The sequence below is a fragment of the Buttiauxella sp. BIGb0471 genome (genome assembly GCF_024807715.1).
Taxonomy (GTDB): domain Bacteria; phylum Pseudomonadota; class Gammaproteobacteria; order Enterobacterales; family Enterobacteriaceae; genus Buttiauxella; species Buttiauxella agrestis.
The window spans coordinates 1,152,324-1,209,994 of the sequence record NZ_JANUEU010000001.1; the positions used below are offsets into that span (position 1 = coordinate 1,152,324).

General features: G+C 51.3%; 45 protein-coding genes and 1 pseudogene (2 of these 46 cut by a window edge). 29 read left to right on the forward strand and 17 right to left on the reverse strand.

The annotated features are described in order from the left end of the window. Positions 1-482, forward strand: partial view of an ABC transporter six-transmembrane domain-containing protein gene (locus tag M2371_RS05470; protein ID WP_115628569.1) — the 3' portion only. It extends 409 nt beyond the left edge of the window; only the last 482 of its 891 coding nucleotides appear in the window; its start codon lies beyond the left edge, outside the window; it ends in the stop codon at positions 480-482. Here the strand turns inward: M2371_RS05470 and tyrP are convergent, their stop codons facing one another. Together tyrP and M2371_RS05480 are read right to left on the reverse strand one after the other, a co-directional pair. Then, positions 483-1,694, reverse strand: coding sequence for a tyrosine transporter TyrP (tyrP, locus tag M2371_RS05475; RefSeq protein ID WP_172894219.1), 1,212 nt, complete (start codon positions 1,692-1,694; stop codon positions 483-485). A 147-nt stretch (positions 1,695-1,841) separates the two neighbouring features. Further along, complete coding sequence (locus M2371_RS05480) at positions 1,842-2,759, reverse strand: DMT family transporter (protein WP_259267093.1); 918 nt, start codon at positions 2,757-2,759, stop codon at positions 1,842-1,844. Positions 2,760-2,914: 155 nt separating this feature from the next. Here M2371_RS05480 and M2371_RS05485 point away from each other — a divergent pair, with 155 nt between their 5' ends. Further along, a complete protein-coding gene (locus M2371_RS05485; protein ID WP_259267094.1) occupies positions 2,915-3,829 on the forward strand; it encodes a LysR family transcriptional regulator in 915 nt (304 codons plus the stop codon). A 40-nt stretch (positions 3,830-3,869) separates the two neighbouring features. Here M2371_RS05485 and tynA read toward each other — a convergent pair whose 3' ends face one another. Together tynA and paaZ are read right to left on the reverse strand one after the other, a co-directional pair. Further along, positions 3,870-6,131 (reverse strand): primary-amine oxidase, encoded by a 2,262-nt coding sequence (tynA, locus tag M2371_RS05490; protein ID WP_172894225.1) that lies wholly within the window; start codon positions 6,129-6,131, stop codon positions 3,870-3,872. Between the two features lie 187 nt (positions 6,132-6,318). After that, a complete protein-coding gene (paaZ, locus tag M2371_RS05495; RefSeq protein WP_259267095.1) occupies positions 6,319-8,349 on the reverse strand; it encodes a phenylacetic acid degradation bifunctional protein PaaZ in 2,031 nt (676 codons plus the stop codon). Between the two features lie 286 nt (positions 8,350-8,635). Here paaZ and paaA point away from each other — a divergent pair, with 286 nt between their 5' ends. From paaA to paaK, 11 genes are all read left to right on the forward strand, one after another. Continuing rightward, positions 8,636-9,565 carry a 1,2-phenylacetyl-CoA epoxidase subunit PaaA gene (gene paaA / locus M2371_RS05500; protein WP_259267096.1) on the forward strand — a complete coding sequence of 310 codons (930 nt, stop codon included), beginning with the start codon at positions 8,636-8,638 and terminating at the stop codon, positions 9,563-9,565. A 65-nt stretch (positions 9,566-9,630) separates the two neighbouring features. Continuing rightward, on the forward strand, positions 9,631-9,918 hold the full coding sequence (paaB, locus tag M2371_RS05505; protein ID WP_172894232.1) for a 1,2-phenylacetyl-CoA epoxidase subunit PaaB: 288 nt from the start codon (positions 9,631-9,633) through the stop codon (positions 9,916-9,918). A gap of 8 nt (positions 9,919-9,926) precedes the next feature. Continuing rightward, entirely contained in the window at positions 9,927-10,682 is a 756-nt protein-coding gene (paaC, locus tag M2371_RS05510; protein ID WP_259267097.1) for a 1,2-phenylacetyl-CoA epoxidase subunit PaaC, read from the forward strand. Between the two features lie 10 nt (positions 10,683-10,692). Continuing rightward, a complete protein-coding gene (gene paaD, locus M2371_RS05515) occupies positions 10,693-11,190 on the forward strand; it encodes a 1,2-phenylacetyl-CoA epoxidase subunit PaaD (protein ID WP_259267098.1) in 498 nt (165 codons plus the stop codon). 7 nt (positions 11,191-11,197) lie between these two features. After that, complete coding sequence (gene paaE / locus M2371_RS05520) at positions 11,198-12,265, forward strand: 1,2-phenylacetyl-CoA epoxidase subunit PaaE (RefSeq protein WP_259267099.1); 1,068 nt, start codon at positions 11,198-11,200, stop codon at positions 12,263-12,265. Continuing rightward, entirely contained in the window at positions 12,265-13,032 is a 768-nt protein-coding gene (gene paaF / locus M2371_RS05525) for a 2,3-dehydroadipyl-CoA hydratase PaaF (RefSeq protein WP_259267100.1), read from the forward strand. The genes paaE and paaF overlap by 1 nt, the downstream gene beginning before the upstream one ends. Before the next feature lie 2 nt (positions 13,033-13,034). After that, positions 13,035-13,820, forward strand: a complete 786-nt coding sequence (gene paaG, locus M2371_RS05530) for a 2-(1,2-epoxy-1,2-dihydrophenyl)acetyl-CoA isomerase PaaG (RefSeq protein WP_259267101.1) — start codon at positions 13,035-13,037, stop codon at positions 13,818-13,820. A gap of 2 nt (positions 13,821-13,822) precedes the next feature. Further along, a complete protein-coding gene (gene paaH / locus M2371_RS05535; protein ID WP_259267102.1) occupies positions 13,823-15,304 on the forward strand; it encodes a 3-hydroxyacyl-CoA dehydrogenase PaaH in 1,482 nt (493 codons plus the stop codon). Beyond that, positions 15,294-15,719 (forward strand): hydroxyphenylacetyl-CoA thioesterase PaaI, encoded by a 426-nt coding sequence (paaI, locus tag M2371_RS05540; RefSeq protein ID WP_172894244.1) that lies wholly within the window; start codon positions 15,294-15,296, stop codon positions 15,717-15,719. The genes paaH and paaI overlap by 11 nt, the downstream gene beginning before the upstream one ends. Next, complete coding sequence (gene pcaF, locus M2371_RS05545; protein ID WP_259267103.1) at positions 15,716-16,924, forward strand: 3-oxoadipyl-CoA thiolase; 1,209 nt, start codon at positions 15,716-15,718, stop codon at positions 16,922-16,924. Before paaI ends, pcaF begins: the two co-directional genes overlap by 4 nt. A gap of 22 nt (positions 16,925-16,946) precedes the next feature. Continuing rightward, positions 16,947-18,263 carry a phenylacetate--CoA ligase PaaK gene (gene paaK, locus M2371_RS05550; protein ID WP_156104873.1) on the forward strand — a complete coding sequence of 439 codons (1,317 nt, stop codon included), beginning with the start codon at positions 16,947-16,949 and terminating at the stop codon, positions 18,261-18,263. A 22-nt stretch (positions 18,264-18,285) separates the two neighbouring features. On the opposite strand, the gene M2371_RS05555 is transcribed toward paaK, so the two are convergent. Continuing rightward, complete coding sequence (locus M2371_RS05555; protein WP_172894247.1) at positions 18,286-18,663, reverse strand: helix-turn-helix domain-containing protein; 378 nt, start codon at positions 18,661-18,663, stop codon at positions 18,286-18,288. Between the two features lie 478 nt (positions 18,664-19,141). On the opposite strand from M2371_RS05555, the gene paaX reads away from it, so the two are divergent. Beyond that, positions 19,142-20,074 carry a phenylacetic acid degradation operon negative regulatory protein PaaX gene (gene paaX, locus M2371_RS05560; protein ID WP_172894251.1) on the forward strand — a complete coding sequence of 311 codons (933 nt, stop codon included), beginning with the start codon at positions 19,142-19,144 and terminating at the stop codon, positions 20,072-20,074. 9 nt (positions 20,075-20,083) lie between these two features. Further along, a complete protein-coding gene (paaY, locus tag M2371_RS05565; RefSeq protein ID WP_259267104.1) occupies positions 20,084-20,680 on the forward strand; it encodes a phenylacetic acid degradation protein PaaY in 597 nt (198 codons plus the stop codon). 30 nt (positions 20,681-20,710) lie between these two features. On the opposite strand, the gene feaR is transcribed toward paaY, so the two are convergent. Beyond that, positions 20,711-21,619: a transcriptional regulator FeaR gene (gene feaR / locus M2371_RS05570; RefSeq protein WP_259267105.1), complete on the reverse strand. Its 909-nt coding sequence runs from the start codon at positions 21,617-21,619 to the stop codon at positions 20,711-20,713. 247 nt (positions 21,620-21,866) lie between these two features. Here feaR and M2371_RS05575 point away from each other — a divergent pair, with 247 nt between their 5' ends. Continuing rightward, positions 21,867-23,366, forward strand: a complete 1,500-nt coding sequence (locus tag M2371_RS05575; RefSeq protein WP_259267106.1) for an aldehyde dehydrogenase family protein — start codon at positions 21,867-21,869, stop codon at positions 23,364-23,366. Between the two features lie 330 nt (positions 23,367-23,696). On the opposite strand, the gene M2371_RS05580 is transcribed toward M2371_RS05575, so the two are convergent. The 6 genes from M2371_RS05580 to M2371_RS05605 form a co-directional block, all read right to left on the reverse strand. Further along, positions 23,697-25,004, reverse strand: a complete 1,308-nt coding sequence (locus M2371_RS05580; protein ID WP_259267107.1) for a glycoside hydrolase family 10 protein — start codon at positions 25,002-25,004, stop codon at positions 23,697-23,699. Between the two features lie 68 nt (positions 25,005-25,072). After that, positions 25,073-26,407: an HlyD family type I secretion periplasmic adaptor subunit gene (locus tag M2371_RS05585; protein WP_259267108.1), complete on the reverse strand. Its 1,335-nt coding sequence runs from the start codon at positions 26,405-26,407 to the stop codon at positions 25,073-25,075. A gap of 6 nt (positions 26,408-26,413) precedes the next feature. Next, positions 26,414-28,153: a type I secretion system permease/ATPase gene (locus tag M2371_RS05590; RefSeq protein ID WP_259267109.1), complete on the reverse strand. Its 1,740-nt coding sequence runs from the start codon at positions 28,151-28,153 to the stop codon at positions 26,414-26,416. Between the two features lie 10 nt (positions 28,154-28,163). Then, positions 28,164-33,488 (reverse strand): peroxidase family protein, encoded by a 5,325-nt coding sequence (locus M2371_RS05595; RefSeq protein ID WP_259267110.1) that lies wholly within the window; start codon positions 33,486-33,488, stop codon positions 28,164-28,166. A gap of 738 nt (positions 33,489-34,226) precedes the next feature. Then, positions 34,227-35,186, reverse strand: coding sequence for a DUF523 and DUF1722 domain-containing protein (locus M2371_RS05600; protein WP_259267111.1), 960 nt, complete (start codon positions 35,184-35,186; stop codon positions 34,227-34,229). Between the two features lie 89 nt (positions 35,187-35,275). After that, a complete protein-coding gene (locus tag M2371_RS05605) occupies positions 35,276-36,004 on the reverse strand; it encodes a MerR family transcriptional regulator (protein WP_259267112.1) in 729 nt (242 codons plus the stop codon). A gap of 118 nt (positions 36,005-36,122) precedes the next feature. Between M2371_RS05605 and M2371_RS05610 the strand changes: the two genes are divergently transcribed. Continuing rightward, on the forward strand, positions 36,123-36,647 hold the full coding sequence (locus M2371_RS05610) for a lipocalin family protein (protein WP_034495371.1): 525 nt from the start codon (positions 36,123-36,125) through the stop codon (positions 36,645-36,647). Positions 36,648-36,736: 89 nt separating this feature from the next. On the opposite strand, the gene M2371_RS05615 is transcribed toward M2371_RS05610, so the two are convergent. After that, entirely contained in the window at positions 36,737-37,228 is a 492-nt protein-coding gene (locus M2371_RS05615; RefSeq protein WP_172894269.1) for a DMT family transporter, read from the reverse strand. 9 nt (positions 37,229-37,237) lie between these two features. Next, a complete protein-coding gene (locus M2371_RS05620; protein ID WP_259267113.1) occupies positions 37,238-37,672 on the reverse strand; it encodes a DMT family transporter in 435 nt (144 codons plus the stop codon). A 97-nt stretch (positions 37,673-37,769) separates the two neighbouring features. Between M2371_RS05620 and M2371_RS05625 the strand changes: the two genes are divergently transcribed. The 11 genes and pseudogenes from M2371_RS05625 to M2371_RS05675 all read left to right on the forward strand — a co-directional run bounded on the left by M2371_RS05625 (position 37,770) and on the right by M2371_RS05675 (position 47,044). Further along, entirely contained in the window at positions 37,770-38,705 is a 936-nt protein-coding gene (locus M2371_RS05625; protein ID WP_259267114.1) for a LysR family transcriptional regulator, read from the forward strand. Positions 38,706-39,096: 391 nt separating this feature from the next. Then, positions 39,097-39,501: a hypothetical protein gene (locus tag M2371_RS05630; RefSeq protein ID WP_259267115.1), complete on the forward strand. Its 405-nt coding sequence runs from the start codon at positions 39,097-39,099 to the stop codon at positions 39,499-39,501. After that, positions 39,498-40,160: a cell envelope integrity TolA C-terminal domain-containing protein gene (locus M2371_RS05635; RefSeq protein WP_259267116.1), complete on the forward strand. Its 663-nt coding sequence runs from the start codon at positions 39,498-39,500 to the stop codon at positions 40,158-40,160. The genes M2371_RS05630 and M2371_RS05635 overlap by 4 nt, the downstream gene beginning before the upstream one ends. Before the next feature lie 286 nt (positions 40,161-40,446). Then, positions 40,447-41,058 (forward strand): annotated as a pseudogene (locus M2371_RS05640) (fimbria/pilus outer membrane usher protein); the annotation flags it as partial. A gap of 129 nt (positions 41,059-41,187) precedes the next feature. Continuing rightward, positions 41,188-41,940, forward strand: coding sequence for a fimbria/pilus periplasmic chaperone (locus M2371_RS05645; protein WP_259267117.1), 753 nt, complete (start codon positions 41,188-41,190; stop codon positions 41,938-41,940). A gap of 43 nt (positions 41,941-41,983) precedes the next feature. Then, the gene (locus M2371_RS05650; RefSeq protein ID WP_259267118.1) at positions 41,984-42,589 is read left to right on the forward strand and encodes a fimbrial protein; all 606 of its coding nucleotides are present in this window, start codon (positions 41,984-41,986) and stop codon (positions 42,587-42,589) included. Next, entirely contained in the window at positions 42,582-43,169 is a 588-nt protein-coding gene (locus tag M2371_RS05655) for a fimbrial protein (protein WP_259267119.1), read from the forward strand. The genes M2371_RS05650 and M2371_RS05655 overlap by 8 nt, the downstream gene beginning before the upstream one ends. A 10-nt stretch (positions 43,170-43,179) precedes the next feature. Further along, positions 43,180-43,695, forward strand: coding sequence for a fimbrial protein (locus tag M2371_RS05660; RefSeq protein WP_259267120.1), 516 nt, complete (start codon positions 43,180-43,182; stop codon positions 43,693-43,695). Between the two features lie 17 nt (positions 43,696-43,712). Further along, a complete protein-coding gene (locus M2371_RS05665; protein ID WP_259267121.1) occupies positions 43,713-44,261 on the forward strand; it encodes a fimbrial protein in 549 nt (182 codons plus the stop codon). 18 nt (positions 44,262-44,279) lie between these two features. Continuing rightward, the gene (locus tag M2371_RS05670; protein WP_259267122.1) at positions 44,280-45,266 is read left to right on the forward strand and encodes a fimbrial protein; all 987 of its coding nucleotides are present in this window, start codon (positions 44,280-44,282) and stop codon (positions 45,264-45,266) included. A 134-nt stretch (positions 45,267-45,400) separates the two neighbouring features. Then, positions 45,401-47,044, forward strand: a complete 1,644-nt coding sequence (locus M2371_RS05675; protein WP_259267123.1) for a PglL family O-oligosaccharyltransferase — start codon at positions 45,401-45,403, stop codon at positions 47,042-47,044. A 114-nt stretch (positions 47,045-47,158) separates the two neighbouring features. Here M2371_RS05675 and M2371_RS05680 read toward each other — a convergent pair whose 3' ends face one another. Then, a complete protein-coding gene (locus M2371_RS05680) occupies positions 47,159-48,010 on the reverse strand; it encodes an FKBP-type peptidyl-prolyl cis-trans isomerase N-terminal domain-containing protein (RefSeq protein ID WP_259267124.1) in 852 nt (283 codons plus the stop codon). Positions 48,011-48,298: 288 nt separating this feature from the next. Next, complete coding sequence (locus M2371_RS05685; RefSeq protein WP_259267125.1) at positions 48,299-49,195, reverse strand: LysR substrate-binding domain-containing protein; 897 nt, start codon at positions 49,193-49,195, stop codon at positions 48,299-48,301. Positions 49,196-49,303: 108 nt separating this feature from the next. Here M2371_RS05685 and M2371_RS05690 point away from each other — a divergent pair, with 108 nt between their 5' ends. Next, positions 49,304-49,888, forward strand: coding sequence for a nuclear transport factor 2 family protein (locus M2371_RS05690; protein ID WP_259267126.1), 585 nt, complete (start codon positions 49,304-49,306; stop codon positions 49,886-49,888). Here the strand turns inward: M2371_RS05690 and M2371_RS05695 are convergent. Continuing rightward, positions 49,885-57,671, reverse strand: the 3' portion of a protein-coding gene (locus M2371_RS05695) for a glycoside hydrolase family 94 protein (RefSeq protein ID WP_259267127.1). 802 nt of this gene lie beyond the right edge of the window; the window shows 7,787 of its 8,589 coding nt (coding positions 803-8,589); the start codon falls outside the window, past its right edge; its stop codon occupies positions 49,885-49,887. The two genes, M2371_RS05690 and M2371_RS05695, sit on opposite strands and share 4 nt — an antisense overlap.

Sequence of the window (57,671 nt, forward strand, 5' to 3'; positions counted from 1 at the left end):
TGATTACTTCCGTGGCATCAATAATCGGTGCCGTGGTGATGCTGTTGACGATAGAGTTCTGGGCCGGGGTGGCGTGTCTGGCGGTGCTGATTTTCTTCTCGCTGTTCCTGCCGAGCTATACACGCAAAAACGAAATGCTGTATGAAAAGCTCAATGACAGACTGGAGAAAGAGGTCGGGTTCGTGGGCACCGCCAGTGAAAATACGCTAAACAAGCATTACGACTTTTTAGCTCGCGTGCGTATTCGCCTGTCTGACCGTGAAGCATTCGGTTATTTATCAATAGGTATTGCCGCCGCGTTCCTGTTTGCCACGACCATCTTCCTGATGACCGCGAAAGGCGTCGGGAACGCCGGGCATATTTATTCCGTCATGACGTACATGTGGATGTTCGCCATGAGTCTTGATGACGGCCCATCTCTGCTGGAAAAGTATTCCCAGCTTAAAGAGATAGGCAAACGGGTGAATACCGGACTGGTGTAATTAACCGACTTCCGGTAATGCGCCGCTGGCGATCAGCGCCTGAATCACAATCACGGCGATACCGCAAGCGAACACCATAATCAGCAACGGTTTACCGCCAGCTACACGGTAAACCGTTTCCGTTTGTACCTGGCGGCTTTTCCAGACCAGCAAAGACGGGATAATCAACGCCAGAATCGCCAGCGCCACACCGGCATAACCCAGCGCCATCACAAAACCTTGCGGATAGAACAGCGCGAATACCAGCGGTGGCACAAAGGTCATCAGCCCGGTTTGCATGCGCCCTGACGCCTTGCGATTGCGGTTAAACAGGTCGCCCAGGTAATCAAACAGCCCCAGCGAAACCCCGAGGAACGACGTCGCCAGTGCCAGATCGGCAAACAGATGCACCGCCAGTTCGACATGCGGCGAGGCCACCACTTCACGCACCGCCTGCAACAAGCCATTCAGCCCTGAATGGCTGGCTAACAGCCCGCTGAACACACCCGAGTCAATCGCGCCAAGTGTGGCGATTTGCCAGAAGATATAGGCGACTAACGGAATGGCGCTGCCGATGATAAACACCCAGCGCAGTTTGCGCAGGTTGCCATCGAGATAACTGACAATACTCGGCACGCTGCCGTGGAAACCAAACGAGGTGAAGATCACCGGAATCGCCGAAAGCGCGAGGCCTTTTTCCAGCGGCAACGTCAGCAAATTAGTGTGGTGGATGTGCGGCATCATCAGCGCCAGCATCACCACTAACATGACTATTTTTGCGCTGAACAACACGCGGTTGAACATATCCACCATATGCGTGCCGATGCAGACAATCCCTCCGGCAACAATCGTGAACAGCAAAACCCCGCTCGTCACTGAAATATCGGTAGAAAACCACTGGCTAAGGCTTACCGCTAACAGTTCGCCCGCGCCGCTGATATATGCCGCCGTCAGGGCGTACATCAGGAACAACATGCTAAAGCCGGTCAGCCATTGCCCAGGTTTCCCAAGGTAGCGGCGGGCAAGGGTGCCAAGCCCGGTGTCGGCGGATACATGTTGATAAACCTCCACCAACAGCAGCGCGGTGTAACACATCAACCCCCAAAGGCCGACCAGTAAAAGCAATGTGACGCCAAAACCCACGCCCGCAGAAGCCAGCGGCATTGCCAACATTCCTGCGCCAATGGTGGTTCCGGCGACGATAAAGATACTGCCAAGAGTGCGATTCTTCACGCTTCCCTCTGAATTTACGCTTGTAACAACGAGATTATGCCGCGCAGCGTAAGGGATTGTGGAGAGGTCGTCAAATGAGGGTTACATGCGGTGTAATTTTAGGTTTACATGCTGGGCGAAAAACTCATCGTTAAAATGGGCAATCGTTCATCTTACGGTAGCGACTTCACTCTTTTCCTGCTTTGGAGCCATCGAGCAAAGGGCAATTCCCAGCGCAATAAGCAGGGCGCTTATCAGGTGAAAGCCGTGTAACGGCACGTTGAGAAACAGTACGCTAAACACGCCGCCGGTCAGTGGAATCAGGTGCGAATAAACTTCACCCCGCGTCGCGCCAATCGCCTGAATGCCTTTATTCCACAGCAGATAAGACAGCCATGACGGGAAGATAACCAGATAAGCCAGTCCCAACATGAAGCCCGGTTCTAAAGACAACTTTAACGGCGGGCCAAAATGAGTTGCCGTGTAAAACGATAAAACGGGCAGCAGAACGATGGCGCCAATCGCCGCGCTCACCGCGACAAAGGCGTTGCCCCCAATCTGTTTGGGTTTGAGGCGCAAGAAAGCGCAATACAGTGCCCAGCTAATGGCCGACGCCATCGTCCAGACATCGCCACGGTTCAAATTTTTGAGTGTATTCAAATGTAAAAGGTCGCCCTGCATCACCAGATATATCACCCCCAACGAACTGAGCACCACGCCATAAATATTGCGCCGGGAGATCGCCTCTTTGAAAATAAACTTATTGATCAGCAGCACCAATGCGGGCGTGGTGGATAAATAGATCGCCGCATTTAATGAAGAGGTATATTGCAGGCCGACGTACAGCGTCACCGGGAATAATACTTGCCCACACAATGCGAGGAAAAACACCGTGTATTTTGCCTCCGTCATCGCCGTCCACTGTGATTTTATCTGGCGAAAATAGAGACTGATGAGCAACAGCGCGGTGAGCATCCAGCGGGCTTCCGACAGGACAATAGGGTCAACCTGCGCCACTAAAACATGGCCAACCACATAGTTTCCGCCCCAGAAACAGGCAGCAAGGCTTAACAGTAAATACGGCATAATTTGAGTTCCTGAAGACGGTTTAAACCACTCAGCTATAGATTCAATGCATACCCGATGGGTAATAAGAACATCGATTTGTGGACTACCATGCTAAAATTGCGAGGAGTGAAAATCTAATTCATCTTTTTCGTGGCGAGGTATAGTTTAAAACTATGAGATTCACATTGCGGCAACTGGAATTTTTCATCGCTTTAGCACAGACGCAACAGATATCTAAAGCCGCGTCGCAATGTAATATCTCGCAGTCGTCGATGACGGTTGCGATGCGCAATCTCGAATCCGCACTAAACAATCAGTTATTTATTCGCCTGCCAAAGGGGATTCAGCTCACGTCCGCCGGTGAGCGCTTTGCGCATTACGCGCGTAAAATAATTAATGACAGCCAGATAGCGATAGACGATTTGTTATATCAACCCCAGCTGGAAAAAGGCACGGTGAATATAGGCATCGCCAAAACCCTTTCTGCTTATTTATTACCGGCGATTATTCTTGAAGTTGAACAGCATTTCCCCTTAATGACGATTAACTTTATCGAAGCCAACCCGCAGGTATTAACCGAATCATTAAAACGGCAAGAAACAGATTTTTCGCTATTATTAACCTCGAATATTCCACCTGATAGCGCGTTAAATACTGAAATCTTTATTCGTTCACCCCGTCGTCTGTGGGCGGCCCAGGGTCATCCGCTATTAAACCAGTCGGTCATTCATCTTGCCGATATCGAAAACCTGCCATTTTTACTACTCGATACTGACGAATATCCGGATGTGATCACGGAGCACTGGCGCTCGCAGGGTGGCCGTCCAAATATCAGCTTTACTACCACGTCATTTGAAACGGTACGCAGCCTGGTGGCAAAAGGAAAGGGCGTGACGATTTTATCGGACCTGGTTTATCGCCCATGGTCGCTTGAAGGTTTGCGCGTTATGCGCCGCAGTATTGCGGATAGCACCACGTATATGGATGTCGGGGCGGTGACGCTGAATCACTCGTCGATGACAGAGGCCGCCACGACAGTACTGAATTACTTGCGCAGGGCCATCACCCGGCTGGGTGATGAGAGTTGATGGCGACAGGAGCGATATTCACTCCCGTCGCAATTCTGTATTACTTCGCTTCTTTTTTCCCCGCCAGATTTAACGTTGGCGTTTCGTCAAAGAAGTTCCACGGTTTGAGCAACGCATGAACCCATTCGGTTGGCATAATCGGCCACTCTTCAGCGCGGGCGACGTGGGTGGTGCCGGTGGTCATCCACACCACATCATCCTGATTATCCAGCGATTGGTTATCTTTAGTGTAAGCCCCTAAACCCGTATCGTGCGCCGAACGGTTAGGGTATTTGCCTTCCGGATAACGTTCATCCGGGTTATAGCGTGTCACCCATAACTGTTTATCCATGAAGCTCAGACGGTGATAAATCCACTCGTCCGGGGCAAATTTCGCGCCAGTTGCCACGGGATGCGTACCGCCTGCATACGGAATGATTTGATACGAAACGGGGTTACCCATTTTGTTCTCTTTGCTGGTATTACTGAGCAAACGAATGGTGCCGGGGTCAAACTTCTGCGCAGCTTCCTGCTCGGTAGCAATATCATGCTGATTAATTTGCAGGGTACTGGTACGAGGGCCGCCCGCCGTATTTGGTTTCACTTCCGGGTCAAGTGCGACGAGCTTGTTGCTCTCGCCATCGACGTCCATATCAAGGCGGAAGTTATAGATGTGCTGATGGGTGGTACCGACAATATTATGGTCGATCAGCGTGCCATATTTGGTGTCGTCTTTGGCGGTATCGTCGTGCATGGTTTTGGCTTTCACGCCTTTTACCGCTTCAATACCCGTCGCGCCCGCGTCAATGCCGATGGTGCCATTCTGATGGAATACCCAGTCGAAAATGTAATCATAGTTACCGACTGTGCTAATCCAGCGCACCACTAATTCCCGGCGTTCGGTGCTGATATTCGGTTGACCCATTTCCTGGTGTTTATATTCAGGCCCGGCGTAGCGTTCAAAAATCGCCACAGCATGTGGAATGGTGGTCGGTTTACCGGTGTAGTCGGCAATCGTTTCATCAAGCAACACGGCGTTGCCCGGCGCGTCTTTTCCGCGTGCAATGGGAGAGGTCAGCGTGCCCATGCCATAATCACCTGCATCGAGATACGCCTTAAAATACCAGCCCACATCCGGGTCGCCATAAGGCACAATCATGCCGCCCAGCGAGCCTTCATACATCACTTTGCGTTTGGTACCGTTGTCGTTATAGGTCACCGTTGACAGGATCGGCCCAACGCGCGAGTTCAGGCGCAGGTGGAAATCCCAGTTCTGCCAGTGAATAGTGTCGCCCGTGATGGTGTAGTTTTTACCTTCCGGTTCGATGATTTCCAGCGGCTTAACAACCGGTGCAGTGCGGTCACGGCCATCAAACGGACGCGGGTTCATCGGCACAGGAATAACCTGGCCTTCTTCGATTTTGATAATTTTCTTCTGCTCAAGATCGACCACCGCCACCAGGTTTTCGATAGGGTGCGCCCAATAGTTACCATCGCCAACGTCGAGATAACTCACGACTTTCAGCAATCGCTGGTTTTGCTCCAGCCCGTCTTTCCCATCGAAATATCCCACGGTCAGCGGGGTAGTCATTACCTTGCTCGGATCGTTTACGCCGTGTTTTTTCAGCGCCTCAGCATATTCTTTGCTGCCATTAATAATTGACTGCACGCTGGCGAAATCATCAAGCAGAACCATGCCATGCGCACCTTCAATCGGCTTCCAGGACACGACTTTCCCGGCGCTTAAATCCACCACGCCTTCAACAATATGAATCCCATCAAGCATAATCACGTCGGCCATGCGCGGAGCCGTCACCGCCTGGCCGCTCAACACAAACTGCCAGACCTGATCCTTCGGCGGTTCATGGAGTGATATTTCGGTAAAGCGGATCCCGGTTTTGTATTCAGGTGCGGCCTGAATAACTTTGACCACCTGGTTTATTTCATTCGCCGTCAAGGAATTAAGCGGATGTGGTTTTTTCTCGACCGCGAAAGTTTGATCAAGGCCAGACTGGAAAACTTCGTTAATAAAATCTTCCGAGATATAAGCGGTTTTATTTTTAAAGATGACCGGGACCTGTAATTGCAAAGTCTTGCCATTCACCATGGCCGATTTTGTATTTGGTTTTACCTTCACAAACGCACCGTCTTTAACGATGGTGAACATTTGCGCGTAGTCATCCCATTGCACATCAGCGCCAAATTCAGCCAATGTTTTTTCCATCGGCACCATATGCGCTTCGCCGCCGTGAGCGGAAGCGTTAGAAGAAATCAGGAGTGCAATGGCTAAAGCCAGGGCTTTCTTTCCGGTTGTTAAATTCATGAAATTCTCACTCCTGGAGGATGGCGATTATTGTTGTGGGGTGGATAAATAAGCATGAATTCAACATAACAATTTCCTGAGCCGGATATATTGTGCTGCTTGCCAGGTGTTTTGTTGGTTTTGCCAAAATAACGGTGGATGACGCTTACGCTTATCCACCCAACAACGATCATCGGACAAAAATGGGCTAATTCTTTCGCGCAACCAACGTCAAAATGGAATACAACGCCACGGACTGGTTGTCCTGATTTAGCACTTCTACCGCCCACTCCACGACTCCGACCGGTTTATCCTCCGTCGTTTTTTGCGGTTTGGCCGTTTTGCGCTTACATGTCAGGCGCACCTGGATGGTATCGCCGATTTTTACCGGCTCGATAAAGCGCAGGTTTTCCATACCGTAGTTGGCGATGACTGGCCCTACGCCGGGGTCGACGAACAGCCCGGCTGCGGCAGAAACCACGAAGTAACCGTGGGCCACGCGCTCGCCAAAGAACGACTCTGCCGCGCCGATTTTGTCGACATGCGCGTAGAAATGGTCGCCGCTGAGGTTGGCGAAATTAACAATGTCGGCTTCGGTAATGGTGCGGCGGGCGGTCAGCAAACTCTCGCCAATGACCAGCTCTTCAAAATGTTTACGGAAAGGATGTACCGGGTCTTCTTTGACTGCCGCGCCATAGCTCCACTGTTTGCTCACGGCGGCCAGCATAGAAGGGCTGCCCTGAATCGCCGTACGCTGCATGTAATGTTTTACCGCCCGCAGGCCGCCCAACTCTTCACCGCCACCCGCGCGACCAGGCCCGCCGTGCACCAGCATCGGCAGCGGAGAACCGTGCCCGGTAGATTCCACGGACGACTCCTGGTTCAGCACCTGAATACGCCCGTGAGCACGCGCCGCACCGAGAATAAACTGGCGGGCAATGTCACCATCCGCCGTCACCAACGTTCCGGCAAGGCTACCCTGGCCTGCACGTGCCAGCGCCATCGCATGTTCGCCATCGTGATAAGGCATGACGGTGGCGACCGGGCCGAAGGCTTCGAGTTCATGTACAGCGGGTGTTTCATCAGGTTGCTGGCATAACAATAACGTCGGCGGGAAGAATGCCCCAGCGCGTGTGGTATCGGCGTTTCCACCCACAACCACCAGGCAGCCAGCCGCAATCAGTTGATCCACTTTGTTTTGCACATCATCACGCTGCTCGAGATTGACCAACGCCCCCATTTTCACGCCTTCCTGCGCCGGGTCGCCGGGCTGGATCTTTTCAAGTTTTGCCTTCAGCGCCTGAGTCACATTTTCCAGTTGTGCCTGCGGAACGATAATCCGGCGGATAGCGGTACACTTTTGTCCGGCTTTGGCCGTCATTTCGCGAACAATTTCACGAATGAACAGCGCAAATTCAGGCTGCTCTGGCGTGACATCTTCCCCCAGCACGCAGCAGTTCAGGGAATCCGCTTCCATGGTGAAGGGAACTGAGCGGCTGATAATATTTGGGTGACAACGTAACTTCTGACCGGTCTGCGCGGAACCTGTAAACGTCACCACGTCCTGCTCGTCGAGCAACTCAAACAGGTTACCCACGCCGCCGCAAATCAGGCTGATCGCACCTTCCGGCACCAGCCCGGAATCAATAATGGATTTCACCATCGTGTGAGTTAACTGAGCGCTGGCCGTACCTGGTTTTATCATCGCAGGCATTCCCGCAAGCCAGGTCGGCGCAAGTTTTTCTAACATGCCCCAGCACGGGAAGTTGAAGGCGTTGATATGCAATACCACGCCGGATTTTGACGTCAGCACATGGCGAGCGGCAAAACCGCCTTGTTTCGACAGCGGGATCATTTCGTCTTCAGGCCACAACACGTCGTCCGGTAATTCGCGGTTCCCCATTCCGGCATAGGCGAACAGCGTGCCAATCCCGCCTTCGATATCTACCCAGCTATCAGCGCGTGTCGCACCCGTCTGGTAAGAAACCTCGTAAAACGACTCTTTGTTTGCCAGCAGATGTTTCGCCACCGCTTTGAGCAGGGCGGCGCGCTGCACGAAGGTCATGGCGCGTAACGCTTTGCCGCCGTTGTCGATGGCATAGCGACGAGCCTGCGCCATATCCAGTCCTTCGCTCGTCACCTGGTACAACGCTTCGCCGCTAATTGCATGATTTATCGTGCGTTCTTTGCCATGACCCATCAGCCATTGGCCCGAAAGATAACTGGTTAACTGCTGCATCTCACACCTCGTTAAGTATTACGTTTAATGCAATCAATGTTTGATTTGTGAATCATAAAAATCAAGCTGTAATTTAATAATTTGTTAGCAATGTGATTGGGTGTGGTTTTGATGATTTTCATATCATCATGTTTAATAAAGGTTTATGAAAATATATCGTGATAACGCTCACAAAGCGTACGTGTTATTTTTGCTGTTTTAGTTAACTTATCTGTAACTTTTAATCATTAAGTGATTCACATAAACCTGTTTTGTGAATCTAAATTGAATCATAAAAGGTGATGACGTGACTGAACAACACCGCTTTGATGAGCGAATCGCGCAGGAAATTGCGATTGAAGCGCAGGACTGGATGCCGGACGAATACCGTAAAACGTTGATTCGCCAGATTGGGCAACACGCGCATTCCGAGATTGTGGGCATGTTGCCTGAGGGCAACTGGTTGACGCGTGCACCGAGCCTGAAACGTAAAGCGATTTTGCTGGCGAAGGTGCAGGACGAAGCCGGGCACGGGCTTTATCTGTATAGCGCGGCGGAAACGCTCGGTTGTGCGCGGGAAGACATCTACCAAAAGATGCTCGACGGCAAAATGAAATATTCCTCGATCTTCAATTATCCCACCCTGAACTGGGCCGACATTGGTGTGATCGGCTGGCTGGTTGATGGCGCGGCAATTGTTAACCAGGTCGCGCTGTGTCGCACCTCTTACGGCCCATATGCCAGGGCGATGGTGAAAATCTGTAAGGAAGAGAGTTTCCACCAACGTCAGGGGTTTGAAGCCTGCATGGTTCTGGCACAAGGAAGCGATGAACAGCGCCAGATGTTGCAGGACGCAATCAACCGTTTCTGGTGGCCAGCACTAATGATGTTTGGCCCAAACGACGACAACTCGCCGAACAGCGCCCAAAGCCTGGCGTGGAAAATCAAACGTTTTGGCAATGACGAACTGCGCCAGCGTTTTGTCGACAACACTGTGCCGCAGGTGGAAATGCTCGGCATGACGGTTCCGGATAAAGATCTGCGTTTCAACGAAGCCACCGGTCATTACGAGTTCGGTGAAATCGACTGGGAAGAATTTAACGAAGTGATCGCAGGCCGTGGACTGTGTAACGAAGAGCGCCTGGCCGCCAAGCGCAAAGCCTGGGAAGAGGGTGCATGGGTACGTGAAGCGGCGCTGGCTTACGCAGAAAAACAACATGCGCAAAAAGTCGCATAAAGAATTTGTAGGTCGGATAAGCGCAGCATCATCCGACATTTACGCCCGAGCTAAAGGAAAAACTGATGAACAACGTTCACTGGCCGTTATACGAAGTATTTATCCGCAGTAAACAAGGGCTTTCGCATCGCCACGTCGGCAGCCTGCACGCCGCCGACGAACAAATGGCGCTGGAAAATGCGCGGGATGCGTACACCCGCCGCTCCGAGGGCTGTTCGATTTGGGTGGTGAAAGCGAGCGAAATTATTGCCTCGCAGCCTGAAGAACGGGGTGCGTTTTTCGACCCGGCGGAAACCAAAATTTATCGCCATCCCACGTTCTACACCTTGCCTGATGGCATCGAGCACATGTGAGGCGCGAAATGACTTATTCCCCGTTAACCACCTACACCCTGCGTCTTGGCGACACTTGTCTGGTTCTGGCCCAGCGTTTAACCGGCTGGTGTGGACACGCGCCAGAGCTGGAAATTGACCTCGCGCTGGCAAACATTGGCCTGGATTTACTCGGCCAGGCACGCAATTTCCTCAGCTATGCCGCCGAACTTCAGGGCGAGCAGTTTGATGAAGACAAACTGGCTTTTGGCCGTGATGAACGCCAGTACCACAATTTGTTGTTAGCTGAACAACCAAACGGTGATTTTGCCGACACGCTAATGCGCCAGTATTTGCTGGATGCCTGGCATGTCGAACTGTTTGAGCGCCTTGCCCAAAGCCGCGACCCGCAACTGGCCGCGATCGCTGCAAAAGCCATTAAAGAGGTGCGCTACCACCTGCGTTTCAGCCGTGGCTGGCTGGTTCGCCTGGGCAACGGGACAGAATTCTCACAGCAAAAAATGCAGCAGTCCCTGAACAAACTATGGCGCTTTAGCGGCGAAATGTTCCAGGCCGACGAGCTGGAAATCAATCTGGCAGAACAGGGTATTGCGGTTGACCCGCGTAGCCTGCGAGCAGCCTGGGAAGCGCAAGTGCTTGCCGCTTTGCATGATGCCTCGCTGGTCAAACCGCAGGAGGCGCAATACCGCAGCGGCGGCAAGCAAGGGCTGCACACCGAGCACCTCGGCCCGCTCCTGGCAGAAATGCAGTATTTGCAACGCGCTTATCCTAATCAGCAGTGGTAGCGAGGTGAAGATGCAAACTCTCGATGTGGTTGAACCGGCGCAGGTGCGCGATGTGTGGCGCATTCTCGGGCAAATCAGTGACCCGGAAATCCCGGTCCTGACCATCACCGATTTGGGCATGGTGCGCAGCGTGCGCCATCGCGAAGACGGCTGGCACATCGGATTTACGCCAACTTATTCCGGCTGCCCGGCGACTGATTTTCTGCTCAAAGCGATTCGCGAGGCGATGGAAGCGGCCCGGCATACCCCGGTGCATATCGAACAGATGTTGCATCCCGCCTGGACCACCGACTGGATGACACCAGACGCGAAAACACGCTTGCGTGAATACGGCATCAGCCCGCCGCAGGGGCATGCGTGCCATGCCGATTTAGACCGCGAAGTGAGTTGCCCACGCTGCGGAAGTTTGCAGACCTCGCTGATTAGCGAATTCGGTTCCACAGCCTGCAAAGCGTTATACCGCTGCGATAGCTGCCGCGAACCCTTTGATTACTTTAAATGTATTTGAGGTTGCCATGACGACGTTTCATTCGCTAAAGGTGGCGCGCATTGAGCAGGAAACTCCTGAAGCGGTAGCCATCACTTTTGAAGTGCCCGCAGATTTACAGACCCATTACGCCTTCAAACCCGGCCAGCATTTGACCCTGAAAACCCGTCTTGGGGGAGAAGAACTGCGCCGCTGTTACTCCATTTGCCGGGCCGAAAAGCCGGGTGAAATTTGTGTCGCGGTAAAGGCCATCGACGGCGGGCGTTTTTCGCAATATGCCGTGACCGATTTAATCGCCGGAATGGCGATGGACGTGATGATCCCGCAGGGGACATTTGGCTACCAGCCGCAGCCTGAAACCGCTGGCAACTATCTGGCGCTGGCCGTCGGTTCCGGCATTACGCCAATGTTAGCTATCGTCGGTGCCACACTGGCAACCGAATCAAACAGCCGCGTGACGCTGGTCTACGGCAATCGCAGCAGCCGCAGCATGATGTTCCGCCAGGCGCTGGCCGACTTAAAAGACCGCTATCCGCAACGCCTGCAACTGATTTATCTGTTCAGCCAGGAAGTGCAGGAAAGCGAGTTACTGAGCGGGCGACTGGATGGGGCGAAGATCAAAGCGCTGGGCGACAATTTGCTCAGCCTAAAAGGCTTTGACCGCACCTTCATCTGTGGCCCGCAAGGCATGATGCAGGAAGCTGAGACGGCGCTGCTGGAAATGGGTGTCGCGCAGCAAAACATCTTCATTGAGCACTTCAACACCCCTGGTACCGTACCAAGCCTGCGCCGCCGTGAGCAAGCGGCAGGCAAAGTGGTGACGCTGCGCCAGGACGGGCGCGACCGCCGCATCACACTGGATTCCCACGACGAAAGCATTCTTGATGCGGCCTTACGCCAGGGCGCGGATTTGCCTTACGCCTGCAAAGGCGGCGTGTGCGCAACGTGCCGCTGCAAAGTGGTGCGCGGTGAAGTGGAAATGGCCGTTAACTACAGCCTCGAGCCAGACCAACTGGCGGCGGGTTATATCCTGAGTTGCCAGGCGTTGCCCAAAGGCGATGACGTGGTGCTCGACTTTGACGCGCAGGGGCTGTGATGAGCGAATTGCTGATTAGCCAGAACGAACGCGTACTCACGCTGACGCTTAACCGCCCGCAGGCGCGAAACGCCCTGAACAACGTGCTGCTCGAGCAAATCGTGCAGGCGCTCGAAGCCGCACAGCAAGATGAAACACTCGGTGCGGTAGTCATCACTGGTAACGCGCGTTTTTTTGCCGCCGGAGCCGATCTCAAAGAGATGGCGAGCCGCGATATGCCCGCCACGCTGAACGATCCACGTCCGCAGCTTTGGGCACGAATCGAACGCTTTAACAAACCGTTACTGGCGGCGGTCAACGGCTATGCGCTCGGCGCGGGCTGCGAGCTGGCTATGTTGAGTGACATCGTTCTGGCGGGCGATAACGCCCGTTTTGGGCTGCCGGAAATCACGCTCGGAATCATGCCCGGAGCAGGCGGAACGCAGCGCCTGATTCGCAGCGTGGGCAAATCACTGGCCTACAAAATGATCCTGACCGGCGAGGCCATTACGGCTCAACAAGCTCAGCAGGCCGGGCTAGTTGCCGACGTTCACCCCTGCGCGCTGACGCTGGAATACGCCCAGAACTTAGCCGCCCGCATTGCCCAACACGCTCCGCTCGCGTTGCAGGCGGCAAAAATCGCACTGCGCCAGGCGCACGAACTCTCCCTGACTCAAGGTTTACAGCAGGAGCGCCAGCTTTTTACGCTGCTTGCTGCCACTGAAGACCGCCAGGAAGGCATCAATGCTTTCCTCGAAAAACGCCCCGCAGCGTTCAAAGGACGATAACCATGACTTTTATTGTGAGTGACGTGCAAAACGGCGTAATGACGCTGACTCTAAATCGCCCGGAACGCCTGAACAGTTTTAACGATGAAATGCACCGCCAGCTGGCGCAAGCTCTGACGCAGGCTGAACGCGATGACACCATTCGCTGCCTGTTAATCACTGGCGCAGGCCGGGGATTTTGTGCGGGGCAGGACTTAAACGACCGCAACGTTGACCCGAGCGGCGAAGCCCCTGATTTAGGCGCGTCGGTCGAGAATTTCTATAACCCGCTGGTAAAACGCCTGGCGGCATTGCCAAAACCGGTCATTGCGGCGGTAAACGGCGTGGCCGCAGGGGCTGGCGCGACACTGGCATTAGGTTGCGACATCGTGATTGCCGCCCGGTCGGTAAATTTCATTATGTCTTTCAGCAAATTAGGTCTGGTTCCCGACTGCGGCGGCACCTGGTATTTGCCGCGCCTTGCCGGGCGCGCACGGGCGATGGGGCTGGCGCTGATGGGCGACAAACTCAGTGCGGAACAGGCGCAACAGTGGGGAATGATCTGGCAAGTTGTTGATGACGAAGCGTTGAGTGATACCGCTCGCCAGCTTGCCAACCATTTTGCCAGCCAGCCGACGTTTGGCCTCGGTCTGGTGAAAAAAGCGCTGCTGGCCTCTGAAACCCACACGCTTGAAGAACAGCTCGATATCGAGCGTGATTATCAGCGTCTTGCGGGACGCAGCGAAGATTATCGCGAAGGGGTATCGGCATTCCTGGCAAAGCGCCCAGCCGTGTTTAAGGGGAAATGATAATGCTGACGCCACAATCAGTGATCGCCGTGATTGGCAGCGGAACCATGGGCGCGGGCATTGCGCAGGTTGCCGCGCAGGCCGGGCATCCGGTCAAAATTTATGACATTCAGCCTGGGGCTGCATCACGCGCAATCGACAATATTGCCACCGTACTAAGCGCCCGGGTCGCGAAAGGCAAACTTACTGAAATCGACAAAAATGCCACTGTCCGTCGATTAAGCGCCGCAAACAGCCTCAATGAACTGGCTGATGCCGCTCTGGTGATTGAAGCCGCTGCCGAGCAAATTGATATCAAACAGGCGATTTTCCGCGATCTTGCTGCGGTCTGTTCTGCGCAGACGATTTTCGCCAGCAACACCTCGTCAATTTCAATTACTGCCATTGCCAGCGGCGTTGAGCATCCGCATCGCGTAGCCGGAATGCACTTTTTTAACCCGGCTCCGGTGATGAAACTGGTGGAAGTGGTGAGCGGGCTGGAAACCGCGCCAGCCGTGCTGGAAGGTTTAACCACGCTGGCGTTGCGTTGGGGGAAACAGCCGGTACGTTGCCATTCAACGCCTGGGTTTATCGTCAACCGTGTGGCGCGTCCTTTTTATTCGGAAGCGTGGCGGGCACTGGAAGAAAATATTGCACCTGCGGGCGTGATTGATGCGGCGCTGCGTGACTGCGGTGGCTTCCCGATGGGGCCGCTGGCGCTGACCGATTTGATTGGTCAGGACGTGAATTTTGCCGTTACGTGCTCCGTGTTTAACGGCTTTTGGCAGGAGCGACGTTTTCTGCCATCACTCATTCAACAGGAGTTGGTACTCGGTAAACGGCTGGGTAAGAAAACCGGGCAGGGAGTGTATCGCTGGCCGTTCAACGAAGCGCTACCGTATCTGCCCGCCGAGCCAGCTATGGCTGGGGCTAAACAGATTTGTTGCCACGGGCGTGCTGCCTGGCTCAATAATCACTCATCAAGTGACAGTGTCACTGAATCTTCGCTGGAACTCGACGATGTCTGGGTGCAGGTGACGCAGGGCGAAACAGCAACGCAACTGGCAAAACGCCTGCAACGCCCGGTAGTGCTGCTCGATTTAGTGAATGACTGGCAGCGCTCGCCGCTGGTTGTGCTGGCTGCGGCGGCGCATAACCGCCCGGAAGACACCGGCAAAGTGATTCACTTCTTCCAGCAACAGGGCAAACAGGTGCTGATGATCAATGACTACCCTGGCATGTTGGTGTGGCGCACGGTGGCGATGTTGGCCAATGAAGCCACGGACGCGGCTCAGAAAGGTGTCGCCAGCGAGCAAGACATTGATACCGCGATGCGCCTGGGCGTGAATTATCCGCACGGCCCGCTGGCGTGGGGGGCCGAACTTGGCTGGCAGCACGTGCTGCGTCTGCTGGAAAACCTGCAACAACATTATGGCGAAGAGCGTTATCGCCCCACATCCTTACTGCGCCAACGCACGCTGCTGGAGACGCAACATGAGCATTAATGCATGGGCCAACGCCCGGGAAATGTACGCCCGCGATAACTGCGCCCAGCAGATGGGCATTGAAATCCAGGAGATGGGCGAGGGTTTTGCTCGGCTGACGATGACCATTACCGAAGCAATGCTCAACGGCCATCAAACCTGCCACGGTGGGCAACTCTTTACGTTGGCGGATACCGCCTTTGCCTACGCCTGCAACAGCCAGGGGCTGGCGGCAGTGGCATCCGGTTGCAGTATTGATTTTGTCAGACCGGGTATGGCGGGAGATACGCTAACGGCGATTGCCCAGGTGCGCACTCAGGGGCGACAAACCGGCGTTTATGACATTGAAATCATTAACCAACAAGAGAAAACGGTGGCGCTGTTTCGCGGGCGTTCACATCGCATCGGCACAACAGTATCTGGAGCCAAACTATGAATGACGCATTTATCTGTGACGGCGTGCGCACCCCGATTGGCCGCTATGGTGGAGCGCTTTCCTCAGTGCGTGCAGACGATTTAGCGTCCATCCCGCTTAAAGAGCTGATGGCGCGTTATCCGAATCTTGACTGGAGCGCAGTAGACGATGTGATTTTCGGCTGCGCTAACCAGGCGGGGGAAGACAACCGCAATGTGGCACGTATGGCGACGCTGCTTGCCGGGTTGCCGCAGTCACTTTCTGGCACCACCATCAACCGTTTGTGCGGCTCCGGCCTTGATGCGTTGGGCATGGCGGCACGGGCGATTAAAGCGGGCGATGCCGAACTGATGATTGCCGGGGGCGTGGAATCGATGTCGCGTGCGCCGTTTGTGATGGGCAAGGCCAGCACGCCGTTTCAGCGCCAGGCGGAGATGTTCGATACCACGATTGGATGGCGTTTTGTGAACCCGCTCATGGCTGAACACTTTGGTACTGACAGCATGCCCGAAACGGCAGAGAATGTAGCTGAGTTGTTAAATATAAGCCGTGAAGATCAGGATGCTTTCGCCTGGCGTAGCCAGCAACGTGCGCAACAGGCTCTTGAGAATGGCGTTCTGGCGCAGGAAATCGTCCCGGTGGTGCTGAAGGGTAAGAAAGGTGTAGTGACGGAAATTCGCGAAGACGAACATCCTCGTCCTGAAACAACTTTGCAACAACTCAACGGACTGAAAGCGCCATTTCGCCAAAACGGCGTGATCACTGCCGGAAACGCTTCCGGTGTGAACGACGGCGCTGCCGCGCTGATTATTGCCAGTGCCGCCGCCGCTCAGCGACACGGTTTAACGACAAAGTCACGAATTGTGGCGATGGCAACGGCGGGTGTGGAACCCCGTCTGATGGGCCTTGGCCCCGTGCCAGCGACGCGCAAAGTGCTGGAGCTGGCGGGGCTGTCCATCACCGATATGGACGTTATCGAACTGAATGAAGCCTTTGCCGCACAGGCGCTGGGAGTTTTACGACAATTGGGGCTACCTGACGACGCTCCACATGTTAATCCCAACGGCGGCGCAATAGCTTTAGGCCATCCATTAGGCATGAGTGGAACCCGACTGGCGCTGGCCGCCAGCCACGAACTTCATCGCCGCAAAGGGCGTTACGCTCTGTGTACGATGTGTATCGGTGTTGGTCAGGGCATTGCCCTGATCCTTGAGCGTGTGAGCTAATCAACCCTGCGAGTACCCTATAATGATAACCTCTACTACAAAGCTGGAACCGATTGAAACCGCGTCAGTTGATGAGCTGCAAGCCCTGCAAACGCAGCGAATGAAATGGACGCTGAATCACGCCTACAACAATGTGCCGATGTACAAACGCAAGTTTGATGCGGTCGGCGTGCATCCTGATGATTTTAAAGAGCTGAAGGATATTCGTCTCTTTCCTTGCACCACCAAGCAAGACCTGCGCGACAACTATCCGTTTGACACTTTTGCGGTGCCAATGGAACAGATCGTGCGTATTCATGCGTCGTCCGGCACGACCGGCAAACCAACTGTGGTGGGTTATACCCAAAAAGACATTGATACCTGGGCGGATATTGTGGCTCGTTCTTTGCGTGCTGCGGGCGGTACGCCGAAAGATAAAATTCACGTCGCCTATGGTTACGGACTGTTTACCGGCGGCTTAGGTGCGCACTACGGTGCAGAACGCCTGGGTGCCACGGTGATCCCCATGTCCGGCGGGCAAACAGAAAAACAGGCACAGCTTATCCGTGATTTCCGCCCGGATATGATTATGGTGACACCATCGTGGTGCCTGAATTTGATTGAAGAACTGGAGCGCCAGATGGGAGGCGATGCTCGTGATTGCTCGCTGCGCGTGGGGGTATTTGGTGCTGAACCGTGGACTCACGCCATGCGCCGTGAAATTGAACGCCGCCTGGGTATTACCGCGCTGGATATTTATGGCCTGTCAGAAGTGATGGGGCCGGGTGTGGCGATGGAATGCCTGGAAACCACCGATGGCCCAACGATTTGGGAAGACCATTTCTACCCGGAAATTGTTAACCCCATTAGCGGCACACCGCTGGAAGATGGCGAGCAGGGCGAATTACTGTTTACCACGTTGACCAAAGAAGCGCTGCCGGTGATTCGCTACCGCACCCGCGATTTAACGCGTTTGCTGCCAGGAACCGCGCGTACCATGCGCCGCATGGATCGTATCACTGGCCGTTCAGATGACATGTTGATTATCCGTGGTGTGAATGTGTTCCCGTCGCAACTCGAAGAGGAGATTGTGAAATTCGAACATCTGGCCCCGCATTATCAGCTGGAAGTGCATCGCGACGGGCATCTCGACACGCTTTCCGTCAAAGTGGAACTCAAAGAAAGCAGCCTGCATCTGAGCCATGAACAGCGTTGCTCCGTGTGTCACCAGTTGCGCCACCGCATCAAATCAATGGTAGGGATTTCTACGGAAATCAGTATCGTGAATTGCGGCAGCCTCCCACGCTCGGAAGGGAAAGCGATTCGCGTGAGTGATTTGCGCCAGGCTGCGAACCAGTAACAACGTGCCGCATCAATGTGCCTCACGCGGCATTGATGCGGGCTTCAAATGCACTGTCGACGATGATTTCAAAGTCGGTATACAGCGCTTTAGGTTTTACTTTGCGACCCGTTTTGATTAGCTCAACGAATCCGTGTCCGCTTAGCGTTTGCAACGTAACAGACAGATTACTGAGTTGGCGATTGGACAGGGCCGCAAGTTCGGAGAGGGTTTCGGGCTGATGTTTGGCCATGAGTCGCAAGAGTGCGATGTTTTCAGGATTCAATATTTGCCCGAGCGCGTTGATTGATACGAACCATATTTTCGGTTCATCCGCTTCCCGGTGATATTTCCCGGATGCAATAGCCAGCATATATTTTTGAACGAGTGCATTCGACATGATACCGATTCTTGCTTTCATCGTTTTCTCCTTGAATTGATGATCTCTTCGCTACGTTTAAAAAAATCCTCCAACAGCTGTGCTGCTGTGGAAAATTCATAGAAATGCCCTTTATCTGATGCAGTCAGGTGAACGTGATCCCCTCTTCCAGCTGGACCGAGACCCCGTGTAATTCGAGTAACCACTGCAAGCCAAAATCTTCTCTTTCCATCGAGCAAAATCCTTACTTATGACCGGATCATAATATTGGTTTGATTTTTATGCAATGGAAGAATGTAGGGAAATAAATAGCTGCACAATGTGGGGGGCAAAAACCGTGGAAACCGCTCGCAAAACGCAAATTTATTTAAGGGTTTGTCGAATGGCGCCATGCTAATACGACCTACAAAATTTGTATTTCTCAGAATTGTGAATCACATTGTTAATGACATGATTTAAATCATCTTTATTGTGCTATTTTTTAGATTGTTATCGACTTTAACCACGGATTTAGCGGGCCATGAGCAACAAACTGGAACAGTTTATTCAGCAGGCAGTGAGCGCAGTTCCTATTAGTGGAACGTCGCTGATTGTCTCTTTGTACGGGGATGCGCTGGCGCATCGCGGCGGTGAAATCTGGCTTGGCAGTCTGGCGACGATGCTGGAATCACTGGGCTTTGGTGACCGTTTTGTACGAACGTCGCTGTTCAGACTCAATAAAGAGGGCTGGCTTGATGTGGAGCGCGTTGGACGGCGCAGCTTTTATCGCCTGACCGAAATGGGGCAGCGTATGACTCGCCGGGCAGAAGCTAAAATTTATCGTGCCGGGCAACCGGAATGGGACGGTAAATGGCTGCTGTTGCTCTCTGAAGGTCTGGAGAAAAATACGCTACAACAGGTGAAGAAGCAGCTTATCTGGCAAGGGTTTGGCACGCTTGCGCCGAGCCTGATGGCGTCGCCCTCGCAAAACCTGGCGGATGTACAAAGCTTGCTGCATGAGGCGGGAGTGTCAGATAACGTCATGTGTTTTGAAGCTTCTTCCCCGCTTCAGGCTTCGAAAACTGCCCTTAAAGCGCGCGTCGAAGAGTGCTGGTTGCTGACTGACAAAAACGAACGCTACGGCGAGTTTATCAACTCGTTCCGTCCTTTGCTGCCGTTGCTGCGAGAGGCCGATGAAAGCGAGTTGACGCCGCTACGCTGCTTCCAGATTCAGCTTTTGCTTATTCACTTCTACCGCCGCGTGGTGCTGAAAGACCCTCTGTTGCCTGATGAATTGCTGCCGCCGCACTGGCAAGGACAAAGCGCCCGCCAGTTGTGCATTAATATCTATCAACGGGTTTGTGCAGGCGCGTTAGCGTTTGTCACTGAGCATGGTGAAACTTCAGTGGGCGATTTGCCGCAGCCGGGCAGCGGTTATTTCCAACGTTTTGGTGGACTCACACTGAGTCCGTAAGGAGAGATTATGCCGATATATCAAATTGACGGGCTGACGCCTGTCGTCCCCGAAGATAGTTATGTGCACCCAACGGCGGTACTGATCGGCGATGTGGTGCTCGGTCATCGTGTTTATATCGGGCCAAATGCCAGCTTGCGCGGTGACTTTGGGCGCATCATCGTTAAAGATGGGGCGAACGTGCAGGATAACTGTGTGATGCACGGTTTCCCGGAACAGGACACGGTGGTTGAGGAAGACGGGCACATCGGCCACGGTGCGATTCTGCACGGCTGCTTAATTGGCAAGAATGCGCTGGTCGGAATGAATGCCGTGATTCTGGATGGCGCGCAAATCGGGGAGAACAGTATTGTCGGGGCCGCTGCGTTTGTGAAAGCCAGGGCTGAGTTTGGTGCCAGGCAAATGATCCTCGGTAGCCCGGCGAAGTTTGTCCGTGAATTACGCCCCGATGAACTCGAATGGAAGAAAAAAGGCACGCGTGAATATCAGGATTTAGTGATTCGCTGCCAGCAAACCATGCATCAGGTGGAGCCGCTGCGCGAAGTCGAAGCGGGTCGCGGTGAGAAAACCATGAGCAGTGTTTACCAACCAAAATTGCACAAGTGATTGGGCTAAGGGGAAGTGGTAAAAATCCCCTTACTGCCAGCGCTTACGATATTCCCCCGGCGACACACCGAAACGCAGCTTAAAGGCTGTGGAGAAGTGACTGTGATCCGTAAACCCCCAGTGGTAGCCAATTCCTGCTAATTTTTCTGAGCTGTTCGCCGTGCGTAATGCCTGAGCGCAGAGATCCAGACGACGATTTTTGATGTACTGCGCCACAACTAAACCTTTGTCGGCAAACATGCGATAAAGGCTGCGCACGGACATTCCTGCTTCGCTGGCGATCCACTCCGGGCGCAGGTCTTCAGACTGAATATTGTTATCAATCAAACCCATCACCCGGTCTAATTGCTTTTCGCGTTTTGACGGCACCGCGTCACGCACCTGCAACACCGGGCGCAACAGGCAAATAATCGCTTCCAGTGCCGCCTCACTTTCACCGACGTTAAGCGTTGGGTTCTTCATGCTTTCATGCAGCAGACGCTGGCTCATTTTCACCACCGGCATCCCGGCATCTAAGCGTTGCGCGCATGGGATAACACCGGTGCGCAGGTTTTGCTCAAGCAAATGGCGCGGCACCAGAAGGGAAATTTGTCTCGCGGTTTGCGAATAGGTAAAGCGGCTGGGACGGGAGGCATCAATCAGGGTGATATCACCCCGGCGCATCAACGCCTGGCTCTCGCCTTGTTCCATCACGGCTTCGCCATCGAGCTGAAATACCGTGTAAAACCAGGCGTCGTTGCCACCGTCGATTTCACGTTGAGTGCGGAGCAAGCGGGCATGGGCAATGTTGACCATGCTGAGTTTCATGGCGTTGGCGTGGTATTCCTGCAAGCTGCCATGGAAACCTTCGGCCAAAAATTGCCCGGAGAATTGGCCGCAAGCGCGGTTGATATTTCCAAGCCAGCGATCAAAACGTTCGTTAGTTTGCGATTGTGCCATTGCTTACCTCACCAACTGCTTAAGTGTTAATTCATTGTTACAGCTTGCGCGATACGGGAGAAGAGCTTCGCGTCTGGTATAGGAATTCACTATAGATAATTCCCGCATCAAAACGGCGAGCTTTGTCGCCAAATGCGTGTGCTGTCACAGGGAACAAAGCAATTGTCAGGCAGAGAAAAACCTTTTCTGCGGCGTGACTCTAGACTTCTGGCAGGGCTTTTCGCCATGACGATAATAAGGAGAAACTATGTCTGCAAATACAGTTGCTGTTCTCGAGTCGGTTCAACGCTTTCTGGCACGCCACCATGGGTTGTACATCAACGGAAGCTGGCAGCCTTCAGCGTCGTCAACGCGCCTGAGCGTGTTTAACCCGGCTGACGGACTGCAAGTATCCAGCAGTGCAGATGCCAACGAAGCCGATGTCGATAAAGCCGTCGCGTCAGCCTGGCGGGCATTTACCAGCGGGGTATGGGCGAATATGCTGCCTGCCGCGCGTGAGAAAATCCTGCTGAAGTTTGCCGATCTCGTTGAGCAAAACAGCGAAGAACTGGCGCAGCTTGAAACGCTGGAGCAGGGCAAATCGATTAACATTTCTCGGGCGTTTGAAGTTGGCTGCGCGCTGAACTGGATGCGTTATACCGCAGGGCTTACCACCAAAATCAGCGGGCGCACGCTGGACGTGTCGATTCCAATGCCGGAAGGGGCGCGTTATCAGGCCTGGACGCGCAAAGAGCCGGTTGGCGTGGTGGCGGGTATTGTGCCGTGGAATTTCCCGCTGCTGATTGGCATGTGGAAAGTGATGCCCGCGCTGGCGGCGGGGTGTTCGATTGTGGTGAAACCCTCGGAAACGACACCGCTCACGCTGTTACGGGTGGCGGAATTAGCCAGTGAAGCGGGTGTACCAGATGGAGTGTTTAACGTTGTTACCGGGAGCGGTGCGGTCTGCGGGCGGGCGCTCACGGAACATCCTCTGGTCGCTAAAGTGAGTTTTACGGGATCGACGGCTACCGGGAAAGGTATTGCGCGTGCCGCGGCAGACCGTTTAACGCGTGTTACGCTCGAGTTGGGCGGTAAAAACCCGGCCATTGTGCTCAAAGATGCCGATCCGGCGATGGTAATTGAAGGCCTGATGGCGGGAAGTTTCCTGAATCAGGGGCAAGTGTGTGCGGCAAGTTCACGTATTTATATTGAGTCACCGCTGTTTGATTCTCTGGTGAGCGGCTTTGAGCAGGCGGTGAAATCCCTGTCTGTGGGCGCGGGAATGGATACCAACACGCATATCAATCCGCTGGTTTCACGCGCGCACCAGCAAAAAGTCGCCAGTTATCTGGATGATGCACAACGAAATCATGCCGAGCTGATTACTGGCAATAACGGGCCAACCGGTGGGGGATATTACGTGACGCCAACGCTTGTGGTGAACCCGGCGGCGGAGCTACGTCTTAATCATGAAGAGGTGTTTGGCCCGGTGGTCAATCTGGTGCGGGTCAAAGACGCAGAGGAGGCGCTCCGCCTTGCCAATGACACGGAGTATGGTCTGACGGCCAGTTTGTGGACCCGCGACCTACAGGCGGCGATGAGTTACACCTCGCGCATTCAGGCTGGCACCGTTTGGGTGAACAGCCACACATTGATTGACGCCAATATGCCGTTTGGTGGGATGAAACAATCGGGTTCCGGTAGAGATTTTGGCCCGGATTGGCTGGACGCTTACACCGAAACAAAATCAATTTGTGTACGCTATTAATTAATTACCCCGGGTCCTTCCGGGGTGAATTTATACCAGGCGTAATCTTAATGGTAGTGGTGGTGATGCCATCCGTGGTGACGGCCACCATCGTGATATATACATCCTGAAAGACTCATAACAATTACTATACTGCTGATAATCAATGCAAATTTCTTCATGTGTTCATACCGCTTTTCACTGTGAATATTGCATTTGATTATCGGTTTATATAAATCCGGAACAACCAGAATAAACTCAAATTTCCGGCCTTCACATTTTCCTCAATATTGCTCAATTATTATCCTGGATAATACCATTAATATATTCCTCTATATTAATGGTATTGCGTTAACCGTTATTCCAGCGATGTTTAATGTAACTGACCGCTTCCTGCGTTTGTGGTTGGTTGAGATAATTCTCCCGGAACAAAATTGTGCCGTTGATGTTCGGAAGAGACTCATTTAAATCGAGCTGTTTTTTTAGTTCAGGCACACCGCCATTGACCGTCCAGTCTGGTTCATTTTTTGATGACTCACCGACTTTATAAAACGCCACGCCAATATAAAGACGAGTGTTGGTCGGTTTCACCACATCAGCCCACCATTTTGCCAGCACATCATAACGCGCAGCTTTACGCGAGAAGGGCCAGTAGACCTGCGGGGCGATGTAATCCAGCAGCCCTTTTTGCACCCACAGACGCGTATCGGCATAGGCTTCATCATAAGCCGCCGCACCAGAGGTTTCGGAACCTGCCGGATCGTGTGAACGGTTGCGCCAGACGCCTGCGGGGCTTACTCCAAATTCGACGTTGGGATTTAACTGTTTGATAGTCCGGGAAACTTGTTCAATTAACAGCTGTGTATTGTGCCTGCGCCAGTCTGCTTTAGACGCGAAACCCTGACCATATTTCTGGAAAGTCTGGCTGTCATTGAGCGTCGCCCCTGGCGATTCAGTATAGAAATAGTCATCAAACTGAACGCCATCAACAGGATAGCGCTTAACAACTTCTGCAACGACACTGGTTATCCAGTCCCTGGCTTCAGGGATGCCAGGGTCCACGACATAGCGATCGCTTGCCGTGCGAATCCAGTCGCGATGCAGCACAAATACGCTTGGTGGCTGGTTTGATAAAGTGTTGTTGAGTTCCGCGACGGTTGAGGCTTTGGTGTTGGTCGAAACACGATAGGGGTTAAACCACGCATGGACTTTCATGCCGCGCTTGTGCGCTTCATCAAGCATAAATTGCAACGGATCGTAGCCGGGATCTTCGCCAATTTTGCCGGTTAATGTATCTGACCACGGCAAAATCTGTGATGGCCACAGCGCGGTACCATCCGGTTTCACCTGGAAAAATACCGTGTTGACCCCGAGGGTTTTAAGCTTATCGAGCTTGTCGGTTAATGCTTTTTGTTGCTGGCTAATTCGGTTTGCAGGACTGGCATTCACGGAGGCGATAGGCGGCCAGTCAAGACGTGAAACGGTTGCCAGCCAGACGCCACGCATCGGTTCTTTATTAAGCTGAGATTTCCCCGGTAAGGGCTGTTTTGTTACCGGGGGAAAAGGCGTGACCAAAGATTGCGGCGGTTTCGATGAACAACCCGCAAGTAAAAGAGCAAACGCAACGAGCGTTCCTGTTCGTTTAACCGTTAACTTCATCGTATCCAGGCTCTTTTAAGGCGTTATTAATGCATGGCCTGCAAGATTATCAGTAAATAAAGAGGGTGTCAGTACTCCTTAAACGCCAGCTCCAGTCGGGCGATCAGCGGCTTGAACAAGTAACTTAAGAATGTTCGCTCCCCGGTTTTTATCGTTACGCTTGCGGGCATACCGGCTTTAATTTTGTAATCGCCAAGCAACTGTACGCCTTCTCGTGAAACCTGGACTTCCGCGAGGTAGTAGGGCTGTTGCGTGACTTCATCCATTAAACGGTCAGCCGAAATAGTCAGGACGCGAGCCGGAACCGACGGCAATAAAGCATGGTTGAGGGCAGGGAATAACACATCCACTATTAGCCCTGGCGCCATTTTATCAATCGCATGTACCGGGATTTTGGCATCTATTTGCAGAGGTTGCCCGGCGGCGACAATATCCATTAAATGTTCACCCGGCTGGATAATTCCGCCGACGGTACTGACTTTAACATCCAGAACAATGCCATTAATCGGCGAGCGGATTTCGGTGTTATCCAGTTCATGCCGTGTCGATACCAATTCATCTTCCAGCATCGCGACTTCTTTTTGTTTATCCGATAACTCGGACTCAACTTCGCGCAGGTATTGATGGCGTACTTGATAGGCTTTGATTTTTAGCTCGTTTTGCTGGGATTTTAGTTTGGCAATATTCAGAATGTCTTCGGAAACACTACTGGATATTTCAGCCGCTTCACGTTCAAGCACCAGTAATTGTGCTTTTGGGTAGTAGTTTTTTTCACTGAGCGCTCTGATGGCCCCCAGTTCGCGGCTGATCAGTGTGAATTGGTGATCGCGGAATCCTTTTATTTTATTCAGGTTTTCGGTTTGCCCCACCAGGCCGTCGAGTGTTTCCTGAATCATTGATAATTCGTCCTGGATGGTTTTCCGGCGCGTATCGAATAGCTTTTCCTGGAGATTTCTTGCATCCGCCAGGCGTTTATTATCGGCAAACTGTTTCGTCAGGCTCGCATCGAAAGCGATAGTTTCCAGACCGTCCCTTTCCGCCAGCAAACGGTCTTCATTGCTTTTGGCTGAGATATATTGCGCGTTTAACGCACTGAAACGCATGTCGAGTTGCATTTTGTCCAGGCGCACTAATATCTGATTTTTTTGGACCGCATCTCCCTCTTTAATAAAGATGTCGGTCACTCGACCACCGCTCAGGTGTTGGATTGTTTTACGGTTGCTTGAAACGGTGACGGTGCCGTCAGCAACGACGCCAGCGTCCAGCGGTGCCTGTACCGCCCACAATAAGAACCCTCCAACGCCTATGACTATCACAATAATCCCGCGCAGAATCGGGGGCCAAATTTGAGTATCCACGCTGCCGGAACCGTCTGTTTCAGGGTTATTTTTGTTCTTTTTCATTTTCTGTCAGGCCTCACGTTGCTGAACATTCGCCGCTGAAGCAGGAGTGGCTACCGGTTTTAATATGTTGGCTTGTCGCAAATTCGCGAAGACCTGATCGCGGGTGCCGAACTCCTGCACGGCCCCCTCGTTGAGAAGTAAGACTTTGTTGACCACGCCGAGCAGTGTTGGGCGGTGAGAGATAATGACGGTGGTTTGCCCTTGCGTGCGCAGCGTATTAATGGCCTTCACAAGGGCAAATTCACCGGCATCGTCGAGGTTGGCGTTGGGTTCATCGAGGACGATAAATGCCGGGTTGTTGTAAACCGCACGCGCAAGCCCAATACGCTGGCGCTGCCCGCCGGAGAGTTGATGCCCGCCCGCGCCCAGTGGCGTGTCGTAACCTTGTGGGAGGCGTAAAATCATGTCGTGCACGCCTGCCAGTACCGCGGCTTCGACGATGAGCGTGCTGTCATTGTTGGAAAAGCGGGAGATGTTTTGCGCGATGCTGCCATCAAATAATTCAACATCTTGCGGCAGATAGCCCATGGATGGGCCAAGCAGTTCTTTATCCCACTGGCAAATGTCCGCTCCGTCCAGGCGAACTTTGCCGGATAACGGTTTCCAGACCCCAACCAGAAGTTTGGCGAGCGAAGTTTTGCCGGAAGCCGATGGGCCGATGATGCCCAACACTTCGCCTTTTTCGAGTTGGAATGAAATATTACGCAGCAGCGGAGCATGCTGGCCGGGCGCTGCGGCAAAGACACTTTCAACGCTGATATTGCCCTTTGGGCGCGGCAGCGTAAGGACTTCTTTCGCCGCCGGATATTCTTTCAGCAGTGTGGATATCTGGTGCCACGCGCTACGAAACTGCACGAATTGTTTCCAGCTACCAATGATTTGTTCTACTGGATTTAACACTCGCCCAAGAATAATGGAGGCGGCAATCATTAACCCCGGAGTAATTTGCCCCCCGATCACCAGTAATGCCCCAGCCCCGAGTGCAACGGATTGCAGTAATACCCGCACAAAGCGGCTCAAACTGCTTAAATTCGCGTTTTTGTCGGCAATCTGGGTTTGTAGAATCAATACCTTGCTGTGCTGTTCCTGCCAGTTAAGTTTCAGGGTGGAAAGCATGCCCATGGCTTCAATCGTGTCGGAGTTTTGCAGTTGTTTATTGAGTTTTGTGGCGTTATTAATGGTTAATGCGTGGGCTTGCTGGATAGGGCGTTTGGTTGAGAATTCAGAAACCAGCGTCAGAATAAAGAGTATTAATATCCCGGCCAGAGAGAGGTATCCCAATAGCGGGTGGACAAGAAAAGCCATGAATAAATAAACTGGCGTCCAGGGGATATCCAGTAATGCAAATAAACTGCTACCGGAAAGAAACTGGCGAATTTGATCCAGTTCTGCCAGTGACTGCGCAGGGTTATTTTCGCCAGTGGCGACCTTACGTTTAAAGGCGGCATTAAAGACTAGCTGGCTTAATTTAACATCCAGGCGATTACCGAGTCTTATCATGACGCTGGAACGCGCGGATTCAATCATCGCAATCACGATGTAAATGCCGACAATCAATAACGTTAACATCAGTAAAGTGGTGGTATTTTTGCTAACCAGAACACGGTCATAGACCTGCAACATATAGATTGCCGGCGCCAGCATAAGCATATTAATCACACAACTAAAAAACAGCAGCATAATAAAGGTGGGTTTCATTCCCTTTAATGCATCCTTCAGTTCTGTTGGCGTATGCTGGCGCGACATGGTATTCCCCTTACGCGATGAGTGAGTTATTGCCGTTGTTAGCGGCAAACGGTGTCGGTATTTCCAGTACAAAATCACCAATATTGACGGTGGTAGAGTTAACGCCGACTAAAGTAATGGTATCCGCGCCGATGGTAACGGTGGTGTTACCACCGCTGCCGCCAATCGCGACGTTGCTGGCGAAGGTACTCGACGTAATGCCCAGCAGACTCAAATCGAGGTAATCCTGTCCGCCTGTCGCATTGCTATCGAACCCGTTAATGCGGTCTTGCCCGAAGCTTGCGCTAAAGGCGAAGATGTCATTTCCGGTGCCGCCGTCCATGATGTCATTGCCTGCCTGACCATTGAGTCTGTCATTGCCTGTGCCACCGGAAAGGGTATCCACACCCGCGCCGCCGAAGAGAACGTCATCGCCAATCCCGCCTTGCAGATTATCAACACCATCGCCGCCATCGAGGGTGTCATTTCCTGATCCCCCCACCAGTTGGTCGTTTCCTCCCATGCCAGACAGCGTGTCGTTACCATTGCCACCGGTCATAAGGTTGGCCGTCGCATTCCCGATGCCGACGAAATTGCCCTGGCCGGTGAAGACCAGTTGCTCCACGTTTTCGGTCATGGTGTAGCTATTGAGGCTGGTTTCGACGATTTCCGTCCCGCCATTAAGTGCCTCGACGACGATATCACCCGCGTTATCAACGATGTAGGTGTCGTTGCCGTCACCGCCTGCCATGGTGTCGGCACCCTGGCCACCATCGAGGTCGTCGTCACCCGCATCACCTTGCAGAGTGTCGTTTCCTGTGCCGCCGGAAAGGGTGTCACTCCCGGTTCCGCCGACTAACAGGTCGTCACCCGCGCCGCCATTAAGGGTGTCGTTGCCACCTTCACCGCGCAGAATGTCGCTCCACGCCGTTCCGGTGAGGACGTTACCGGTATTTGTGCCCGTGATGAGGTCGCCAACAGGTTGAGTTGTCGTCGAAGTCAGAACGACAGGCGGGTTGCCTTCATCATCAATGACGGTGACAACGACCTGTATGGTTCTGCCCACCATGGCCTGCGTCGGGGTGTAAGTTGCCGCGGTAGCGCCGACAATGTTGGTGAAACCAGTTCCGTTGCTCATTCTCCATTGGTAGCTAAAGTTACCGCCGCTCAAGCCATCAGCATCCGCGATACCGGAGACTACCGCCGTCAGCACCAGGCTTTCGGTCGGCGTTGCGTCGCTTATCACCGGAGCCCCGGTGGTCGGCATATTGCGTGGGACAACCGCCTGAGTTTGGCCCGAAACTAATCTTTCGGCATCACCCATACGGTCGTTGAACGTGGCGACAACGCGCACTGGCGCACCCTGAATCGTGCCCGGTACTCTGAACTCCTCGCCGACGGACTGATCCCGCCATTCACCGCCAATCAGCGCCTGCCAGGTCAGCGTTATAGCGACGTCTGCGGCCAGCCCGTTACCATCATGCAAATCGGCAATGTTGACGCGCAGAAGATCGCCCACCTGAGGCGTTGCGCTACTGACGGAGAGATTGCCCGTGGCCTGTTGCGCCGTGACCCAGAGCTGTTCACCGCTGCCAAACTCCAGTTTTTCGATGTTCAGCAAGCGGTCGATACCATCATCCAGATTCAATGCGGCATCCGGTGTGGCGTGGTCAACTCTGAGGCTGCCGTCCTGCATACGGGTAAAGACATAGTTGCTGCTGATATCGCGATAAACCGCGACGTCAGTTTCTGTGCCATCACCTTCATGCAAGATTTCACGCACGATCGCGAGTTGGTCGGGTTTTAAGGTGCCAGCCAGCATGTAAGATTTCAGCTCGTTCATGCTGTCGACACTGGTGATACCCGGCAATCCCGTGACTGCGATGCGCACGTTCAACCACGCGTCACCATCAATAATGTCATTGCCTGCTTTACCGGTAATGCGGTCGCTCCCGCCGCCACCGAGTAAAATATCGCTGCCATCATCCGGGTTTAACAACACCGCGTTAGGGTCTGCGGAGTGCGCAACGCCGAGGATGTCCTGAAGCCCGGTGATCCTGTCAGCACCTTCCTGGGTGAGATTATTAGAGAGGGGAGTTCCCAGAACCGGCGCGGTTCCGAGAGGTTGTTCGGTGCCAACTAACACATCGTTATATTTCCATCCCGATAACCCTTCAACCAGGTCGAAACGGTCGCGCAGGATGAACTCCTGTTGGTTGACGAAAATCGGAATGCCGAGGTCAGAGTTAGCGCCGTGCGGGTCGCCTTTGTGGATGGCCCAGTCGAAACCGGCCATGCCATTGTTGCGCTGAATACCCGCCCCCTGAACCATGATGTCGTCGCCCGCTTCGCCATCGTAGTCCGTATCGTTACCCTGGCCGTTGAGCACGTCGTGGCCGACAATGGTGCTGTTGAAGAACAGTTCGGAGTTTTCACCCGTTAACGAGTCAAACCCGTCACCGCCTTCCAGCCAGTCGTCACCTTCGTTGCCAAGCAGGGCGTCAGCGCCCGATCCGCCCAGCACAAAGTCATTGTCCCGCCCAGCAAACACTTCCTGGGCATCTTCGCCGACAACCACAAAATCACTGCCGGTGCCGCCGAAGACCAGGTCGTTACCGTTCCCGGAGAAGATCACGTCATTACCCGCATCACCATGCAGGAAATCGGCATCACCAACTGGTGTTCCGGTGTCGGTAATAATGTCATCGCCGTCACCGCCGTGGACCACATCAGCCTCGTCGCCACCATCAAGGCGGTCGTCGCCACCGTCGCCCCACAGGCTGTCGATACCTTTACCGCCAATTAGCGTATCGTTCCCGGCGGAACCGCCGAGCACCACATGACCATCTCCGGTGTATTTAAGATATGCGCCGTCAGCCGCGCCATCGCCGTCCACATCCTGAGTGGCCGCACGCCGCGTCATCAACGGAGTGAGCAAATCCTTGAGCGGATTTCCCCATTTCGGGTCGACTTCTGTTTGCAGCGCCTGGTTCACTTCGAAAATGTGATCCGGGGTCTGGAACAAGTTAGCAGGCAGGTGCGAGGAACCGTTTTCGCCCAGGTCACTGTTACGCATCACCAGAGCGGAGAACGAGTTCGCTTCCAGTTCATTGAGCATATTCATTCCTTGAACACGGCTCAGGTAGTAGAAACGGTCGCCGTCTTGCAGCATTTCCATCTGCGTTTCAAAGACGAAGTTGAAGGTCGAACCGAGCATGCCGCCAAACTCGTTTTTGCGCTCCGCAAGGCCGCCAATCCAGAAATCGACCATATTCAGGCCGCTCTCTTTTGTCGCCCAGGCGCCGGTGCTGTTGAAGAAATCAAGCGCGTCGGCAGGCGGCGCGTTAACCCCATCGCCGAACAGTAGGAAATTCACCGCATCGCGTTTCCCTTCAATCGTGGAGGCGGCCAGAATCAGCTCGTGTTGGCCATAGGCGGCCATAAAGTTAATGATGGACGCCGGGTTTTTGAGGTAAGTCGTAAAATCAGACCAGCTGGTATAAGGCCGTAGTTCACTGTTTCCGCTTAATTCAAAGAACTGCTCGCGAGCCTGGTTCAGCGTCGGCATTGCCGTATCACGGCCACGGGCAATGTTCAGCGCACCTAAATCCAGCGGCAGTCCGATCAGGTTGTTACGCAGGGCATCGGTAATAAATTCATCAATTTCGTTACCGACTTGACGCGTCATACCTCGCACAATCGCGCCGATTGCCTGCTCATCCGTGACGTTGGCACCGTTAATTTCATTAAATGCGACCGGATTGAGGAACGCTTCAATCAGGCCGATATCGCCGTTTTCCATATCAATATCGGTACGGGCGACGGTTTCTGTCAGCATCGAGTGGCCAAAACGGTAAACCACATGCGCGAACTCAGCGAAGATTAGCGGGTTGATATCCGCGCTGTTGGAGAAGACAAACGGGTCGACTGCGGGTTGCACCGTGCGGGCGAACTCTTCGAAGACCAGGTGTTGATACTGCATTTCGGTAGTAAAGCGGCCCGCCTGGAATAAGTATTCGCCGTTCCACACCAGGGTACTGGTATCGGCTGGCAGTTCGGTTATCTGGTGCGAAGGCATCAGCCATTGATTGATTAGGCTGATATCACCGGTTTCCAGTAGGGTCGTTTTGTACTCTTCCACCAGGCGGTTGTGTTCGCTGTGGAAGACGGCGTGTACCGCGGTTAGCCCGATGTTTTCATTACCGCGTCCGTCGCCGGTGATGAAGTGGCGATCGAGTAATTCGTCATCGTAAGTTCCAGCGGGTTGAGCGCCACCGATCACATCATCGTCATCGGCAACCAGGCCGGCTTTTGGTGCAGCGGTATGGGCAATGTCGTCGAGGAAAGCGTGTCCGGTGCGCAGCGTTCCGGCAGGTAAAAAATCACCGTTAGCTTCAACTAGCCCAGCAGTGGTCACAATCTGCACTTTGCCGTTGTCACTTAAGATTAAATTGCCGTAACGGTCGGTGGCCAACAGCGGAACATTGAACACATCCTGATCGGTGAGTTTGATACCGAGCAGAGTTTCAGCCTGGTTTTTGACATCGGCCCAGGTCGCCAGTCCGCCATTCGCACCGCCTAATAAATTGCCGGTGGGTTCAGGCTTGCCATCGATCATGACGTATTCGCGAATGAATATTTGATGTGAAGGGTGGGAAGTGTAAGTTTGGTTTTGATCGATGAATGGGGTAGTGAGGTTTACCGTTTCATGATTGGCATCTACTTTTGCCCGGGTTAATACCATAAAGTTGGTCGTTGACCCTTCCACATATAAGGGGTCATCGGGTTGCAACGGAATAAATACAATGCCGTTTCCCTCCTTAGGTATTAAATCCAGACCATGGTCAAAGAATTGCCCGAATAACGTCATCCAGCCGTTAAAAGCAGGGGAAAGGCCGACATCTGGCGACAGGTTAGGAATCGACAAGCTGCCATTTGCCGATGTCGTTCCACCTCCTGGGGCATCTTGCAGGCCGTTATGCGCGTCGACCGCTGCCGGGTTAGACGCGGTTTGATCCGATATTAAGTTACTGATAATTCGCGGGTCTGCATCGACAACCATCCCACCGAGCTGGGTATAACTGGTCATCGCATCCGCATCTTGCCAGTTTAATGCGGTTAACCTTGGCATATTTTGATCGGCGGCACCGTAGAGTTCCTGGCCCGGCAGAAGGTTATTCCACGAGCCATCGACGGTACGTATCCCGTAAGGAAGTAACGGGCTGGAAACTAAATCACGAAGTGCATCGCCATTAATACTGCCGTCCGGGTTTGTCGCTGCTTCAGATATTTTTATCTGCTTGAGAATAAAAGCAAGATCGTGCAGCGTGACAGTAAAGTCATATTGTGAGGCCATAAATAATTACCCCTATCTTTACTTTGAACTAGCTATCATCACTCGTTCCTGTCATTTTCAAAAAAGGCAGGAGAATGAACCGTGTGTATTGAAAGAAATTATCGAGTTGCAATAAAGCAACCAAGGTCCATTTTTATTTAATTTAAATTGTGCACTACCTTTTTAGAGTTATTCTCCTTGCGTAAATCCTTAGCGGAATAAGTTTAATTTCACTCGTAAAGATAATTGTTGGTCATTTACAGGCGGCCTTAGCCCATTGAATGTGTAGATGCATTCAAGGCAAGGGGCTTTAAATATAAGCGTGCTATTTATTTGTCTGAGGTGTTTATCTCACATGACACTCTGGTTATGTTCCTAACTATGGTTTTTCTTTGTGTTACTTCTCTCATGCTTTTTTATTACCAATAAAATAAATCTGTAACTAATTTGTCATGCTTTATACATAAAACGGGACTTTTATCAGGTACCAGGCCGATATAAAGTGAGTAAATGATAAATAAAATAGGTCTGCGGATTATTTTTTTGTGAACTATCTGACTGATAAATATGGATTGTTCTATTGAGGGGCAGGGTGAGTTTATTGCGCCAAATGCATAAAACTCACAAATAAGAAGGGTTCTCATTAGCTATAGAGAGGAGGGCTTATTTTCATTTCTTTACGTTACTATTTAACTTTAAGCCTAAATTACCGTTTTCGGATTTCAGCAATTTAGGCGATAGCAACGAAAAGGTTAACGTTCAGTTAACCATCAAACGCAGGCATAAATTATCGGGATAGGGTGAAAAGTAGTTTTGCGTCTCCAGGTAACGATCCGGGTAGTCGCCCAGATAATGCTTCAACAGGGTCAGCGGAGCGAGGAGTGGCAACAGTCCATCACGGTAATGCAGAATCACATCCCGTAATTCGCCGCGCTGGCGGCTATTTAGCTGATTACGGAAGTAACCCTGAATATGCATCAGAACGTTAGTGTGATTTTTCCGTGACGCGGGCGTTTTCAGGATCGCCATCAGTTTTTCGCGATATTCCACGAAGAAGCTCTCAAGGCTTTCCCACTCGTGCAAAGAGGCGACGAAAGGGCCAATTTCCCGGTAGCCTGGCTGATGATGCGCCAGCAACTGAAGTTTGTAGCGACTATGGAAGTCCAGCAGCGCGCGGCGAGTCAGGCCATTTTCCCGCAGGGTATTCAGCTCATGCAAGGCGAAGACGCGCTCGACAAAATTTTCCCGCAGCACCGGGTCGTGCAGACGGCCATCCTCTTCAACGGGCAGCCACGGGTATTTCTCCAGTAGCGCTTGCGTAAAGATGCCAACTCCCTCCTTGCGCCCGCGATTGCCTTTTTCGTCATACAACCGCACGCGCTCCATACCACAACTTGGTGACTTAGCGCAGACGATAAAGCCAGACAAACCGCCTTGTGAAGAAAGGTACGAGTCTGCGAAAGCGGTCATTTTGTCCGTAACCTCATCGTGAGGCGCATGGCTAAAGCGCATTCGCAAATCCCCTTCGCTGGTCTGTACCAGACGTAGCGCCGGGCGCGGAACGGGCAGGCCGATGGCCATCTCCGGGCAGATGGGTTTGAAATTTACCCACTGCGCGAGTCCATCCATCACAAAGCCCATCCGCTTATGACCGCCGTCAAACCTGACTGCGGAGCCGGTTAAGCATCCGCTGATCCCAATGACTGGTTTAGTGCTCATGAATTTCACCTTGCCTGTGAACAATGTGGTAATCACATTATTAAAACTTAGACAAATAATAGTGTTTGTACAAGTTTAGAGGAAGGAGTTTAGAGCGCAATGACCTCGAGCGAAGCGACTTGCTGCTGCCAGAGTTCAATCTGATTTTTGCGGGTGGCGGTCAGTTTGCCGCTAGTGACCAGCAGCCATTTTCGATCCGGGAAGATCTCCGGGGCAAGCATGACAGGCGGCACGGGAAGCACGTCAATCCGCTGTCCTTGCCCTGTGCGCTTTAACGCTTCAAGCCAGATTTCGCAAGGGTCGGTAAGGTACCAACCGGTGATTAAGTAATTATCGCCCGGCGCTTTTTTATCACCTTCGAGGCAAAATGAGGTGTAGGAGATGATGATGCCGTCGAGGATTTCGCGCAGAGTCATTATCGCGGGAATGTTGGCGGAGACTTTACTTCGCAATGGACGCAGGAGTTCCGTGACCAACTCCGGGCGCGGATATTCGCGGCCCGAGTCGTAAATCTGTTGACGCAGAGACTCGATTTTTCCCTCTTTCAGCCGCTGCAACATGCTCTCCTGAAGACTGAGCCAGTTGTTTGTCTGACGTGTTTCAGGCCTTGCCAGCAAGGGTTTAACCTGGCTGACCGGAACGCCTTTTTTCACCCAGTCGAGAATTTTTAGCGCCTGCTCAACATCATCATCGCTATAAAGACGGTGTCCGCCATCGGTGCGCATCGGCTTGATCAGGCCATAACGACGTTGCCAGGCGCGGAGGGTGGTGGCGTTTATCCCGCAAAGACGGGCAAATTCACCGATGGAATAGGGCATAAGTCTCACCTGATAACAGAGAATATTCTCAATATACTACGAATATTACCCGGCTGAATGTAGCGCAGGATGTTTGCACTACACTTTATTTCCAACCGCGTAGATGAAAGGAGTTCCAATGAAGCTATGGCCTGTTGTGACCGGAGTCGCTATCGCACTGACCCTGGTTGCTTGTAAATCTCCCACGCCGCCGAAAGGAGTTGAGCCTATTACTGGGTTTGATGCCAGCCGTTATCTTGGCAAATGGTATGAAATCGCTCGCCTTGAAAACCGTTTCGAACGTGGCCTTGAGCAGGTCACTGCTACTTATGGCAAGCGCAGCGACGGCGCTATTAGCGTGCTCAATCGTGGATATGATCCGATTAAAAACAAATGGAATGAGAGTGAAGGGAAAGCTTCGTTCACTGGCGCACCAACGACTGCCGCGCTGAAGGTGTCATTCTTCGGGCCGTTTTATGGCGGCTATAACGTGATCAAGCTGGATGATGATTACCAGTACGCGCTGGTTAGCGGTCCGAACCGTGACTATTTGTGGATTTTGTCCCGAACGCCAACCATTCCGGATGCTGTGAAGCAGGATTATCTGAACACTGCGCGCAATCTGGGATTCAAAGTCGAGCAGCTCGTGTGGGTGAAGCAGTAAGTCATTGCCCCGGGTTCTGTCCGGCGAAAGATGCCTGAATCGAACCCGGTCATTATTACTGGCAGAATGCGCGTGTATCTAATCTGCGTTTAGCCTTGCTCTGACACCTGACCGGTATTTTTTTCTGTCGCCGCGACATTAGCTTTATTACTGGAATAGATGAAGCAAAGTGCAATTCCCAGGCAGACCACAGCGCCAAGGCGTGTCGCGGAGAAGTGAATGACCTCATTACCTAACCAGCCAAAATTATCAATAAGCATACTCATTGTCAGTTGACCTAAGATAACCGCAACCGTTGCAACAGCCGCACCAATACGCTGAACAGCCAGCACCATAATGACGATATAAGGAACACCACAAAGTGCGCCAAGCAACTGCCATTTCGGCACATCCAACAAGGTGATGGCATGCTTTGGTTCGAAGAAGAAAATAAGCAGGGCGGTGACCAGTGCCCCAACGGAGAAAGTCAAAAACGCACTGCGGAACACGCCAACGTTGCTGCCTAACTTTCCATTAATGGCAGCCTGCATGCTAAGGACCGCCCCCCCGATAACTGCCAGAAAAATCATTAATATATTCACAGGTTGACCTCAGCCTTTTGCCACAAGAAACAACGCAGCAACAATAAAAATCAGCGCAATAATTCGTTTACTGTCAATTTTGCGATGCGCCGCGCCGAACAAGCCGTAGTGGTCAATGACCAGGCTCTTGAAGACTTGTCCTGCCAGAATGCCAATCATCGTCATTGCAATCCCGATAATGGGAACCGCAACGGTCAGGATGACGACGTATACCGGGCCCAAAATTCCGCCCAACAAAGTCCATGAGGGTTGAGTAAAGAATGAAGGGCTGTTTCGTGGGCTAAAGAACAACATCAGCAAGAATGTCAGCGCCGCGCCGACTCCGAAAATGCTGAAAGTGGCCCATAAGTCGCCGACCTCGCCGCCCAGCGGCCCTAATAAACCCGCTTCAACGGATAACCCCATCCCGCCGGCAACGACGAGAAATATAAATAAAAGCTGCATATAACACTCTCCAGTGGCTTAGGTGCAGGATCCTATAACAGCGGGGGATAATGAAAAACGGTATAATTCAGGAAACACCTTTGCAGGAATCGCGATAATGTACGATCCGAGTGCCATTAATTTCCGCACGCTGATGTTTTTCATCGGTGTGTTTGACGAACAGAGTTTTTCAGCTGTCGCAAGGCGAGAAGGGGTCTCAGCGTCAATGATTTCGCGGGTGATCCTGCAACTTGAGGACACGCTTGGGCAGCAGCTTTTTTATCGTAATACCCGAGCAGTGATCCCCACTGAAGCGGGTCGGCTATTTATTGACTATGCCCGCACTATGACTGACCAGTTGAGTGAAGCGCGTAAGGCGCTGCTGGACCGATCCCTCGAGCCCGCAGGGCTGATACGAGTCAATGCACCGGTATTTTTTGGCCAGCGACATATTGCTCCATGGCTTACTGAACTTTCAGCCCGCTATCCGAGGTTGCTGATTGAACTGACGCAGACTGATAACTATATCGATCCACACAGGGATGCGGCAGACGTGATTTTCAGAATTGGTACACTGACGGATTCCTCTTTCCATGCCCGCATATTTGGAACCCAGCATTATCATCTGGCAGCTTCCCCATGCTATATAGCAAAGTATGGAGAGCCGGAGCTCCCAGCCGATCTCATTTATCATAAATGTCTGGTTTATAAAGGATCAGCAGGGCCAAACCGTTGGCTATTCAGGGAGCAAGGCGGCGGTTGGACTCATTATCCGGTAACCGGGTTACTGACATCCAATAATGCGGAATCTTTACTGACCAGCGCGCTGGGTGGTATGGGATTGGTTCTTTTCCCGGACTGGCTCATTGGCGACAGTCTTAAAAATGGTGATCTTGTCAGAGTCATGGAGGGATTCGAAGCGGCAATTAATACAGAGCCGCAGCATATCGCCGCCATTTATCCCAACGCGCGACGACCGCCATTAAACGTACGGGCGTTCATTGATTACTTTGTGGAAGTTTACGGCACGCCGCTTTACTGGCAGCTTGATTGATAATAGTTATATAGAAAGCGAAGTAAAATCCGATTACTCATCATAAGTTTTTAGTAAGCAATACGGAACTGTGGACGGCTGCCGGTCAGCTATTTCAGTTCCGTTTGTTAACCAAGGGTGATGGCATGGGAATCTGGCAAAGGGTGAGGTGAGTTAGCCTGGTGAGTTCTGAGATGGTATCGGGTTTGTATTCTGATATTTGATTTAACATAATATACATTATGCGCACCAAGATAAGCTAAGGCAGAATCCAGTGACTTTGTGGTTAGTCTTTACCATGCATAACATGTTCGTTCAATTGTCGCTTGGTTCGCATAACGGCTGAAATGTCTTGCGGCCTTTTATCTGAACTACTGGTCGTCCTGTTGTTTTTCTTCAGGACCTGATTTAAATGAAACGACTGATACTGACTTTGACTGCAACTGCATGCCTGATTGCTCCTGCTCTGGCGATGGCTGACAACATCGTGTGTCGTGATGGCTGGAGTATTGAACGACACGTCACCGGAAGTGCTGACAGTGGATTTCTGAGCTACAAAAAAGATGCTGGCACAATAAAACTATTCCATCATGGCAAACTGATTTCTCAGAAGCGCATTCAGGATATTCAGCAGTCTGTTTATCAGACAAGCGGCAGTCCACTTGTTAACTACGAGTTTGATGTTGGTAAGGATAACTTTTACATCCTCGCACTGGATATGAGTACTCAGGGTGTTTCAGGTGGTGCGCCAACCCTAGTTCTCTGGGGTGGTGATGCGATGGGAATTGAGTGCATTTTACAGGAAGGTGCTCAATGAAAATGTTAATCACCCTTCCCTTGATTCTATCTGCATCTGGTTTGCTGTTTTCAAATTCGTCAATGGCGATAACTCCATCACAGATGCAAATGAGAGTAAGCGCAACATGTAACTCATATGCCAGCGCATCCCGAATAGCTGACCCAAATGTAGTTTATGAAATGTGCCTCAATGGAGCCAAAGAATCTATGCAAGGTCGAAACTCCGTATGCGAAAGAAAAATACGGCAATTCAGGGAGCAAGCAGATACATTAGATGGAATGGGACGCGCTGAGTATATTGAAATCGCTCAGGCATATCGCATGGGTTGCAATGCCGGAAAGAAACCATCTCAAACAAATGATGAAAGCAAATCAACTGAAGTGAAATCTTTATCACCAGAAGAAATAAAAGAAAGACAGGATATTCAAAGTTATGGCACAGAGATACGCAATGCACTTGGCCGCATTAATGAAGGAGCGTCCAGTTTAACGGGGCAAAAGTGCTCTATAAATATATGGTTCGCTCAAAACGGAAATGTGTTGTCTACAAAAGTTGAGTCTGGTGATAAGGATGCATGCTCTTATGTTTTAAGCCGAATCAAATACATTAAGTTTAGCCCAATGAACAACAGTCAGTATAAAGCATTCAGAAATACACCTGTTGATTTTAGTTTCTAGAAACAGACTTTGATAAAGTGAATCTCTGATTCTTCTTTTATTAATTTTGTTACGGGTCTTCACTTCTGTGGAGACTCTCTTTTCTTTTAATATTATATAGTAATTGTTATTTGTCAGCTCAAGCCGCATTGGCTCTCCTGCGGAGGGCTTAAAACAAATGAAGTCCTTCATTGAACAATTAACAAATCAGAGGTGACAATAAGAGAAAGTAGCAATAAGAGAAGTAATAAACAGAATAAAACAATAAGAGTATATATAATAACAGCAACCCCGGAAGGGATTAGCCGAGCTTAATTACCGCGCCTTCGGCCTGTCGCTGCAAGGCGGAATCACTGCCACAACGCACGGAGTTGCTTTACATCGTATCAACGCTCTTGGTGGAACGCGAATGATGCTGGACACCGATGGTGTTAGTGGTGTCCCGGTTCGGGGAAATGGAAGTGTCACTCATACCAATATGTTTGGCAAAGCAGTAGTCAGTGACATTAGTAATTATTATCGTAATAGCCTGAATGTTGATCTTGAAGCTTTGCCAGAAAACGTCGATGCAACCCGCTCAGTGGTACAAGCGACGTTGACTGAAGGTGCAATCGGTTATCGCAAATTTGGTATTTTGGCCGGGCAGAAAGCAATGGCTGTGATTAAGCTTGCTGACGGTAGTTCTCCTCCATTTGGCGCTGAGGTTCGCAATGCAAGCGGGATTCAGACCGGAATCGTTGGAGATGATGGCACTGTATGGTTATCGGGTATTCAACCTAAGGAATCGATGGATGTCAGTTGGAATGATGGCGCAGAATGTCGTGTTGATTTACCGCCATCTTTACCATCCTTAGATAAAAATATTTTACTGCCATGCAGATTGCTAAAAACAAGCGAACAAGAACACGCGAAAGAGTAAAAGCGAAATAACGGGCAGAATAATACAGGGACTTCCCTATTATTCTGCCCACTCAAACTTACTGAAAATCTACGTTAATCACTCCACTCCATATCCTTAATCACTCTTATAGAGAAGAACGAATCAAATATGAAAATTCAAGCGAAAAAAATCACCACTGTTTTATGTGTTACTGCATTCGCACTGCTCGTGCAGCAAGCTAATGCAGCAATAGCGTTAGATCGCACACGAATCATTTTTGATGGCAGTAAAGACTCCATGTCTGTCACTATAAGTAACCAAAATAAAACATTACCTTACCTGGCTCAGTCATGGATTGAAAACGCAGAAGGGAAAAAAATAGAGTCCCCTATGATGGCACTGCCTCCGTTACAACGTGTAGAAGCGGAAGCAAAAGGACAAGTCAAAATTCAAACAAGAAGTGATACGGCATCCCTTCCGCAAGATCGCGAATCTCTGTTTTATTTTAATACCCGCGAAATACCACCGAAAAGCAGTAAGCCTAATACTTTACAACTCGCATTGCAGACGCGCGTAAAAATGTTTTATCGACCTGCCGCACTGGCCCTCGGCCAGGGAGCTGAAAATGAACCAGCCAAAAAAATAACCTTAACTCGCCAGGGGGATAGTTATCAAATAACGAACCCAACACCCTATTTCATCACTATTGTAGGGGCATCTACGGCAGAAAAAGGGAAAGATGTCGCCGGATTTAAGAGTGTCATGGTGAGTCCTAAAAGTAATATCTCTCTGGGCGGTAGTGCATCCTCTTTGGGAGCAAAACCTGTCCTGACGTTCATAAATGATTTTGGCGGAAGACCAAAACTGATTTTCAAATGTAGCGGTTCGACCTGTTCTGTTGAAAGTGTAAAGGCCGGCTGATAGCAAACAGGAAATATTCTGAAGTAAGCCCACGGAGAACGATATGAACATTCAGAATGCGCAGCGCCAATGTTTTGGCCATAAATTTATAAAAATAGTCATTTTGACCCTATTGGCGGGTGTGACACTGAAGCAGCAAGCTTTTGCAACTGAAGGCGAGCAAGGTGAATTACATGTTCATGGTCAGCTTGTGAGTGGAGCATGTGACTTAGACATGGGTTCAACATTCCAGGATGTCATGTTGGGCAATTATTCCCGGGGTGAACTACTGAATTCGGGAGATGAAGGACGGGCAGTGACATTTGTCCTGCGCCTACACAACTGTAAGCAAACGGGAAGTAACCAGATAAACCGTTACACAGGCACCCGTTCTTGGGACACGATCCAACCCAGTCTCACCGTCAGTTTTTTAGCTCATGCAGATGCCGATAGACCTTCTCTCTTTGCTGTCACCGGTGTAAGTGGTGTGGGGCTGTTATTACGAGATGGTTTAGGCCGACAAGTTTCCCCGGGTATGCGAGGGGAACCACAATTTGTTTCTGTATCAAATGATGAACTTGTCTATAAAATCTCGCTCGTCCGCACATCCGGGCCATTAACGACAGGTCAATTCAGAGCTGTCGCAGATTTTCAGGTGAATTATGACTAAGGGTAACACGATAATTAATATTCTCGGGCAACGGTTCTTGCGCGTCTTGAGTCTATTTCTGACCACTGCAGGATTGTTATTATCCCCCTGCACAGCAGTTCACGCAGATCCTGGCAGTAAATATGAGCTCAATATCAATATGACTGGCACCGTTATGGCTAATGGCTCTTGTGTATTCAATCAGGGAGGAACCGTTACCATAGATTTTTTACAAGTTAAATTAAAAGGTGCCAGTAATAATACCGTTGAGCTTGATGGGGATTACGTAAAACCCCTGGCAACTGAATTCACTTGTACTGGCGATTCTGCAGGTTTACTGCAAATGAGATTTAACTCTGCGAGCGGTACTTATGTCACACATGGTGGTACACAAGTACTCAGCACGACAAGTAATCTCATAGGTATACAGCTTTTGGTTAACGGTGAAGCCCAATCTATGGGGGAATGGTTTGATATTAATCAAAGCGCCCCTCCTGCACTTGAGGCTCAACTCGTTCAGCTCAGTACTGATAATACTGAGGATGTTAAGAATGGTGATACTTTTAGCGCATCCGGTACATTAATCATGGCATTTAATTGAGAAATTAGAGATGAGAAAAGTGAATATCCGAATTGCCCTCTCAATTATCAGCCTGTTGATTATGGGAACGGTGCCCAATAGTTTTGCTGCCCAAACGGGAGATCAGATAAACGTTAATTTTAAAGGAACCTTTAACGTTTCTTCCCCATGCACAATCAATAACAATGAAGTCATGGAGATCCCATTTGGCAACGTAGGAGTAAATAAAGTTGATGGCATAGCATATATACGCACTATCCCCTTCTCAATCGATTGTAACGGCGTGGCTGATAGCACCCCACTCTCTCTGAAAATAACAGGTATTCAGGAGAGTTTTGATGATGCCGCAGTGACAACAAATGCTGATGGCCTGGGGATACAAATACAATTGAATGATAAACCAATGGTACTGAATGAAGCATTGTCGACGACATTAGGAGAAGCTTCATCGTTTACGCTAAAAGCGGTGCCAGTAAAAGATCCGTCAAAAGATCTGACAGAACAAACTTTTACAGCCACAGCAACGCTGACTGCTGATTATCAGTAATATGGGACATAATACGAATGAATGACAGTCGGAGTTTAATACATTTTATTTACACAGGATTAGCCTGTGTCATTCTCGTTTTCACGACAGCATTCTCTGCCCATGCAGTCGATGACAATCTGAAGTTCGGGGGCACTTTAGTCAGCGAGCCATGTGAGCTTGATCCGGCCACAACAGATTTCGAGGTGGATTTTAGATCGGTGGTACAAAAGTCACTGTATTTATATGGCCGGACTCCCGCTATACCGTTCACCATCAATCTAATTAACTGCGATATCGCGCTCGCTAACAGCGTCACCATGACTTTTACCGGGAGCGAGAGCACAAATCTTCCCGGTTTACTGGCAGTGACAGGGACAGCAACGGGGATTGCTATTGGAATGGAAGATCAAGCCGGCATTCCAATACCCTTCAACGAAGCGACAAAACCTCTCGCATTAGAGGCAGGCACGACAAGTATTACTTTTATGGCTTATGTTGAAGGTGAACCTGATGCCATTGCGAACCAGAATATCGTGCCGGGAACATTCACCGCCATCGCCACATTTGAAATAGCTTACCCTTAATATAGCGAGGAACATAACATGCCAGAACAAACTCATCGATATCAGCGAAATATTAAGGTTATTGCATCTCTGTTTTTTTGTAGCGCATTGCTTTTTTCAAATCGCAGCGAAGCGAATAATCAGATTCCCAACCTTTACGGCGTTACCGCCAATAACGGATGGTACGGCATGGCATGCCCTAACGTAAACGGTGGAGAGATACCAGCAGTCGCATTTGCTACTCAGGATCCGATGTTAGCACAGAATAGGGGTTATAACTGTACAGTCACTATAGTGGGCACAGTTTACTTTCCAACACCCGGTCACTATTCAATAGTGACATATGTCAATGAGAATGCAATGGGATTAAGGGGACCTTATTCTGGGAGTGCAGAACTTAAAAGCGGAAAACAAACTGAATTTGATACGGTAACGCCACTTAATAAATTGAAATTAGCTGGAGTTGACGCCCTAACACCTATCCATCTTCCTACTACTTTAACTCATGGATGGACTTGTTTTGTACTCCGTAATACTGATACTAATCTCGAATATTCACTTCCTGCCGCCGAAGGTGCTTGCACGGATGTTCCCCCCCTTCCGCCCACTCCACCCCCGGCGCCAACATTCTGCACAATAAATAACAGTTCTGACCTGAACGTCTCACTGGGCTCTGTTGACCGTGCCCTTATTGGTACAAGCCCGGGTAACGGTACACTTCAAAACAAACAGATACCCGTCAGTTGCACCGGTGGGACTGTGGATGTGAATATGCAACTGGCTTACACCCCGCTCACGGTAAACGGTAAGGAAGTCGTGAAGTCGAGTTCCAATGGCCTTGGGGTTAGTATTATCTATAACAGTGAAGTATTAGCACCCACAGATATCGTGCCGGTGAGTTTCTTAGAAGGTTCCAATACTTTAGACCTGGCTTTTGAGATTGTGCGTGACCCTGCAGTGAGCATAGGTGAAGTGCCTACCGGAGAGTTTACCGCAAGCGCCACGTTGATTATGACTCAACAATAATATTCGTTAAAATTAATTTTTCATAATCATGAATACCCTTCATGGTTATGAACGCTGCATATTTCTACATATCGCATTTAAATCACCTCACATATAACTTATATAACCGCAAATTATTCCCGGAAAATAGCTAAATGCTAAAATTTATTATATTAATTGCCTTGTGTTCCTTTTGTATCTACGTGCCCAACTCGGGCGGAAAGGGATTTGAATTACCTTATAATAACATTATAATTTTTTGGGCAGGCATCACTGTATTATGCATAGCCTGGCGCCAGAGGATTTTAGCAGATAGCCCCCTAAGCACGCCTCTGATATTAATCGGCGCAGGGTTATTGTTTCTCCCATGGATTTTATATAGCGGGATTAACTCCGGAGCCTGCGTACTCTTATTCGGAATGATTATCTGGTATATACTTGTCAGTGTGCGTTTAACGCCGAAGCATAAGAATTATATTTTAAAAGTAATATTTTTCGCATCGCTTTGCCAGATGGCACTGGGGATTATTCAGACATTTTCCCCCATGATGGCAAAGGAGGTAATGGAGTATAACTGGCTGATTAACAGCGGAAGACCTTATGGTAGTTTTCAGCAAGTTAATCTCTTTGCCAGCTTTATTGCCTCAGGTATAGGTTGCGGGTTCATTATTTATCTGTCAGAAACACGCCGCGCTTATCGATATTTATATCTTCTTGGGCTTGGGCTGTTATCTTTCATTCTTGTTATCAATCAATCTCGTGCTGGGTTAATCGGTGAGATTGTTACACTTGCTATTATTTCCCTGCTTCATCGTAAAGATAAATCATTCCAGATTTTCACAGCATTCATTGTTTTATTATTAACCTCACTGGTTGCGTGGTATATAAAAGAACACGTTCATATTACGCTCGGTAATAATAGTTATCTTTTAGCCCGTGATTATGATTCTTCCACCCACGCTCGCTGGGGAATTTTGACGACAACATTCCAGATGATACTTCAAAAGCCCTGGTCTGGTTGGGGATATGGTAATTTCGAGTATGCGTTTAGCCGCTGGGTACTGATGCACCCGCAATCTTCCTTCACATATTCTGAAGTTGTCACCCACCCCCATAATGAACTGTTATATGCCTGGTTCCAGGGGGGAATAATTGCGCTAAGTGGAATATTAATATTGCTTGCCGGGTGGATAGTGATCGTCATCCGCGCATCAAAAATGGGCCGTACCGAATATTCATATGCTCTTCTGGTTTTGCCATTACTTGCACATTTATGCCTGGAATATCCATTCTATCAATCATATGTGCATTTCATATTATTTATTGTTCTACTTCGCATCGGTGTTGTTGACACAGTGGCGTCGTCATCTCATGGACATGAAATGACAGCGTGGAGAAAATATGGCTATTCTGCCATCGGTATATTATTTGTCTGTGCATCTGCGGCAGGCCTTTATTCGAACAATCAACTCACAAAGACTGAGCGTGATAACTTTGTAAACTTCCCGACTTCTATACCGTGGTATTTTTCAATTCAACAAAATCGTGTGGAATTTGACAGCATGGTCTCCCTGCTCATCGCCTACAATTTCTCAGCTGACCCGGCTAATCTTGATGAGTTTATGCGCCGAGCAGAAAAATGGACGAGTAAACATAATGATAAGAATATCTACAAAAGTATGATGCAAATCCTTAAGTATCAGGGAAGAACAGCTGAGTTAATTCAATTGCAATCAACGTATGACAAACTTTTCCCATCCACAAACGCTGAAGATAACACCACTCAAATGACCCAGTGAGAAGAGTACTGAGCGCGCATTTTATACTATAAAAAAAGATGGGTTGGACTCACCAACCCATCTTTTTTGTTAAAAGCTCTATTGTATCTGTAAGTATTTCAAACCCGATTTAGGTTAGTCATTTACATCAACAACCTCCATGCTGTAAATCAGCAGAGAGTTCACCGGTACGGGATGTTCCAGTCTGACGGTGCCCTCAACCAGCGAAGGCGGGATCAGTACCTGAATTTTTCCGCCTGCATGCAGTAATTTAACGGTGTCACGTAATGCAGGCATCATATTTTTAACGCGGAAAATCTGGTTAGCGTTTTGCACCGAAGGCTCATCAACCACGGTGCCGTCAATCAGCGTTCCTTTAAAACGAATCGCCACCGTCGAGTCATCAGTAATATTACTCCCCTCGCCCTTGCTCTCCACAATGTAATAGAACCCTTTCTGCGACTTTTTAGCGCCCTCGCGTTGCGAGAAATTAGCGATATACGTATTACTGGTAGCCAGACGTTTATCATTTTGAGCCGCCGTCAGAACCTTAATTTGCTCGTCAAACACTGACAAAGTGTTATGCACATCGTTATCGCTCATTTTCTGCTGATGGTTAAAGGCGTCCATCATCCCGGCCACCAGAATGTCTTTATCCAGCGTGATATGTAGTAATTTCTGTGCAGCTATCTGATCTTCAATATTTTTTGCCATGCCCACGCCGGAAGCGTAGGCACGTTTTTGTTCTTCGCTGTCGAGTTTAAATACTGGTGCGCTCTCTTTGGCCGCCTCCGTCGGTGTTTCTTCACTCACCGTTTCAGCTGGGATCACCGGCAGCGACGTCGACTCAGGGGCAGAATTTTTATTTTCTTCAGGCACTGCTGCGTTGGCCTCGTTGGCCGGTGGGACTGTTGCGGCTGGCGGCGTTATTTTCGTGGTGTCTTCAGGCTTCGCGTCCGCAACCTCGGGTTTAGCGGGTACATCCACATTCACAGATGATGGAGGAGGAGAATCAGCCCATGCCTGTGTTTGCGAATATAAACATGTCATGAGAGTTAAATATAAAAGTGAGTTACATTTCATTTGGGTCATCTGTCAAAAAAATCACGCCGATAAGGCAAGGTTAAAGCATCATCATTTAAACTTTATCGTTTTCAAAACATTAAACAGTCCTATTTAAGACTGAAAATGTTAAGGATAGGAAAATAATGAAGGTAAGACGGAATCCATTTATTAATCCGCCTCATTCCCCTGGTGACTAATACCTCTGATATTTCATTCTCCAGCGCGACAACCGTATTGACGGCTGTGATTCAGGTAAGCCATTACCGCGGCGCTGGGTTCGTCTTTCCGACTGACCATCATCAGATTTGCTGACAACTCCTTCGAATCAAGCACCCGATAAACGACACCGGGGATGGCCACCTGAGCTAACGGCGCGGGAACCAAAGCAATACCCAGCCCGGCACCAGCCATGGCGAGGACGCTCAGTGAACTGGAAATACGCCAGGCAATGTTCAGGGAATCGCCAAGTAGCCTTTGTAACTGAGTATCCAGTTGCGAATCCACATCATTAATTGAGTACACAATCATCGGCTCATGGGCCAGCATGTCTATTGTCAGGCGCTCTTTATCGGCGAGTCTATGATCGCTTGCCATCACCACAACTCTTGACCATTCCCCCACGCATTCATAGACAAGGGCTGAATCATGCTCCGGATAGTAATCCGGCATATAACCCACATCCAGAGTCCCGTTCTGAATGGCTTCATGTTGCAACTGCGGCGCAAGTTCCTGGCAAATCAATTCAGCATCTGGATAAACCTGATGAAATGAGCGTATGTCCTGCATCAATCGCCCACTGAAGACCGCATTGCCGGCAAACCCTATCCGCACCCTGCCCGTTTCTCCACGCATGGCGCGCTCAACCGCGAGGCGGGTATGTTCCACTTGTTCGAGTGTGCGCGTGGCCTCAACCTGCAAAAGTTTCCCGGCTTCGGTGAGTTCAACGTGGCGGCTGGTACGAATGAATAACGGGCCGCCCAACTCAGCTTCAAGGGCTTTAATCTGCATACTTAAAGCAGGTTGAACAATGTTGAGCCGTTGCGCCGCCCGGCCAAAATGCCGCTCTTCGGCGACGGCTAAAAAATACTTCAGGTGACGTAAATCCATAACCACTCCATTAATCATTAAAAATGATTAATCAGTAAAATCTATATATTTGAGCTTATCGTACTTTGCATCCAAACTAAATCCAGTCAACTAACAGGAATTGAAAACATGCAAAACCAACTACAAGATCGCCAACAACTTAATGACCTTATGAATGGCTGGATGCACCGCGATTTAGGCGAATGGGACCAGTTACGGGATCTGTTCCATCCTGATGGCACCATTGAAATTACCTGGTTTGAAGGCTTGGGAAGCGACTTTGTCGATGGTTCAATGCGCATGGGGGCTTCCGCACTGCGCACTAAACATCTCATCGCCACTCCTGCCATTACCTTCAATGAAGCCGGGGATAAGGCGATTCTTGAAACCAACGCGATCATCATTGCCGAGAACGTGAAGCTCAATATTGGCTGTGAGTGTCACAACCGTTTTTACGATCTCGCAGAAAAAAGAAATGGCGAGTGGAAACTGTTCCACCGCCAGAGTGTTTACGATATCGGCACCTTTACGTTCCCGTTAGGTCCGGTGGATATTGACCCGGCGATTGTTGTGAAGTATCCGCGTGAATATGCCGCTCTGGCCTATTTGCTGGAACAGAGCGGATTCCCTCTGGGCCGCGTATTCGCCACGCGCGGCAGCGAACTTGAAGCAAAAATGAAAGCCGACGGTAAGCGCTGGTTGGTCGCCTTTTAGGCCGTAGCTCCCAGGCTTATTTCCACCACATGCCGTTGACCATCATCCAACAACGCTATGGTATTTCCGGGTAACGGCACGCCATCCACTATCAGCTGATAATCACCCGTGCTACGCTGCGCGTTAATCTGATAATCACTTGAGCCGTGGCGATAAACCAGGCTCACTGAAGGCCAGTCGCGCGGCAGTAACGGATGAGCCGTGATTGAATCGCCGTGGCGCTCAACCCCCAGCAACGTTTCGATGATTAACCGATACGCCCAGCCTGCCGAACCGGTATACCAGCTCCAGCCACCGCGCCCGGTATGCGGCGCAACGCTGTAAATATCCGCCGTCATCACGTATGGCTCGACCTTGTAACGCGCTATCGCATCCGCATTAAGGCCGTGATTTATCGGATTGATCAGCGCCCAGAGTTGCCAGGCCCGTTCGATATTGCCGCTGCGCGCAAAAGCCATCACCGCCCAAATAGCCCCGTGAGTATATTGCCCGCCGTTTTCACGGACGCCAGGCAGGTAACCCTGAATGTAACCGGGGTTTGGCCCGTTGCCGTTAAATGGTGGAGTCAGCAGTTTTATCAGCCCTGCCTCGCTATCAACCAGGCGCGAGTCCAGCGCCTGTATCGCTTGCGCACAACGTTCCGCACTTCCCGCGCCCGACAACACCGCCCAACTTTGGGCAATAGCATCTATCTGGCACTCTTTCGCACTCTGCGAACCGAGCGCTTCTCCGCTATCAAAATAGCCCCGGCGATACCAGGCGCCATCCCAGGCACCCGCCTCAAGTTTGATTTGCAGTTTTGCCGCCTCTTCACGACACAGCGTGGCTATTTCTTCATCGTGGATTTGCTCGGCAAGCTTCGCAAATTGCTGCAAAACATCGTAGAGGAAGAACCCCAGCCAGACGCTCTCGCCCTTGCCTTCCAGCCCGACCAGGTTCATGCCATCGTTCCAGTCTCCCGCGCCCATCAAAGGCAAACCGTGTTGACCAAAACGCAAACCGTGGCGAATGGCTTTTACCCCGTGTTGCCACAGCGTTTCTTCAAGCGCGCTTATAATCGGCTGTTCATAGGCCGATTCTTCGCCCGGCTGCAATTCACGGCCTTCAAGGTACGGCAAAGGATGTTCGAGTAAGCCGATATCACCGGTCGTCGCCACGTAATGGCAAATAGACAGCGGCAGCCAGAGATAATCATCCGAACAACGGGTGCGAACACCATTGCCTAACGGCGGATGCCACCAGTGTTGAACATCCCCTTCCACAAACTGACGCGAAGCGCAGAGCAGGATTTGCTCGCGTAGCCGTTCTGGTGCGGCATGGCTCAAAGCCAGCGTATCCTGAAGCTGATCGCGGAACCCGAAAGCGCCACCAGACTGATAGTAGCCGCTGCGAGCCATCAGGCGGCAAGCGATGGTCTGATACAGCAGCCAGCCATTGGCAAGCAAGTTAACCGCAGGGTCAGGCGTGGAAACGACAATCTGGTCAAGCATGCGATGCCAGTAACTGTGAACATTCGCCAGCTCGCTGCGGGCGGCATCTTCATTCAGATACTGGTTAATCATCTGCTCCGCATCCTGCGTGTTCTGCCCGATACCCAGCACAAAAATAAATGTCCGCTGATCGCCGTCAATGATGGTGGTGGCAGACTGAATCGCACCGCACGGGTCCAGCCCCGCGCCGGTTTTACCCGACAAAGTACGCTGTTTCATGGCCGCCGAATCACGCTGTGAACCATTGCGCCCCAAAAACTCTCGGCGGTCGCCCGTCACTGAACAATGCACGCCCGTCACCGCAAAGAAAGCGGTTCTTTCCGACCCATTGCTACTGTAGAAATTATTCGCCAGCACCCCACAGCCAAGCCCGGTCGTCGAGGCGCGAGTCACCACATGCATCGCCGATTTGCTGCGAGACTCGCCCAACGCCCATTCCACATAACCGGTAACCGAGATTTTGCGTGTGCGCCCGGAGGTGTTACTGAGCGTCAGAATGGCAATTTTGACCGGGGCATGTTCCGCCACCAGCACCGTTAATTCCGTGTCGATGCCTGTTTCACGGTGCGCGAAAACGCTGTAACCAAAGCCGTGACGGGAAAGATAGTGCCCGTTGCCGCGCACCGGTAACGTGGTGGGCGACCAGACGGCTCCGCTTTCTTCATCGCGCAGGTAATACGCTTCCCCGGAACGATCGCTGATCGGATCGTTTTCCCACGGCGTGAGGCGATACTCATGGGCATTCTCATACCAGGTATAGGCTTGCCCCGCCTCAGAAATAACGGTACCAAAACTGGCATTCGCCAGTACGTTTGCCCACGGCGCGGGCGTCTGGTCGTTTTCATCAAGCGTAATCTGGTATTCACGGCCATCTTGCGAGAACCCGCCGCGGCCATTGAAAAACACCAGTGCGCGGGTATCCGGCTGCCACGGTTCGTGCTGATTAGCCGGTGTAGCAATGCGCGGAATAAACGCTTGCTGGGTTGGGATCGTCACCTGCAGCCGCTGATTGAGCTGCTCTTTCAGGCCACCAGCGCGATCATCAAGGACAATTTGCGCCACACTCAGCAGCAAAAGCCTGTCTTCTGCCGACATATGCTCGCCGTTACGCACAAAAATACCGCCGGGTTTGTCTATCTGGCTGGCTTCAGAACCCGCCATCAGCAGTTCTACTATCTGATTTTGTAACTCCTGCTGATAACCCCCAGGATTATCATTGAGAATCACTAAATCGACGGCCAGGCCTTTTAAGCGCCAGTAATGGTGCGCCTGAATCATGGTGGTGATAAGCAGAATACTTTCATCGCTGGTGATATTAAGAATGACGATCGGCAGGTCGCCGGAAATAGACCATCCCCACAAACCTGACTGCCCGCGCCGGTTACGACACAGCGTTTTCGCATCCGCACGCAGTTCGGGGCCTGGGAAAAGCACCGCGCTTGCCAGGCGGTTAAACAGCGTTGCATCGTCTTCATTGGCATTAATCTGGCGCAAGACTATCTGGCTATGCGACCACGCGAGTTCAAATACGCGATCGGCAATCGGATGGTCATGATATTTCTCCACCAATGCCAGGCTTTGCTGGCGGCTTTCCGTCACGCCATAAATAATATCGACCGTCACCGGCAAGCCAGGCTGTAAAACGATGGACTGGCGAATGGCAAGAATCGGGTCAAGTACTGGCCCCACGCTATTACTGAGCAAACCGCCTTGTTCAGTCACAATGGCATTGGCGGGTGTTCTTCCGCGCCCAAGGAATTTTGCGCGGTCAGTTTCAAACGAGATTTCGTTTTGCGCCTGCCCGTGTACCACCATGGTATGAAACATCCACGGGCAACGTTCATCCGGCGAGCGAGGGCGACGATGGCAAAGAATGCCGTGCTGCTCGGGAACCAGCTCCGTCTGAATAAACAAATTACTGAATGCCGGATGCGCCATGTCACTTTCATTGGGCGCCAGAACCACTTCGGCATAAGTCGTCAGCTCGATGGTGCGCGGTTGCCGCCCCCGGTGCAGCAGCGTCACACGCCGCAACTCAATATCATCTTCGGGTGAGACAACAATCTGCGTTTTCACGCCAACCGTTCCCGCCATAAGTTTGAACTCGGCTCCGGCATCGGTAAATATCGCGTCGTACTGGGTGACGGGCTCACCGAGCGGTTGCCAGGTATTACTCCACACTTCATTTGTGACAGGGTCACTGATATAGCAAAACGCGCCCCAGTTATCGCAGGTCGCGTCGCTGCGCCAGCGGGTTAACGCCAGGTCTTTCCAGCGACTATAACCGCCGCCAGACTGGCTAACCATCAGGTGATAATTTGAATTCGATAACAACTGGACTTCGGGAATCAGGCTATCAACATCAGTAAACTCGCGGGTTTCATACTGAACAGGTTGCAGGACCCCTTCGTGAGATTCGAAATGGCGACGCGGGCTGTACAACTCAACCGCATCAGGCACCCTTTCTTGCAATAACAAACGTGCCGACTGAAACGCCGGGCTGGTCATGAATCTGTCTACCATCGGCGCACCTGAAAGCACATGCGAAAGTGCCTGGAATGCCATTCCCTGGTGGTGCGCCATCCACGAACGCACCACGGCATACATCTGGCCGCTGGCCAGGCGTGACGGCGTGTAGTCCAGCGACTCATAAAAACCGTATTCCCCACGAGCGCCGTTTTTCTCAAGTTTCAGAAGATTTTCACAGGCTTTATGCGGCGAGATAGTTAACGCCATCATGGTGGCATAAGGGGCGATCACCATGTCATCCGCAAGCCCACGGCGTAAGCCAAGCCCTGGCACACCAAAAGCGTGATACTGATAATTTTGCAGCGCATCGAAGGAGTAGTAACCCGACTCCGAAATCCCCCACGGCACGCCCCGCTCTTTGCTCCAGTCAATCTGGCGTTTCACCGCCGACTGGCTCATCTCTTCGAGCAGGCTTCCGGGATAGGTCGGCATCACCAGGTTTGGCATCAGATATTCAAACATTGATCCGCTCCACGACATCAACGCCGTTTCGTTATCAATGGTGGTAAACAAGCGCCCCAGCGCGAACCAGCTTTTCAGCGGTAATTGATTGGTGGCAATCGCAAGGAAACTGGTCAGGCGAATTTCAGAGGGCAGCAAATCGTAATGGCTGTTATCGAGCTTATTGTTGTCGCAGTTATATCCCACACTCAGCAGGCTGGTGACTTCGTTATACAGGAAGACGAAATCCATTCGGGCGTGTTCAGTCAGGCGTTGTTCCAGCTCGGTAATAATATCCAGACGCGTGCGAGCCTGGCGAATCACGGATTCTGAGGGTGTGCCTTCGCCGCTATGTTTCGCCTGCGCCAGCCAGGATAGCGTGGGTAGCGATTCACTCTCCCACTGCGCGGGCAGCCAGCTGAGGAAATGCGTCCACTCGTGGCAGATAAGCACTAACTGATGCTGAAGATGATCCACCCAGCGGCGAATCCTCCCATCCTCGTGACTACACAGGGCGTGCAGGCGATTACTTTGCGCCCGCATATTTTTCAGTTCTGGGAAGAGTAACGACGGATGGAGTGTAAACGCCGTTTTGCAATGGTTATGCAACTGACGCAACGACGTCGGGGCATGTTGACCCCAGGTTTTCTCGAGGATTTGCAACGTGTCCTCAAGCCCCATCAGCAATTGCCGGGTGTTAAGGATCGGTTGGTTACGCAGCCCGGTTAAACCCGCGCTAAGGGTAAGCAAATGCCCGGCCATATTCCCGCTATCCACACTTGAGACATAGCGTGGATTGAGCGGAACTAGGGTGAGAGTGTCATACCAGTTATATAAATGCCCCCGGTAATGCTCCATTTTATCCAGCGTGTCGAGCGTCAGCGTGATGCGTTGCAGCATGTCACCTTGCGGAATATAACCAAAATCCCACGCCGTCAGGTTGGCCATCAGCGACAAACCTATGTTGGTCGGCGAAGTGCGATGAGCAATCACCGGCTGGGGAATTTCCTGGTAGTTATCCGGCGGTAGCCAGTTTTCTTTCTCAGTGACAAACGTTTCAAAAAAGGCCCAGATCTCGCGGCTACTCTGGCGCAACAGGCGTTTGTTTTCAGCATTAAACGTGATGGTCTGGCGGACAGGTTCGCGGCTCAACCAGCTTAATAACAAAGGAGCCAGGCACCACAGGACGCCAATGGGTACCGCAAAAAACAGCAGCATCGGTGAAAGCCAGGATGTCAGAGCGATTAACGCAATACCTGAAACCACATTGAGCCACATCGCGCGATAAAAACGCAGCGGTGAAGTTTTTGCTCCTGACGCGGTTTGGTCAAAACTGGCCCACTGATTGAGGTTGTGATGGCTAATACCCAGACGCCATAACGTCACCGCAATGGCCTGAAGCGAATACCCGGCTTCATGAGGAAGCGTGATAAACCCCATGCCAACGCGCATCAGACGTTTAAGTCCTCCGTAAGAAACCAGTTTGAGATGCTGCAAGAACGGTCGTCGGGCGGGTTTGTTCGCGAGATCCTGGGCCAGAACCAACGCGCCAGGAAGTAGCAGCGCAACGGCCAGCACCGCCAGCCAGAACAAGGGATTCGGAACCAGCAAAATGGCGCAAAATACCAGTATCAGAAATGACGGTGCGACCAGGCTGCGGCGCAAATTATCCAGCAATTTCCAGCGTGAAAGCGTGGTCAGCGGGTTTTTGTCATGCGTTCCGTCCGCCTTTCTGACGTTGAATTTCAGCCAGTTAAGCAACTGCCAGTCACCGCGTATCCAGCGGGTACGCCGGGATACATCAGTCAGGTAATGATTAGGGTACTGCTCATAAAGCAGAACTTCACTGAGCAACCCCGAGCGAGCATAGCATCCTTCAAGTAAATCATGGCTCAGTACCAGGTTTTCCGGGCAGGTATTGCGCGTGGCTTGCGCAAAAGTATCGACATCATAAATGCCCTTGCCGACAAACGATCCTTCGCCAAACAGGTCCTGATAAATATCCGATGACATCATCGAATACGGGTCATTCCCCGGCACATTACTGGACATCGCCGCATAACGTCCCTGCCCGTCACGCGGAATTTCCTCCGCAAGCCCAGGCTGCAAAATCCCATATCCTTTCACGACGCGCTGTTTTACCGGGTCGTATACCGGATGATTGAGCGGGTGCGCCATCGTCGCCACCAGTTTATGAGCGGTATCTCGCGGCAGAACGGTATCGCTATCCAGGGTGATGACATATCTCACGCCGGAGGGTGGCGTGATGGCATTGCCGTGGACTTCAGAAAACTGCGCTGCGGGTTCGCGTAACCAACTGTTCAGCATCGACAGTTTGCCGCGCTTACGCTCATACCCCATCCAGACGTTTTGCTGTTCATTCCACTGCGCCGAACGGTGAAGCAGGAAAAACAGAGGCTGGGAGACAGAGGCATAGCGCCGGTTCAGATTCTGCATTTGCGCTTCCGCCCAGTGCAGCAACTCGTCATTTTCCACCGAATTTTCATCCGGGGAATCGGCGAAATCCGTCAGTAAGGCAAAGTACAGGTTTGGCGTGTTGTTACCGAGATAGCACACTTCCAGGCTATTCAGCAGCCGGTCGATTCCCGCCCGACTGGTGAGCAGACAAGGAATCACCACCATCGAACAAAACTCAGGCGGAATGCCCGTCGAGAAGTCCATGCGTGGCAACGGCATGGGTGAGCGAAAACGGGTTGTGGCTTCACTCAGCAAATTGACCGCTAACTGGCTGACAATCACCACCAACGGCAGCGCCAGAAGCACCAGCGGCCAGGTCATACCTTGCTCATGGGTACGGGACAAAACATGGGCAGTAAAGGCAGTCGTCAACAGGCTGAGACTACCCAGCCAGGAAAGCAGCGGAATTTGATTAAAACTGTGGCGCAACCGGACCACCCAGGACGTATTAGCCCCAAGCTGTTGTTCGAGTGCTACGCGCCCTTCACCGATTAAGTAATACCCCACATGATGCCCGGGCGATGCGGCGTCCGCAGCCTGAGCCATTCCCAGAATATGACGCGCAACTTCCGGTTCACTGTGATGGCTGTGCCTGGCGAGTATTTCAATGATGTGCCGATAATGGTCGCGGGTATCAAAATGCATTGCCGGGTAAATCCCCGACGGGTCGCTACGCAGTGTTTGTTCAACCAGGCTCATGGCTTCGGCGAAGTCTGCCCAGTTGGTTTCACTGAGCAGACGCAAACCGGCGATGCTGTTACTGACGGAAAGCTGGCTGGCGGCAAGTTGCTGGTTAAAGCGATGAATCAGATAATCGGTCGTGACACCGGTTTCCGCCAGGCGCT

What these genes read in the sequence shown, in the direction of transcription:
- M2371_RS05480 (WP_259267093.1), bottom strand. Translation starts at nt 2,759, where the DNA reads ATGCCGTATTTACTGTTAAGCCTTGCTGCCTGTTTCTGGGGCGGAAAC.
- M2371_RS05485 (WP_259267094.1), top strand. Translation starts at nt 2,915, where the DNA reads ATGAGATTCACATTGCGGCAACTGGAATTTTTCATCGCTTTAGCACAG.
- tynA (WP_172894225.1), bottom strand. Translation starts at nt 6,131, where the DNA reads ATGAATTTAACAACCGGAAAGAAAGCCCTGGCTTTAGCCATTGCACTC.
- paaZ (WP_259267095.1), bottom strand. Translation starts at nt 8,349, where the DNA reads ATGCAGCAGTTAACCAGTTATCTTTCGGGCCAATGGCTGATGGGTCAT.
- paaB (WP_172894232.1), top strand. Translation starts at nt 9,631, where the DNA reads ATGAACAACGTTCACTGGCCGTTATACGAAGTATTTATCCGCAGTAAA.
- paaC (WP_259267097.1), top strand. Translation starts at nt 9,927, where the DNA reads ATGACTTATTCCCCGTTAACCACCTACACCCTGCGTCTTGGCGACACT.
- paaD (WP_259267098.1), top strand. Translation starts at nt 10,693, where the DNA reads ATGCAAACTCTCGATGTGGTTGAACCGGCGCAGGTGCGCGATGTGTGG.
- paaE (WP_259267099.1), top strand. Translation starts at nt 11,198, where the DNA reads ATGACGACGTTTCATTCGCTAAAGGTGGCGCGCATTGAGCAGGAAACT.
- paaF (WP_259267100.1), top strand. Translation starts at nt 12,265, where the DNA reads ATGAGCGAATTGCTGATTAGCCAGAACGAACGCGTACTCACGCTGACG.
- paaG (WP_259267101.1), top strand. Translation starts at nt 13,035, where the DNA reads ATGACTTTTATTGTGAGTGACGTGCAAAACGGCGTAATGACGCTGACT.
- paaH (WP_259267102.1), top strand. Translation starts at nt 13,823, where the DNA reads ATGCTGACGCCACAATCAGTGATCGCCGTGATTGGCAGCGGAACCATG.
- paaI (WP_172894244.1), top strand. Translation starts at nt 15,294, where the DNA reads ATGAGCATTAATGCATGGGCCAACGCCCGGGAAATGTACGCCCGCGAT.
- pcaF (WP_259267103.1), top strand. Translation starts at nt 15,716, where the DNA reads ATGAATGACGCATTTATCTGTGACGGCGTGCGCACCCCGATTGGCCGC.
- paaK (WP_156104873.1), top strand. Translation starts at nt 16,947, where the DNA reads ATGATAACCTCTACTACAAAGCTGGAACCGATTGAAACCGCGTCAGTT.
- M2371_RS05555 (WP_172894247.1), bottom strand. Translation starts at nt 18,663, where the DNA reads ATGAAAGCAAGAATCGGTATCATGTCGAATGCACTCGTTCAAAAATAT.
- paaX (WP_172894251.1), top strand. Translation starts at nt 19,142, where the DNA reads ATGAGCAACAAACTGGAACAGTTTATTCAGCAGGCAGTGAGCGCAGTT.
- paaY (WP_259267104.1), top strand. Translation starts at nt 20,084, where the DNA reads ATGCCGATATATCAAATTGACGGGCTGACGCCTGTCGTCCCCGAAGAT.
- feaR (WP_259267105.1), bottom strand. Translation starts at nt 21,619, where the DNA reads ATGGCACAATCGCAAACTAACGAACGTTTTGATCGCTGGCTTGGAAAT.
- M2371_RS05575 (WP_259267106.1), top strand. Translation starts at nt 21,867, where the DNA reads ATGTCTGCAAATACAGTTGCTGTTCTCGAGTCGGTTCAACGCTTTCTG.
- M2371_RS05580 (WP_259267107.1), bottom strand. Translation starts at nt 25,004, where the DNA reads ATGAAGTTAACGGTTAAACGAACAGGAACGCTCGTTGCGTTTGCTCTT.
- M2371_RS05585 (WP_259267108.1), bottom strand. Translation starts at nt 26,407, where the DNA reads ATGAAAAAGAACAAAAATAACCCTGAAACAGACGGTTCCGGCAGCGTG.
- M2371_RS05590 (WP_259267109.1), bottom strand. Translation starts at nt 28,153, where the DNA reads ATGTCGCGCCAGCATACGCCAACAGAACTGAAGGATGCATTAAAGGGA.
- M2371_RS05595 (WP_259267110.1), bottom strand. Translation starts at nt 33,488, where the DNA reads ATGGCCTCACAATATGACTTTACTGTCACGCTGCACGATCTTGCTTTT.
- M2371_RS05600 (WP_259267111.1), bottom strand. Translation starts at nt 35,186, where the DNA reads ATGAGCACTAAACCAGTCATTGGGATCAGCGGATGCTTAACCGGCTCC.
- M2371_RS05605 (WP_259267112.1), bottom strand. Translation starts at nt 36,004, where the DNA reads ATGCCCTATTCCATCGGTGAATTTGCCCGTCTTTGCGGGATAAACGCC.
- M2371_RS05610 (WP_034495371.1), top strand. Translation starts at nt 36,123, where the DNA reads ATGAAGCTATGGCCTGTTGTGACCGGAGTCGCTATCGCACTGACCCTG.
- M2371_RS05620 (WP_259267113.1), bottom strand. Translation starts at nt 37,672, where the DNA reads ATGCAGCTTTTATTTATATTTCTCGTCGTTGCCGGCGGGATGGGGTTA.
- M2371_RS05625 (WP_259267114.1), top strand. Translation starts at nt 37,770, where the DNA reads ATGTACGATCCGAGTGCCATTAATTTCCGCACGCTGATGTTTTTCATC.
- M2371_RS05630 (WP_259267115.1), top strand. Translation starts at nt 39,097, where the DNA reads ATGAAACGACTGATACTGACTTTGACTGCAACTGCATGCCTGATTGCT.
- M2371_RS05635 (WP_259267116.1), top strand. Translation starts at nt 39,498, where the DNA reads ATGAAAATGTTAATCACCCTTCCCTTGATTCTATCTGCATCTGGTTTG.
- M2371_RS05645 (WP_259267117.1), top strand. Translation starts at nt 41,188, where the DNA reads ATGAAAATTCAAGCGAAAAAAATCACCACTGTTTTATGTGTTACTGCA.
- M2371_RS05650 (WP_259267118.1), top strand. Translation starts at nt 41,984, where the DNA reads ATGAACATTCAGAATGCGCAGCGCCAATGTTTTGGCCATAAATTTATA.
- M2371_RS05655 (WP_259267119.1), top strand. Translation starts at nt 42,582, where the DNA reads ATGACTAAGGGTAACACGATAATTAATATTCTCGGGCAACGGTTCTTG.
- M2371_RS05660 (WP_259267120.1), top strand. Translation starts at nt 43,180, where the DNA reads ATGAGAAAAGTGAATATCCGAATTGCCCTCTCAATTATCAGCCTGTTG.
- M2371_RS05665 (WP_259267121.1), top strand. Translation starts at nt 43,713, where the DNA reads ATGAATGACAGTCGGAGTTTAATACATTTTATTTACACAGGATTAGCC.
- M2371_RS05670 (WP_259267122.1), top strand. Translation starts at nt 44,280, where the DNA reads ATGCCAGAACAAACTCATCGATATCAGCGAAATATTAAGGTTATTGCA.
- M2371_RS05675 (WP_259267123.1), top strand. Translation starts at nt 45,401, where the DNA reads ATGCTAAAATTTATTATATTAATTGCCTTGTGTTCCTTTTGTATCTAC.
- M2371_RS05685 (WP_259267125.1), bottom strand. Translation starts at nt 49,195, where the DNA reads ATGGATTTACGTCACCTGAAGTATTTTTTAGCCGTCGCCGAAGAGCGG.
- M2371_RS05690 (WP_259267126.1), top strand. Translation starts at nt 49,304, where the DNA reads ATGCAAAACCAACTACAAGATCGCCAACAACTTAATGACCTTATGAAT.